Below are 55387 nucleotides of genomic sequence, written 5' to 3'. Positions count from 1 at the left end.
CGGCGGCCGGGGCGTAGACGAGTGCCGCCAGGGTCAGGCAGACCGCGGTGAGCTGGAGGGACGGGACCTGCCTCAGATGGCGGGCGGCGATCAGCGGGGCGATGGCGTAGCCCAGTACCGTCACCAGCACCTCGGCGAGCGAACGGGCGTCGCCGCCGGTCAGGTGCGGGACGGTGAGGACGCCGACGCCCACCAGACCGAGCCCCAGGCCGGTGAGGCGGCGTCCGCCCAGGCGCTCCGTGTCGCCGAAGAACCTGGCGAGCGCCACACCCACGATGGGGACGCCCGCGATCAGCAGGCCGGCGGTGGAGCTGGAGAGGTGGCGTTCCGCGGAGGTCAGGGTGTACCAGGGGCCGATGATCTCGATGACCGCGAAGGCCAGCAGGGGGCGCCAGTGGGCGCGGACGGTCCCGGTGAGGCCTCCCTGCCGCAGGGCGAAGGGCAGCAGGAGCAGGGCGCCGAGGGCGCAGCGGGTGAAGACGACCCCGGACGGGGACACCTCCTCCACCGCCACCTTGATCATCAGGTAGGGGATGCCCCAGACCACTCCCATCAGGGAGAACAGGAACCAGCCGCGTGCAGTCATGCGGCGAGTCTCGGCCGGGTCAGCGCCCCGGGTCTTGAACGCTGTTGCGGTACGCCGCCGGGGTCACCCCGAGGACGCGGCGGAACCACCGGGTCAGGTGTGCCTGGTCCGCGAAGCCCACGAGTCCGGCCACTTCGGCGGGGCGCAGCCCGGCCTCCAGCAGGCCGCGGGCCCTGGTGACCCGGTACTGGGCGAGCCAGGCGTAGGGCGGTATCCCCACCGTCGTACGGAAGGCGCGCAGCAGTTGGTACCGGGACAGGCCGAGGTCGGTGGCGAGGGCCGCGAGGGAGGGCGGGGCGAGCAGTTCGTCGGCGAGACGGTCGCGGACGGCCAGGGCGATGCGCCCGGCACCGGGAAGCGTTCCGGTGTCCGCGCGGGCGGTGGAGTGGCGGTGCGCGAGGGCGGTGAGCAGCCAGGGCAGCCTCGACTCCGCCTCCAGGGGGTCGGGGCAGGCGCTGACCTCGGTGTGCGCGCGGCGCAGGGCGGAGGCCAGTTCGGGGTCGTGGAGGACCGGCTCGCGGAAGTGCGGGAGGCCGGTGCCGTGGGTTCCGTCGGTGAGCAGGGCGGGCACGGCGTACAGGGCGCGGTAGGCGTAGCCCTCGGGGGCGGCGGGGCCGCCGGTGTGCATCTCGCCGGGTTCGAGGACGACGATGGATCCGGGTCCGGAGACGATGCGCCCGCCGCGGTACGCGATGGCCTCCAGGCCGCCGGTGGTCACGCCGACCGTGAACTCGTCGTGGGCGTGCGGGGCGTACTCGTGCCGGTCGAAGCGGGCGGTGAGCAGGTCGACGGAGGGCCCGCAGCTCCCGAGCCGCGCCCTGGTCCAGCGGGCCTGTTCCCGTACGTTCGCCACCCCGCACCTCCGACCACAGGGGATCAGAGGAAGTCGGCCGTGTCCAGGTCGAAGGCGAAGGGGTCGGGGAGGGGCAGTGGCTTGCCCAGGGGGCGGGTGGACTGCTTGCGGTAGGTGCCTCCTTCCGGGGTGCTGAACAGGGTGATCGCGGTGGCCTCGCGGTCGACGAGGAGGTAGAGGGGGATGCCGCCTCGGGCGTAGCAGCGTGGTTTCGTCTCGCGGTCGATCTCGGGTTTGGTCCAGGTCACTTCCACCACCAGGGCGACGCCTTCGCAGGGCATCCACGGGTCGGCTCCCCGGTAGAGGCGCCGTTCCGTGGGAGCGAGGGTGCCGTCGGGGATCACGTGGTCCTGCGGGCAGGCGGCGGCGCCCTTCAGCTTCAGTCCCTTGTTCCCGGAGAAGTCCATGGCGGTCCGGGAGCGGGTGTACATCTGGCTTGCGATCAGGCTGAGGCAGTGCGCGTGGGATCCGTCGGGCAGTGGGGTGAGGACGAGTTCGCCCTCGATGAGTTCCGCCCGGAATCCCTCCGGGGGGTCGAGAACGACGAACCAGTCCAGCAGGAGCTGCTCCGAGATCGGGTCGTAGGTCATCACGGTGCTGTGCCTCTCTTTCGGTCGCTTGCCAGGCTGGGTCCCGCAGTCGTCCCTCGTCGCGCCCACCAGGTCCCGTTCACCTGACCGTGTGCGCTTGACCCTGTCGCGACGTCAACGTTTCTACTGGGGGCATGCGGATCGGAGAACTCGCCACGGCTGTCGGTGTCACCACGCGGACCGTGCGGCACTACCACCATCTGGGGCTGCTCCCGGAGCCGGAGCGGCGGGCCAACGGGTACCGGGACTACACGCTGCGGCACGCCGTCGTGCTGGCGCGGATCAGGCGGCTGACCGAGCTGGGGCTCGGGCTGGCCGAGGTGCGGGACGTGCTCGCGGACGACGCCGGGAAGGACCTCGTCGAGGTGCTGACCGAGCTGGACGAGGACCTGGCCCGGCAGGAGGCGGCGGTCCGGGACCGCCGGGCTCGGCTGCGGGCCCTGCTGGAGACGGAGGGCGGGCTGACCGCCGAGGGGCCGGTCTCCCCGGAACTGGCCACGCTCTTCCGGGAGATGCCGGACGTGTCCGGCTCCCCCATGGCCGCCAAGGACCGGGAGGTGCTCGCGCTGATCGAGACGACGGCGGACCCGGAGGAACGGGCGCGGTTCATGGAACTGTTCAGCGGTGTGACGGGGGCTCCGGGCGGGATGGAGAGGGCACTCGACGCGTACGCGCTGCTCGACGCGCTCGTCGACGCCGCGCCGGACGATCCCCGGGTGGACGAGGCCGCCCACGCCCTCGCCGCGTGCCTGCCGGCCGGACTGCTGCCGGACGACGTCGCCGTCGACCAGGACGACAGCTTCCTGCGTGCCTTCTACGCCGACTTCGCCCCCGCACAGGCGGAGGCGATCCGCCGGATGATGCGGATCGTCGTGGAGGGCGGGCGGTCGTGAGGGCCGTCAGGGTCGGCCGGGTTCTCGTCCGGCACGAGTTGCGGCTGATGGTGAGCCTGGGGCTGTGGCTGGCGCGGCGGACGCACGGCGTCGGGGGCGGGACGGCCTTCGGGTACGCGCGGGGGCACGGCGCGGTGATGTTCGGGTTCGCGTTCGTGTGCGTGGTCGAGACGGTGGTGATGTCCGTGCTGCTGCTCGACTGGCCGACGGTCCACGCGGTGGTGCTGTTCTTGGATGTGTACACGGTCGTCATCGTCGTGGCGCTGCATGCCGCCAACGTCGTACGCCCTCATGTGCTGGACCCGGACTCCGGCACGCTGCGGATTCGCCGCGCCGTCCACGTCGACCTGCGGATACCGCTGGAGCGGATCGCCTCCGTCCGGCGTGAGCTGCGGATGAGCCACGAGCGGGCCGACGGTGAGCTGGACGTCGAGGTCGGCTCGCAGACCACGGTCACGCTGGAACTCACGGAGCCGGTCACCCACGTCACGTTCTTCGGACGGTCCCGGGAGGTGCGCGTCGTACGGTTCCACGCCGACGAGCCCGACGCCCTGGTCCGGGCGCTGGCGACGGGGCGATGGGCCGCTCAGGCGTAGAACCCGGCACCGTACGCTGTCGGCTGGGTTCTACCGTGAGGAGCAACGCGTGCTTGTCCTGCTGCCGCCGTCCGAAGGCAAGGCCGCTTCCGGCCGCGGCGCCCCGCTGAAGCCGGAGTCCCTGTCGCTGCCGGGGCTGGCCGAGGCCCGGGAGGCCGTCCTCACCGAGCTGGTGGAGCTGTGCGCCGGTGACGAGGACAAGGCGCGCGAGGTGCTGGGGCTGAGCGAGGGGCTGCGGGGCGAGGTCGCGAAGAACGTGGAGCTGCGCACCGCCGGCGCCCGGCCCGCCGGGGAGATCTACACCGGGGTGCTCTACGACGCCCTGGACCTGGCCTCGCTCGACCCGGCCGCCAAGCGCAGGGCCGCCCGTTCGCTGTTGGTGTTCTCGGGGCTGTGGGGCGCGGTCCGGGTCACCGACCGGATCCCCTCCTACCGCTGCTCGATGGGCGTACGGCTGCCGGGGCTCGGGGCGCTGGGCGCGTACTGGCGTACGCCGATGGCCTCGGTGCTGCCGGAGGCGGCCGGCGGCGGTCTGGTGCTGGACCTGCGGTCGGCCGCGTACGCGGCGGCGTGGAAGCCGAAGGGCGAGGTGGCCGCGCGTACGGCGACGGTACGGGTGCTGCACGCGCCGACCCGGAAGGTGGTCAGCCACTTCAACAAGGCGACCAAGGGACGGATCGTCCGCAGCCTGCTGACGGCCGGGACCGCGCCGGAGGACCCCGCCTCCCTGGTGGAGGCGTTGCGGGATCTCGGGTACGTGGTGGAGGCGCAGGCGCCGGGGCGGGCGGGGACGCCCTGGGCGCTGGATGTACTGGTGGAGGAGATCCACTGACGACACTGATCCCCATTGCACCCTGCGCAACACCCTTTGCGCAGGGTGCTTCGGTGAAGGCAGGATGGCGCCCATGAGTTCATCCCTGCCCTCGTCGGCCCCCTCCGCCTCCGTGCTGGATCTCGCGCCCGTCGTGCCCGTCGTCGTGGTGGAGGACGCCGCCGACGCCGTGCCGCTGGCGCGGGCGCTGGTCGCCGGTGGGCTGCCCGCGATCGAGGTGACCCTGCGGACGCCCGCCGCCCTGGACGCCGTCCGCGCGATCGCCGCCGAGGTGCCGGACGCGGTGGTCGGGGCCGGCACGGTGATCACGCCGGGGCAGGTGGGCGAGGTCGTCGCGGCCGGGGCGCGGTTCCTGGTCAGTCCGGGCTGGACGGACGCACTGCTGGAGTCGATGCTGGCGTCCGGGGTGCCGTTCCTGCCGGGGGTGTCGACGGTCTCGGAGGTCGTGGCGCTGCTGGAGCGCGGGGTGCGGGAGATGAAGTTCTTCCCGGCGCAGGCCGCGGGCGGCACGGCGTATCTGAAGGCGATCGCCGGGCCGCTCCCCCAGGCCCGCTTCTGCCCGACCGGCGGGATCGGCCCGGACTCCGCGCCGGACTATCTCGCGCTGCCCAACATCGCCTGCGTGGGCGGCAGTTGGATGATCCCGGCGGATGCGGTGGCGGCTCGCGACTGGGCCCGGATCGAACGGCTGGCCCGCTCGGCGGCGGACCTCAGCGCAGGTGGGACGTCTCGTTGAACAGCCGGACGCTGGCGTTGCCGTCGGCGTAGTACGCCACCGCCGACAGCGAGGCCGCCGACAGTTCCATCCGGAACAGGGCCTCGGGCGGGGCGCCCAGGGCGAGGCGTACGAAGGTCTTGATCGGGGTCACATGGGTGACGAGCAGGACCGTGCGGCCCGCGTGCGCGGCGGTCAGCCGGTCCCGGGCGGCCGCGACCCGGTTCGCGGTGGCCGCGAAGCTCTCCCCGCCGCCGGTGGGTTCGGCGTCCGGGGAGGACAGCCAGGCGTTCAGGTCGTCGGGGTGGCGCTCGCGCACCTCGGCGAAGGTGAGGCCCTCCCACGCGCCGAAGTCGGTCTCGCGCAGCCCGTCGTCGACGGTGACGTCGAGGCCCAGGCGGGCGGCGATGACGCCGGCGGTCTCGCGGGTGCGGGCCAGGGGCGAGGCGACGATCGCCTGGACGGTGCCGCGCCGGGCGAGGTGGGCGGCGGTCTTCTCGGCCTGCTCCCTGCCGATGTCGGAGAGGGAGGGGTCGCTGCCGCCGCTGCCGGAGAACCGTTTCTGGGGGGTCAGCGGGGTCTCGCCGTGCCGGAGGAGCACGAAGGTGGCCGGCGGTCCCATGTCGGCGGGCGCCCAGCCCGACGAGGGAGTGGCGGCCGGTGCCGGTCCTCGGGCGGCGGCCGTCTCGGTGCCGGGGGCGGCCACGGCCTGCGCGGCCCGGACGTCGGCTGCCGCCTTTCCGGCAGGGGCGTTTCCGACAGAGGCGTTACCCGCATCGGCACCCGCGCCCCCGGCATCGGCGACCCCGGCGGCGGCCTCAGCCGCTCGCGCCCGTGCCGCACCGGCGGCCGCGTCCGCGGGCGGGCCGGACCGCTCGGACGGCCCCGACGGCTCCAGCAGCTCCGGCGTCACGGGCCGTGTGCCCGGTGTGTCCAGTGCGGCGCGCGAGTCCGAGGCATCCCACGCCTCGCCCCGCGCCCCCGCGTCCATCGCCTCGTTGGCCAGGCGGTCCGCGTGCTTGTTCTGCTCGCGCGGGATCCACTCGTAGGTGACCCGGCCGGGCGGGAAGACCCGCACCGCTTCGGCCGCCAGCGGCTTGATGCCGGGGTGCTTGATCTTCCAGCGACCCGACATCTGCTCGACGACGAGCTTGGAGTCCATCCGGACGTGGACCGTGGCCTCCGGGTCCAGCTCACGGGCGGCCCGCAGACCGGCCAGCAGGCCCGAGTACTCGGCGACGTTGTTCGTGACGACGCCGAGGTACTCGGCCGCCTCCCGCAGCGTCTCCCCCGTCGCCGCGTCGCTCACCACGGCCCCGTAGCCCGCGGGTCCGGGATTGCCCCGCGACCCGCCGTCGGCCTCGACGATGAACTCCCGCACCGGAGGCAACCCCTACAGCCCCGAATCGGCGGTGCGGACCAGGATGCGGCGGCAGTTCTCGCAGCGCACCACGGTGTCGGGCGCGGCCTGGCGGATCTCGTTCAGCTCGGTGATGGCGAGCTCCTGGCGGCAGCCCTGGCAGCTGCGCGCGTACAGCTTCGCCGCGCCGATGCCGCCGTGCTGCTCGCGCAGCTTCTCGTACAGCTTGAGCAGGTCCGCGGGAACGGCTCCGGCGACGACCGAGCGCTCCTTGGTGACCGTGGCGGCCTCGCCGTCGATCTCCGCGCAGGCCGCGTCCCGGCGGCCGGTCACGTCGTCGATCCGCGACTGGACGGAGGTGACCCGCTCGGCCAGCTCGGCGACCCGCTCCTGCGCGGACTCGCGGCGCTCCATGACCTCCAGGACGACGTCCTCGAGGTCGCCCTGGCGCTTGGCGAGGGAGGCGATCTCGTGCTGGAGGTTCTCCAGGTCCCTGGGCGAGGAGACGGCACCGGAGTCGAGGCGCTGCTGGTTGCGGGCGGCGCGCTGGCGCACCTGGTCCACGTCCTGCTCGGCCTTGGTCTGCTCGCGGGCGCAGTCGCTCTCCTCGGTCTGCGCGGCCACGTGCAGGTCGCGCAGCTGGGCGAGGTCCCGGGACAGCGACTCGATCTCGGCGTGCTCGGGGAGCGACTTCCGCTTGTGCGCGAGTTGCTGGAGGCGGACGTCGAGGCCCTGGACGTCGAGGAGTCGGATCTGGTCGGCGGACGCGGCGTTCAGTTGGGGGCTCCAGATGTATCGGAGTGGGAAGGGGCGCGCGAGGCGCTCCCCGGAGGGGTGGTGGTGGGTGACGGGTGGACGAAGGACGCCGCGTGGGCGGTCCAGGGGTCGGTGACCGTGTCGGAGACATGGACCCGAAGGCCCCATCCGTGACGGTCGGAGATCTCGTCGAGCTGGGCTGCGGCCAGCTCGCACCAGGGCCACTCGGTGGCCCAGTGCGCCGCGTCGAGCAGCGCGAGGGGACGGTGGGCGGCGTGGTCCGCCGCGAACTCCGACGCCGGGTGGTGGCGCAGGTCCGCGGTGAGGTATGCGTCCACGTCGGCCGCCCGGACGTAGGCGAAGAGGCTGTCGCCGGAGCCGCCGCTGACGGCGACCCTGCGGACGAGCGCCTCGGGGTCGCCGGCGACGCGGATGCCCTGCGCGGTGGCGGGAAGGCGTTCGGCGGCGCGGGCGGCGAATTCGCGGACGGTCAGCGGGTGGTCCAGTTCGCAGACCCGGCCGAGCCCGCGGCGGCCCTCGGGGTCGGAGGTGTCCGGTACGAGCGGCCGTACGACGCGCAGGTCGAGCGCGCCTGCCAGGGCGTCGCTCACCCCGGGGTCGGCCGTGTCGGCGTTGGTGTGGGCGACGTGCAGCGCGATGTCGCTCTTGATGAGCCTGTGCACCACGCGGCCCTTGGCGGTGGAGGCCGCGACGGTGGTCGTCCCGCGCAGATAGAGCGGATGGTGGGTGATCAGCAGGTCGGCGTTCAGCTTCACCGCCTCGTCGACGATCTCCAGGACGGGGTCGACCGCGAACAGGACCCGGGTGACCTCCTGGTCGGGGTCGCCCGTGACGGTGCCGACCGCGTCCCAGGACTCGGCCCGCTCGGCGGGCCACAGGGTCTCCAGCGCGGTGATGACTTCAGACAGACGGGGCACAAGCGCAAGGCTACCTGCCCCTTTGGCGCTGCAGTACCGGTACGGGCCCCTGGAACGGACCCGGTACCGGCGAGCACATAAGCCCTCGTTTCCTCAGGTGAATCGTTCCTGGAACACCCTTATGTGTGAAGCGGGGGTCGCCGGGTCCTCCGCCCGCGCGTACGAAAACTACGTTCGTCGCCGGAGGTGACCGAACGATGACGATGTGTGCGATCGAGCCTTCGACGGGCCACTCGGACACCGGGCACCCGGACACGGAGCACGGGTCCCGTACGGAGAACCCAGGGAACACGGAGAACACGGACCGTACGGAGGACGAGGGCGGTACGGAACGCGGGGACGGGAGACCCGCGCCGGGCTGCGTCCTCACCGCCGACGGTTCCTACGCCGCGCGCCTCGTCCCCGTCGACGGCTCCCTGGTCCCGGAGCGCTGGACCCTGGACGGCCCCGAGCCCTACGCGGTACCGCTGCCCGGCGGCCGGCCCGAGGAGCCCGGGACCGAGGTGCAGCCCCTGGGCGACGGGCGGGTCCTCGTCCACCGGCCGGCGGACGGGCCGCACGGCGGGAGTCGCCACGGGAGGCACACCTTCTCCCTCCTGTACCCGACCGGTCCCGGGACCGGCGAGCTGCCGCTCGGCGCGATCGCGTGCCCGGACGGGGGGACCCGGCTGCGGCTGCTGCCGCCCGCCCCGTGCGGGCGGCGGGCGTACGCCGTGGCCGTGGGCCCGCGGTCGACGACCCTGTGGCTGGTGGCGGGCGGCACCCTCGGGCCCGAGCGCCTCGCCGAGATCCCGGGCCGCTGCTCGGGCGGGGTGTGGCTGGACCGCACCGGCCGGATGCTGGCCCTGGACCGGGAGACCGGCGGGCGCACCAAGTCGGTCGTGGTGGACCTGGGCCGCGGGGGCGAGGTGTCGCCCCTGTTGCAGCTCGCCCCGGAGAGCGACGACCGGGTCCTGCTCGCCGACCCTGACAGTGGGCTGCTGCTGATCCGCTCGGACGCGCCCTCACCGGGCCGGGCCCGCTTGGGCTGGGGGGTGCTGGGCAGCACGCTGCCGGTGCGCTTCCCGGAGTGCCTGCGTCTTCCGGACTGCACGGTCACGCCGTTCGCGATCCAGCCCGGCCAGGTGCTGACGCCGGAGAGCTGCTCGGTGGCGCTGCGCGTCAACAGCACGGACGGTGCAGACGGTGCGGACGGCGCGCTCGGCAGCTGGGTCGGGGTGTGGCGGCCGGGGTTGCGGCAGATGCGCCATCTCCCGGCGCCCGAGGGGTGGTTGGCCGGAACCGGGCTGTGGACGGCGGACGGGGTGCTGCGGCTGCCGTGCGCCACACCGGCGGTGCCGTGCGCGGTGGCCCTGCTGTACCCGCCGGCGCCGGAGCGGCAGCGTGGAAAGAACGGCCCGCATGCCCCGGCGCCCGCGCCCGCGGTCGGCCCCGCGACGCGGACGACCGTCCCCGCGCCCCGCCCCGTTCCCCTGCAACAGGCGCCTCTGGGGCCGCTGGTAACGAAGTAGTGGCAGTCGGCGTGGTCGCCTGGATGCGCACCGTGAACCGTTGGTTAAACTCACCCGGTTGCAGGAAAGATCAGTTTTACGGGGTGAGTTCCTTCGAATGAACGATGCCAGCACGAACCAGCCGCAGACCGCCGACGGCGGGCAGATCGCTGCCGGGCAGGGCAGGCACCGCGGACCGGTTTCCCACCAGGACTCCACGGTGGCCCCTCGGGGCCGTCACCGCAGGCCCGCTGAGGAGAACGAGCAGTCGGAACAGGCTGCCTGACGTCACGTCAGGTGTCAGTCGGATATTCGGACATCAGGTGGATCGGTAAACGGCCCCGCCCGTCGCACGACGGGCGGGGCCGTCCCTGGTCCGTCACGTCCTCTCGGCCGCGGGCCGGTTCAGGAGTGCTCGACGACGGTTTCGGCGAGCACGGGCGCATCCTCCCGGTCCAGGGTGCTCACGGCCACCCGCACCTCGCCGGGCCCGCGCCACATGCGGATCCGCAGCGTCTCGCCCGGGTACACGACCCCGGCGAACCGGGTGTCGTAGCGACGGACGCGGGTGACGTCCCCGCCGAGCAGTGTGTCGACGACCGCCTTGAGCGTCATGCCGTAGGTGCACAGCCCGTGCAGGATCGGCCGCTCGAACCCGCCGAGTTTCGCGAACCCCGGGTCGGCGTGCAGCGGGTTCCAGTCGCCGGAGAGGCGGTAGAGCAGCGCCTGGTCCTCCCGGGTCGTCCGCTCCACGGTCAGGTCGGGCGGCCCGGCGGGGGGCTCGCGCCGCGTGGACGGGCCCTGGTCGCCGCCCCAGCCGCCCGCGCCGCGTACGTGGATCCGCGCCTCGTCGGTCCACAGCGGGCCGTCGGCGTCGGCGACGTCGGTGCGCATCACCAGGACGGCCGCCCCGCCCTTGTCGTACACCGCCGCGATACGGCTGGTCGCGGTGGCGGCGCCCGCGACGGGCACGGGGCGGTGCAGGGTCAGCGACTGGCCGGCGTGCAGGACGCGGGCGAGGTCGACGTCGACGCCGGGCATCGACAGCCCGGCGATCACCCCGGGGGCCCCGGCGCCCGCGACGGTGGCGAAGCTCGGCAGGACGTGCAGCCGGGACTCCAGGGTGTAGCGCAGTTCGCCGGGGTCGGTGGCGGGGACGCCCGCGCCGATGCCGAGGTGGTAGAGCTGGACGTCCTTGTGCCCCCAGGTGATCTCGTCGGTCCGGGGTTCGGCGGCGAGCGCCTCGGCTGCGTCGATGGGCATGTGGTCTCCCGGTTCTGGAACGCGTTCGGGTCAAGGCGCGGGACGTGAAGCGGCACGTTCCGCCCGTTCGTCCTACGCTTCGTCCGTGAACGAGATGCCCCGGGACCCCCGGCCCGCCACCTCCGTCCGGGTCCTGCTCGCGGAGGACCCCGTCACGCGGCACGGGGCGCTCGCCTTACTGCTCCGGATGGAGCCGGGCATCGAGGTCGTGGCCCAGGTCGCGGCGGGGCAATCGGTCGTGGAGACGGCGCTCACCCACCGCCCCGACGTCGCCCTCCTCGACCTCGGGCCGGCCGGTCCGAGCGGCCCGGGCGGTCTGGACACCGCCGCCGCACTGCGCGACCTGGTGCCCGACTGCCGGGTGCTGATCCTCACCACGGCAGGCGGGCCCGACCGGCTGCGGCGGGCCATGGCGGCGGGGGCCGCCGGTTTCCTCGTCAAGGACGGGTCGGTGCGGGAGCTGGCCTCCGCGATCCGCCGGGTGCTGGCCGGGGAGACGGTGATCGACCCCGCGCTCGCCGCCGCGGCGGCGGCCGACACCGCCGCCGCCACCGACACCGACACCACCGTCCCGCCGCCACCGCTCACGGCCCACGGTTCCGCCCCGCGCCTGCCGTCATGCGTCCCGCTGGAACAGTGCCGCCCAGAGGAAGTCCTCCCCGAAGAGCGGTGAGTCCTCCGGTTCCTTCCGCATGCGGCGCAGTTCGATCCCGGTCAGGTCCGAGAAGATCCGGCGCAGCGACTCGTCCGTGTAGGCGAGCCCGCCCCGGAGGCCGCCCTGCCCCCGGTAGAACTCCGCGTCGGACAGCTCCGAGCCCATCGCACCCGCCGCGAAGCAGGTGAGCCCGAACCGGCCGCCCGGGGCGAGCACCCGGTCGAGCAGCGCGAGGTGACTGATCCGGCGGTGCGGGGGCAGGTGGTGGAAGCAGCCGGAGTCGTACACCAGGTCGTACGGTCCGGCGAGTTCCCCGCCGTCACGGGTGAGGGCGAAGGCGTCGCCGCAGTGGAACCGGACGCCGCGCGCGCCCGTCTCGCGGGCCCGCTCCCGTGCCCAGCCGACGGCGGCCGGGGAGAGGTCGACCGCGTCGACCTCGAAGCCGTGCGCGGCCAGGTACAGCGCGTTGCGGCCGGGGCCGCAGCCCACGTCGAGCGCCCGGCCCCCGGTGAGCAGGCCCCGCTCGACGTACGACACCAGGTTCTCGTCCGGCTTCGCCACGAAGAACGGCACCGGCCGGGAGCGGTCGGTGTAGAAGCCGTCCCACCAGTCGGCGCCCTGCCGCGTCCACCGGTCGGCCTCCGGTGCGAACAGGCCGTCCAGCAGGTCGAGTACGTCGTCCACGGTGCGTGTGCTCCGGTCCATCCGGGCCCCCTTCCGTATGCGGCGACCGTACCCGCAGGGGGCGTGAAGTCCCAGGCCGGCGGGGCTTGTTGGGACTGCCGTGGAGGCTTCGGCGCCCCCTGGGAGGGGCCGGTGCGACCGGCGCCGAGGGACCCGTTCGGGGCGGGGAGGAACACCCGTGCCGGCCCCCGCCGCGGGCCGTCACGGCACCTTTCCGACCGGCCCGACGCCCGCTTTCTCCGCCTGGCTTTCCCCACTGTCCCCCCCAGGGCGCCCTCAGTGCGCCGCCGTGGTTCTCCGGGGCAGCCAGACCCACATCAGCACCATCCCGGCGGCCAGCACCACCGTCCCCGTGCGGAACGCCAGCGCGTATCCCTCGGTCAGGGCCTCCGGCGTCCCGCTGCCCGCCGTACGGGCCGCCGCGATCGTCGACAGGACCGCCAGGCCCAGCGAACCGCCCATCGTGCGCGAGGTGTTGACCAGCCCGGAGACCAGGCCGGCCTCCTCGGGGGCCGCGCCGGAGGTCGCGAGCGCGGCGAGCGGGGTCGCGGCGAGGCCCGCGCCCAGCATCATCAGGACGCCGGGGAACATGATCGACGTCAGGTACGTCCCGTCGGCCGTCATGGTCGACTGCCAGGCGAAGCCGGTCATCGCGACGAAGGTGCCGAGCACGGCCACGGCGCGCGCCCCGGCCACCCGCATCAGCCGGGGCGCGGCCTTGGAGCCGACGACCACGGCGAGCGAACTCGGCACCAGGGCGAACCCGGCCTCCAGCGGGGTGTAGCCGAGGACGTTCTGCGCGTAGAGGGTCATGAAGAACCACATGGAGAACATCGCGGCGCCGCTCAGGAACATCGCCACGTTCGCCGACGACACCGACCGCATCCGGAACAGCCCCAGCGGCATCAGCGGGGCCTTGGCCCGCGCCTCGACGAGGAGGAACAGCGCGATGAGGGCGAGCCCGGCGAGCAGCGGCACCAGGGTGGGCGTCGCCGTCCAGCCCTCGGCCTCGGTCTGGGAGATGCCGTAGGCGAGGGTGGCGAGGCCGGCCGTCACGAGCAGCGCGCCGGGCAGGTCGAGCCGCCGTCCGTCCCCGGCCCGGCCCTCCGCCAGCCACCAGGCGGCCCCGGCCAGCACCACCACCCCGATCGGCACGTTGATCAGCAGGACCCACCGCCACGACAGCGCGTCCGTGAGCACCCCGCCGACGAAGCCGCCGGCCGCGCCACCGCCCGCCCCGACGGCGGTCCAGGTCGCGATGGCGCGGGCGCGGGCGGCGCCCTCGGGGACCGCCGAGGTGACGATGGTCAGGGTGGAGGGCGCCAGGACGGCCGCCCCGAGCCCCTGCACCGCCCGCGCCAGCAGCAGCTGCCAGTCGTCCTGGGCCAGTCCGCCGGCCAGCGAGGCCAGCGTGAACAGGCCGAGGCCGACGAGGAACATCCGCTTGCGTCCGTAGAGGTCACCGGCGCGTCCGCCGAGCAGCATGAAACCGGCGAAGGCGATGGCGTACGCGTTCACCACCCACTGCAGGCCCTGCCCGCTGAGCCCGAGGCCGGTGCGCATCGACGGCAGCGCGACGTTGACCACGGAGACGTCGAGCACGACGAGGAACTGCCCGACACACGCGAGCGCCACCGCCAGCCACGGAGGAGGCGCGCTGCGAGGGGGTGTGCGGGTGACGGTGGTGTCCGGGACTTCGAGCATGGACGTCATGATCTCAACCGGTGAGCACCCCTTGCATCGGGAATTCGCCGGGACGGGCCCTGGTCCTTCCGACCCAGGACGACCCGGAGCCGCCCACAGCGGCGCTACGAGCCCCCGTCCGCCGCTTCCCGACGGGGTACGGCACCATGGGCACCCCGAGACGCGTACGACCGGACGCGTACGACCGAGAGGACGCCGGAACCGATGCCGACGCCGAACCCCCCGGCACCCGAGCCCGAGATCCTGGCCGCGTTCGAGGCGGCGAAGGGCTTCATGCCCGCGGACGAGGGCCTGGCCCTGTACGCGGCGGCGGCCGGGGCGGGACGGCTGGGCCTGCCCCTGCTGGAGGTCGGCACCTACTGCGGCCGGTCGACGGTCCTGCTGGCCGACGCGGCCCGCGCGGCCGGTGTCACCGCGCTCACCGTGGACCACCACCGGGGCAGTGAGGAGCAGCAGCCGGGCTGGGACTACCACGACCCGGAGACGGTAGACCCCGAGCTGGGGGTGATGGACACCCTCCCCACCTTCCGCCGCACGCTCCACCGGGCGGGCCTGGAGGACCACGTGGTCGCCCTGGTCGGCCGCTCCCCGGTGATCGCGGCCCTGTGGAACTCCCCCCTCGCCCTGGTCTTCGTCGACGGCGGCCACACCGACGAACACGCCACGGCCGACTACGAGGGCTGGGCCCCGCACGTCGCCGAGGGCGGGCTGCTCGTCATCCACGACGTCTTCCCCGATCCGGCCGACGAGTTCACCGGCCAGGCCCCCTACCGCGTCCACCTCCGCGCACTGGCATCCGGCGCCTTCACGGAGGTCTCGGCCACGGGCTCGCTGCGCGTCCTGCGCCGCACCGGGCACGGGATCTGAGGCTCGGCGACCACCCCAGGAGGGCGATGGCGGTGCGCGGCGGCCGCTAGGGTGGCCGGGTGTCGTACACCGGACCCGGCTTCGAACCGCCCCCCTCCCGCCGCTCCCGGAGCAGGCTCCTGACCGTGGCACTGGCCGCGCTCGTCCCGGGGGCGCTGCTCGGGTGGGCCGTCTACGCGACCGTGGGCGGGTCGGGGGACGACGAGGGCGCTGCCGCGGGGTCCGCGGGGTCCTCGGGGGCTGCTTCGTCGCGTGCGCCGTCCTCCGCCGGTGCCCCGGCGTCGGACGAGTCCGGCGACCCGGACGGCGGGAAGCCGGGCGGCTCCGCCACTTCCGGCTCTCCCTCCGCTTCCGCCTCCTCGTCCGCGCCCGCCGGGTCCGGGCCGCTCAAGGGGAGGGTCGTCGTCATCGACCCCGGGCACAATCCGGGCAACTTCCGGCACACCGCCGAGATCAACCGCCAGGTGGACATCGGGACGAACTCCAAGGAGTGCGACACCACCGGCACGTCCACCGACGACGGTTACATCGAGGCGAAGTTCACCCTGGACGTCGCCCACCGGATGCGTGAGCTCCTCGAGGAGCAGGGCGCCACGGTGAAGCTGACCCAGGACGCCGACCGGCCGTTCGGGCCGTGCATCGACGAGCGGGCCGAGATCGGCAACAAGGCGAAGGCGGATGCCGTCGTGTCGATCCACGCGGACGGTTCGGGCGCCGGGAACCGCGGCTTCCATGTGATCCTCCCCGGCTCCGTGCGCTCCGGCGCGGCGGACACCCGGGCGATCGTCGGCCCCTCCCGCGAACTCGGTGAGCGCATCGCGGGCAACTTCGTCCGCGTCACCGGCGACGCGCCCTCCAATTACGTGGGCGACGGCACCGGTCTCGTCACGCGTAAGGACTTGGGCGGTCTCAATCTGTCAACGGTTCCCAAGGTGTTCGTCGAGTGCGGCAACATGCGCGATAGCAAGGACGCGGCACTTCTGACCAGCGGTGCCTGGCGGCAGAAAGCGGCGCAAGGGATCTCCGAGGGAATCGTGAGTTTCCTGCGCGGGTAGGGATCAGCGCGCTGATCCAGGCGGACAGCCCGATCGTGCGGACGATAGTGTCGTTCCCACGACGAGGGGTCACCCCCGCGCTTCACACCGGGCCCCGAGGGCGAGGTGGTGACAGCGACGCCTCTACCGACGACGAGACGACCCAGAAGGACCTGAAGTGAATATCCGCTCCCTCACTCGAGGCGACGGCGTGGTGATCGGAGCAGCGGTATTGCTGTTCATCGCGTCGTTCCTCGACACGTTCGGCGGCGACGAAGACGACATCCCCAACGCCTGGGACAACCTGGGCCTGGTGATGAGCATGTACATCGCCGGCATCGCCGGTGCGGCTCTCATCGTCATGGCCCGCGCGCTGCCCCAGCCGCCCAAGGTTGCCGGTCTTGACCTGGGTCAGTTCGGCGTGGCTCTGACGATCTTCGCCGCGTGGACATCCTTCTGGACGATCATCGACCCGTTGGGGGCGTTCGACGATCTCCTCTCCGGTTTCGGCGGCAGGGAGCCCGAGACCGGCCCAGGCCTGATCCTCGGCCTGATCGCCGCCCTGCTCCTGGCCGCCGCCGCCGTGGCCACCCCTCTGGTTCCGGCTCTCAAGGGCGCCCTCATGCCGGCGGCCCGTCCCGCCGCCCCGCAGCCCTACGGCGCCCAGCCGCCCGCCGGTTACGGCTACCCGGGTGCGCAGCAGGCCGGTTTCGGCGGTCAGCCGCAGCCGGGCCAGCCCGGTCAGTCGTTCCCCGGTCAGCCGTCCGCGCCGCCCGCCGCCGACTTCTCGCCGTTCTGGTTCGCCGTCCCGGTGCCCCGGCCCCTGTTCCCGGAGGACGGTTCACAGACGCCGATCGCCGAACTGGCCCCCGGTACCTGGTACCTGGCCGTCGAGCAGCGTGGCCCGGCCCTCGTCGCCCAGACGCAGGACGGCCGCCGCGGTGTGCTCCAGGACACCTCGGGCATCCAGCGCGGCTGACCCCGCCCCGTACCGTACGGCCCCTCGCCCTGCCGGGCGGGGGGCCGTTGTCGTGCAGCTGAATTCCCGCGGAATTCCCGGTGTTGACACCGTCCGGGTTTGCATCGGGATTCCGGGGCCAGACGGACATCATGTCCCCTCGAAATCGCACGGGTTCCACTTCCGCGGGGACGGTCGTCGCGGTGATCGCGGACGTCATGGCCGTCATTCTCGGACTGTGGATTCTGATGTACCTGTTGGACGCCAACCGGGCCAATGACCTGGTCCGGTTCGTCCATGACGCGGCCTCCTGGCTGGCCGGCTGGTCGCGTGATCTGTTCACGTTCGACGCGGAGTGGGCGCGGGTGGTCGCCGGGTACGGACTGGCCGCGGTCGTCTACCTGTTCGTCGGCCACGCCATCGCCAACCGCCTCCACCGGCGCTGAAGGCCCCCTTCCCCGTCTCCTGAGCCGGTCAGGTCAGTCCAGGGCGCAGCAGTCCGGGTCGAGTCCTCGGGGCAGGCGTTCGCCGCCGAACACCGCGCAGGTGGCCTCGTGGCCGCCGAGCGCGGCGACGGCCAGCAGCAGCGAGCCGGCCGTCCAGGTGGTCAACTCGACCGGCCAGATCGCCTCGTCGTCGAAGACGTACCCCGTCCAGTACAGGCCGCTCTCCGGATCGCGCAGGTGCTGGATGGACTGGAGGATCTCCAACGCCCAGTCGGACTCGCCCATCGCCCACAGGGCCAGGGCGAGTTCGGCCGACTCCCCGCCGGTCACCCACGGGTTGGGGATCACACAGCGCACACCCAGCCCGGGGACGACGAAACGGTCCCAGCCCTCCGCGATCCGGGCCTTGGCCTCCGTGTCGGTGAGGGCGCCGCCCAGTACGGGGTAGTACCAGTCCATCGAGTAGCGGTCCTTGGCGAGGAACCGCTCCGGGTGGTGCCGGATCGCGTGCCGCAGCGCGCCCGCCGCCAACTCCCAGTCCGGCTGCGGCTCTTCCCGCTGCTCGGCGATGGCCAGCGCGCAGCGCAGCGCGTGGTGGACGGAGGAGCAGCCGGTGAGCAGCGCGTCGGTGGCGGCCGTGCCGTCGTCGTCGCGTCGCCAGCCGATCTGCCCGCCGGGCTGCTGCAGTTTCAGTACGTACTCCACCGCCGCGTACACGGTGGGCCACAGGCGGTCCAGGAAGGTGTCGTCGCCGGTGGAGAGGTAGTGGTGCCAGACGCCGACGGCGACGTAGGCGACGAAGTTGGTCTCCCGGCCCCGGTCGGTGACGTCGTGCGGGTCGCCGTCGGCGTACGCCGCGTACCAGGAGCCGTCCGCCAGCTGGTGCCTGGCCAGCCACAGGTAGGCCCGCTCGGCGGCCTCGTGGGAGCCCGCGGCGTCCAGCGCCATCGCGGCCTCGACGTGGTCCCACGGGTCGAGGTGGTGTCCGCGGAACCAGGGGATCGCCCCGTCCTCACGCTGCACGGCGAGGATGCCCGCGACGGTCGCGGCGGCCTGCCCGGCGGTGAGGACCCCGGGCAGGACCAGGTGTTCTGTCCGGGGGGTGGTCACTTGGCCGCCACCCCGGCCTCGGTACCCGCCCCGGCGTCGGCATCGGCGCCCGCCCCGGCGTCGGTGCGCGGCAGATGCGGTTTGGTCGCGTACGCCACGAAGCTCTTGCCCATCACCGGGTTCAGGGTCCGCTCCGCGATGCGGGTCGCCAGCGGCTTCTTCATGATGTCCCAGACCAGCAGCTTGTGGTACGCCCGCACCGGCAGCGCCTTGTCGTTGTCCACGCCGAAGGCGCACTTCAGCCACCAGTACGGCGAGTGCAGTGCGTGCGCGTGGTGGGTGCCGTAGGGGCGCAGACCGGCCTCGCGCATCCTGGCCAGCAGTTCGTCGGCCTTGTAGATGCGGATGTGGCCGCCCTCGACCTCGTGGTAGGCGTCGGACAGGGTCCAGCACACCTTCTCGGGCCCGTAGCGCGGGACGGTGACCGCGATGCGGCCGCCGGGCTTGAGCACGCGGACCATCTCGGCGAGGACGCCCTTGTCGTCGGGGATGTGCTCCATCACCTCGGAGACGATCACGACGTCGAAGGACTCGTCGGGGAAGGGCAGGGCGAGGGCGTCGCCCTCCATCGCCGTGGCGGTGGCCCCGGCGGGCGCCTCCCCGGCCTCCTTCATCGCCGCGAACCACTTGGCGACCTCGCGGATCTCCTCGCCGTTCTGGTCCAGTGCCACGACCCGCGCCCCGCGCCGGTAGCACTCGAACGCGTGCCGGCCTGCTCCGCAACCGAGGTCCAGGACACGGTCGCCCGGGGCGAGCGGGAACCGGGAGAAGTCGACGGTCAGCACGTGGCCCTGCTTTCGCGGTGGGAGGTGACGGGTTCTTCTGCGACGAGTGGCCGGTCCGCCGCGGGAGCGGCGACGACGGGGGCGGCGCCCACGGCCTCCGCAGCCCCTGCGCGGGCCATCGCCTCGCGGTAGCGGGCCACCGTGCCCTCGGCCGCGCGGGCCCAGGTGAAGTGCCGCAGCACCCGCTCCCGGCCGGCCGCGCCGAGCCGCGCGCGCAGTTCGGGGTCGCCGAGCAGTCGGTTCAGTCCGGCGGCCAGCGCGCCCGCGTCGCCGGGCGGGACGGCCAGGCAGGTCTCGCCGTCGCGGCCGGCCACCTCCGGGATCGCGCCGCCGGTCGTGGCGAGCAGCGGCGTGCCCGTGGCCATGGCCTCGGCGGCCGGGAGCGAGAAGCCCTCGTACAGCGACGGCACGCAGGCGACCTGGGCGGAGCGCACGAGGTCGACCAGTTCCGCGTCCGAGATGCCCTTGACGAACTCGACGGCGCCCTCGAGCCCGTAGTGCTCCATGGCCTGCGCGACGGGCCCCTTGGTGGGGCGCTTGCCGACCACGACGAGGTGGGCCTCGGGCTGCTCGACGCGGACCTTCGCCAGCGCCTCGACGAGGAAGACCAGACCCTTGAGCGGCACGTCCGCACTGGACGTGGTCACGATCCGGCCCGGCACGACGGGCACCGACGCGTCCGGCGAGAACAGGTCGGTGTCGGCGCCGATGTGGACGACGTGGATCCGGTCCTGCCGTACGCCCAGGTGGTCGACGATCTCCTCGCGGGAGGTGCCGGAGACGGTGAGCACGGACGGCAGCCTGCGGGCCACCCGCTTCTGCATCCTGGTGAAGGCGTACCAGCGGCGCACCGAGGCGCGTCGCCGCCTGCTCCCGGCGGCGTCCAGCTCCAACTGCCGGTCGACGGTGATGGGGTGGTGGATCGTGGTCACCAAGGGGGCGCCGAGGTCGCCGAGCAGGCCGTAGCCGAGCGTCTGGTTGTCGTGCACGACGTCGAAGTCACCTCGTCGGGCCCGCAGATGGCGCCGGGCCCGCAGGGAGAAGGTCAGCGGTTCGGGGAAGCCGCCGGTCCACATCGTGCCGACCTCGAGTGCGTCGATCCAGTCGCGGTACTCGTCGCGGCCCGGGGTGCGGAAGGGGTCGGGCTGGCGGTAGAGGTCGAGGCTGGGCAGCTCGGTGAGGCTCAGCCCGTCGTGGCCCTCGTCGAGGACGGGGTAGGGCTGGGCGCCGATGACCTCGACCTGGTGTCCGAGGCGGGCGAGTTCGCGGGAGAGGTGGCGTACGTAGACGCCCTGTCCGCCGCAGAACGGGTTTCCCTTGTAGGTGAGGAGTGCGATGCGGAGCGGTCGCAAGCCGTCGGCGGCGGAGGGACCCCGCGAGGGCCCGGCCTGACTGGCCTCAGCGGTCACCCTGGGCCCCCTTCTCCCTGCACGGTTCCGCGACTCTACGTCGGGACGTCAACCTGGAACAAGTTTCAGAGTTGATCGTTCCGAGGCTCCGAATCTACCGGCAGGTAGGGAGTACGGGAGCAGTGGATCAGGTGATTCACGCCACGGCGGTACGCGTGCCATGCTGTCCGATCACCACCCCTCACCGACGGTCACGGAACGGGACCCATGCCCGCGGAAGCCCACACGAAGAAGGCGGCCAAGGCGGCGACGCCACCCAAGCCGAACAAGGCCGAAAAGATCCATAACACCGACAACACCGGCAACACCGGTAACGCCGACAAGGCCCGCGAGACGGACAAGGCCGCGCTCATGGAGGCCGGCGCCACCGGAGCCTCTCCCGCCTCACCCCTGACCGCGCGTCAGGAGGCGCGCAGGCGCCGCATCCTGGACGCGAGCGCCCGGCTGGCCGGCCGGGGCGGCTTCGACGCGGTGCAGATGCGGGAGGTCGCGGAGTCCTCGCAGGTGGCGCTGGGCACGCTGTACCGCTACTTCCCGTCCAAGATCCACCTGCTGGTGGCCACCATGCAGGACCAGTTGGAGCGCATGCACCGCACCTTGCGGAAGAAGCCCCCGGCGGGCGACACGGCCGCGGAACGGGTCACCGGGACCCTGATGCTGGCCTTCCGCGCGCTCCAGCGCGAGCCGCAGCTGGCCGACGCGATGGTGCGCGCACTGACCTTCGCGGACCGCAGCGTGAGTCCGGAGGTGGACCAGGTCTCCCGCCGGACGACGAGGATCATCCTGGACGCCATGGACCTCGGGGACCCCACCCCGGACCAGCTCTCGGCGGTCCGCGTCATCGAGCACACCTGGCACTCGGCCCTGATCACCTGGCTGTCGGGACGCGCCTCGATCGCCCAGGTCGAGATCGACATCGAGACGGCCTGCCGACTGATCGACTGGGCGGATCCGGCGGAACCGCCCGCTCCTGACCATTTCCTTACGTGCGGGTAGAGTGACGGCGTCGTCATCACCCGTACGGGGGGAAGCCGGTGCAATTCCGGCGCTGACCCGCAACCGTGAGCCGTCCACCGGGACGGCGAGCCGGAATGCCCCGAACGGTTCGTGACCGGCTCACGCGCCCGGCGGTCCGCCGGGGCGCGGCACCGTCGAGGGATACGGAGCCGAGCCGCCGGGATGTCCCGTGCTGCCTGGCTCCCCACAGGGAGAGAGGCATCCGCCGATCATGAACATACGTAGCAGCGCAGCGGCTCTGGCCGCCGTCGCCGTGATCGGTGCCGCCGCACCGGCCGCCGCCGACTCGTCCCCGTCCCCCTCGCCGTCCCAGCAGGCCCTGCCCACCGCCCTGTACGGCGAGGGCGATCCGCAGTACGACGGTGTGTGGCGGCAGTCGCTCGCCCTGCTCGCCCAGCACACGGTGGGTGTCGAGCCGCCGAAGTCGTCCGTCGACTGGCTGGCGGGGCAGCAGTGCGCCGACGGCTCGTTCGCCCCGTACCGTGCGGACACCGGCACGGCGTGCGACGCCAAGACCATGGTCGACACCAACCAGACCGCCGCCGCCGTCCAGGCCCTCGCCGCCCTCGGCGGGCACGACGCCGTCACCGGCAAGGCCCTCGACTGGCTGAAGTCCGTGCAGAACAAGGACGGCGGCTGGGGCTACATGGCGGGCGGGGACAGCGACGCCAACTCCACCTCCGTCGTCATCGGCGCGCTCGCCGCGACGGGCGAGAAGCCGGCCGAGGTGGTCAAGGACGGCAAGTCCCCCTACGACGCCCTGCTGAAGCTGGCGCTGCCGTGCGACGGCAAGAGCGGCAAGAGCGGGGAGGACGGCGCGGGCGCGTTCGCCTTCCAGCCGGGCAAGAAGGGCGAACTGGTCGCCAACGCCGACGCCACGGCGGCGGGCGTGCTCGGCTCCCTCGGCGCGGGCCTGGTGGTCGAACCCGGCAAGGGCGGGTCGAAGGACTCCGGTTGCAAGAAGGCGGACACGCCCGAGCAGGCCGCCGCCAACGGCGCCGCCCACCTCATCGGCGTGCTCGCCGAGGACGGCCACCTCGTCTCCGCCCTCCCCGGCTCCGAGGACCAGCCCGACTACGGCAACACCGCCGACGCCGTGGTCGCGCTCGCCGCGCAGGGCGCCACCGAACCGGCCGCGAAGTCCGTGGCCTGGCTGGAGGAGAACGCCGCCGACTGGGCCGCCCAGAGCGGCCCCGCCGCCTACGCCCAGCTGATCTTCGCCGCCCACGCGACCGGCGCCGACCCGCGCGCCTTCGGCGGCACCGACCTGGTGAAGCAGCTCTCGGCGGCCGGCCCGGCCACCGAGAAGTCCTCGCGGACGGCGGACGACGGCAAGGCCGGGCAGGACGAGGAGGACGGTACGAAGGCCGAGTCGGGCTCCGGGTCCGGCCTCTGGTGGACCGCCTCGATCGTCGGGGTCTGCCTCGTCGCCGCTGTCGGCGTCGTCTTCCTGCTGCGCGGCCGGAGCAGGAAGCAGCAGTCGTGACACGCCGGGCCACCGTGCTGCTCCTGGCCGCGCTCCTGCCGCTGCTGGCGGGCGCGGGCCAGGCGCAGGCCGCCGGCTACCGGTACTGGTCGTTCTGGGACCTGGACGGCGACGCGTGGACGTACGCCACCCAGGGCCCCTCCACGGCCCGTCCCGCCGACGGCGACGTCCAGGGCTTCCGGTTCGCCGTCAGCGAGGACTCCGCCGACGCGACGCGGCCCCGGGGCGCCGCCGACTTCTCCGCGATCTGCGCGAAGACCCCGGCGAAGGACGGCGAGAAGCGGGTGGCCCTGGTCATCGACTTCGGTACGGCCGCCGACGCCCCGTCCGGCGAGACCCCGCCGGACGGCCGCACCGCCTGCGCCCGGGTCCCCGCGGACGCCACGACGGCCGAGGCCCTGGCCTCCGTCGCCGAGCCCCTGCGCTACAACAGCAACGCCCTGCTGTGCGCGATCGCGGGCTACCCGGAGAAGGGCTGCGGGGAGCAGGTGTCGGGCGGCGGCGCACCGGCGCCCGAGAAGGAGGACGGCGCGAAGTCCTCGGCGCCGTCGGCGTCTTCGGACGACGGCGGCGGCCCCTCGCTCGGTCTGGTCGCCGGGATCGCCGTGGTGGCGTTGCTGGGTGCGGCGACGGTCCGGCAGGTACGCCGTCGTGCCTAGGACGGCAGGACCTGGCGACGCCCGGCCGCGGGGGCGCACCGGCACCGGCACCGGACGTCCGGTGCCGTCGGGCGCCCCCGCCTCGCGCCGCCGGCAGGAAACTCCCCTGCACCCCGGCGCCTGGTGGCTGTGGGCCCTGGCCCTCGGTGTCGCCGCCACCCGTACCACCAACCCGCTGCTGCACGCCCTCCTCGTCACCGTCTCCGCGTACGTCGTGGCCACTCGCCGCCCGAACGCGCCCTGGGCCCGCTCCTACGGCGCGTTCGTCAAGCTGGCGCTCGTCGTGCTCGTCATCCGCCTGCTCTTCGCGGTCGTCCTCGGCTCCCCCGTACCCGGCACGCATGTGCTCGTCGCTCTGCCCGAAGTCCCGCTCCCCGACTGGGCGCAGGGCATCCGTCTGGGCGGCGAGGTCACGGCCGAGGCCCTCACGTTCGCCCTGTACGACGGCCTGAAGCTGGCCACGCTGCTCATCTGCGTCGGTGCCGCGAACGCCCTCGCCAACCCCTCCCGCCTGCTGAAGTCCCTGCCCGGCGCCCTGTACGAGATGGGGGTGGCCGTCGTCGTGGCGCTGACGTTCGCGCCGAACCTGATCGCGGACGTCCAGCGGCTGCGCGCCGCCCGTCGGCTGCGGGGCCGTCCCGACCGGGGTGTCCGGGGGCTGCTGCAGGTCGGACTGCCGGTCCTGGAGGGCGCGTTGGAGCGTTCGGTCGCGCTCGCCGCCGCGATGGACGCCCGCGGTTACGGCCGTACCGCGCAGGTCCCGGCCGGGATCCGCCGCACCACCGCCGCCCTCACCCTCGGCGGGCTGCTCGGCGTCTGCGCCGGAACGTACGGACTACTCACCGCCGAGGGCGCCGTCCACGGTCTGCCCGTGCTCCTGGCCGGTCTCGCCGCCGCGCTCGCGGGCCTGTGGCTGGGCGGCCGGCGTTCCCTGCGCACCCGTTACCGCCCGGACCGCTGGGACGCCCGCGCCTGGCTGGTCGCCGGCTCCGGCGCGGCGGTCGCGGCGCTGCTGGCGCTCGCCGCCGCGCGCGATCCGGCGGCCCTGCACCCCGGTGTGGTGCCGCTGGTCGCGCCCACGCTCCCCCTGTGGCCGGCGGCGGCCGTGCTGATCGGCCTGCTCCCCGCCTTCGTCACCCCCGCCCCCGAGGACACCGGCAAGGAGCCGTCGTGATCCGCTTCGAGAACGTCTCCGTGACGTACGACGGCATGCCCGAACCCTCCGTACGGGGCGTCGACTTCGAGGTGCCGGAGGGCGAACTCGTCCTGCTCGCCGGCCCGTCGGGGGTCGGCAAGTCCACCGTGCTGGGCGCGGTCAGCGGTCTCGTCCCGCACTTCACCGGCGGCACTCTGCACGGCAGGGTCACGGTGGCCGGCCGCGACACCCGCACCCACAAGCCGCGCGAACTCGCCGACGTCGTGGGCACGGTGGGCCAGGACCCGCTGTCCCATTTCGTGACGGACGTCGTCGAGGACGAACTCGCCTACGGCATGGAGTCGTTGGGTCTGCCTCCGGAGGTGATGCGGCGCCGTGTCGAGGAGACCCTGGACCTGCTGGGCCTGGCCGGCCTGCGCGACCGTCCCATCTCGACGCTCTCCGGCGGCCAGCAGCAGCGGGTCGCCATCGGCTCGGTGCTCACCCCGCACCCGCGGGTGCTGGTCCTGGACGAACCGACGTCCGCGCTGGACCCCGCGGCGGCCGAGGAGGTCCTCGCGGTCCTCCAGCGCCTGGTCCACGACCTCGGCACCACCGTCCTCATGGCCGAGCACCGGCTGGAACGCGTCATCCAGTACGCCGACCAGGTGGCGCTGCTTCCGGGGCCGGGAGAGCCCCCGCTGCTCGGCACGCCGGCGGAGGTGATGGCTGTCTCCCCGGTGTTCCCGCCGGTGGTGGCGCTGGGCCGGCTCGCGGAGTGGTCCCCGCTGCCGCTGACCGTGCGGGACGCGCGCCGTCGGGCGGCCGGGCTGCGGGAGCGACTGGCCGACGCGGCGACGGCGCGGGAGCCCGCTCGGGAGCCCGCCGAGGACGCGGCGCCCGCGCCCTCCGGTCGGCGCCTGTTCAAGCGCACCAGGGCCGATGTCTCGACTCCCGCCCCGGTGGCGGAAGTCCGCTCCCTCGCCGTCCGCCGTGACCGCGTCCAGGCCCTGCGCCACATCGACCTGACGGTCGCCCCCGGCGAGACGGTCGCCCTGATGGGCCGCAACGGCGCCGGGAAGTCGACGCTGCTCGGCGCCCTGGTCGGTCTGGTCGAACCGTCCGCCGGTTCGGTCCGCACCGGTGACGCCGTGCCCCACCGCACCCGTCCCCGCGACCTGGTCCGCCGGGTGGGGCTCGTCCCGCAGGAGCCGCGCGACCTGCTGTACGCGGACACGGTCGGCGCGGAGTGCGCCGCCGCGGACCGGGACGCGGAGGCGGAACCGGGTACCTGCCGCGCCCTGCTGTCGGAGCTGCTCCCCGGGATCACGGACGACACGCACCCCCGTGACCTGTCCGAGGGCCAGCGCCTGACCCTCGCCCTGGCCGTCGTCCTCACCGCCCGCCCGCCCCTGCTCCTCCTCGACGAGCCGACCCGCGGCCTGGACTACGCGGCGAAGGCCCGCCTGGTCGCCGTGCTGCGGGGGCTGGCCGCCGAGGGCCACGCCATCGTCCTGGCCACGCACGACGTGGAACTGGCGGCGGAACTCGCCCACCGGGTGGTCCTGCTCGCCGAGGGCGAGGTCATCGCCGACGGGCCGGCGGCCGAGGTGGTCGTCGCGTCACCGTCCTTCGCCCCCCAGGTGGCGAAGGTCCTGGCCCCGCAGCAGTGGCTCACGGTCTCCCAGGTGCGGGCGGCCCTGTCATGACCCCCGCACGCACCCCGACCACCGTCACCGGCGCGCAGCGCCAGGCGCGGGCAGTCCGCCTGGGACCGCGTTCGCTCCTGGCGCTGGCCCTGGTGAGCGCGGTGGGCGTGGCCGCCTTCGGCTGGCCCTTCCTGGCCCCGCCCGCCTCCACCCTCAACGCCCACGCGCAGGACGCGCCGTGGCTCTTCGCGGGACTGCTGGTGCTGCTGGTCGCGGTGGTGGCGGCGACCATCTCGGAGTCGGGCCTCGGCCCGAAGGCGGTCGCGATGCTGGGCGTCCTGGCGGCGACGGGCGCGGCTCTGCGCCCCATCGGCGCGGGGACGGCCGGCCTGGAACCCATGTTCTTCCTGATGGTGCTGAGCGGCCGGGTCCTCGGTCCCGGCTTCGGCTTCGTGCTCGGCTCGGTGACGATGTTCGCGTCCGCGCTGCTCACGGGCGGGGTCGGCCCGTGGCTCCCGTTCCAGATGCTGTCGATGGGCTGGTTCACGATGGGCGCGGGCCTGCTCCCGGGCCCGGACCGTCTCCGGGGTCGCGCCGAGCTGTGGATGATCGCCGCCTACGGCTTTCTGGCGGCCTTCGCCTACGGCACGGTGATGAACATGGCGGGCTGGCCCTTCATGGCCGCCCTCGCCTCGAACATCTCCTTCGACCCGGACGCGTCGGTCCCCGCCAACCTGGCCCGTTTCGTGGCGTACTGCCTGGCCACGTCCCTCGGCTGGGACCTGGGCCGGGCCCTGCTCACCGTCGTCCTGGCCCTGGCCCTGGGCGCCCCGGTCCTCCGCGCCCTGCGCCGCGCCACCCGCCGAGCGGCTTTCGAGACGTCGGTCACCTTCACGGGGCACCCCTGAGTAATCGCCCCGCACGCCCACGGTGACGACGACGGCCGACCACGGTGAACCACCCCACATGACCTCGATCACATACGAAGCGGCGTCGTAGCCCTCAGCACGCCCCCACCCCCGGCCTCCGCCCGCCCCGACCTGCGCACATGCCCGCCCACTGCGTCCCGGCAATGCACACGAAATGCGACCACGGCTAGTAAATACGGTCATTGCGGGACGAACCCCTGGGCTGTTTCTGTGGAGTGGTCGCCAGGCGCCGACGTGCCCCCCACGGGCCGCGGCGCCGACGTATGCCCCGCTCCGCACCACATGTGGTCCGGCACCGGGCCTACGGCGACCGCCCCGTACCCGAAGAAAGGCCCCACGTGTCCGCCGCTTCCATCCTCCGCACCGTCGCCACCCCGAAGAAGGCCCTCGCCGGTGCCGCCCTCGCCGCCGCGGCCTGCGGCACGCTGATCGCCGCCGGCCCCGCGCAGGCGGCCCCCACGGCCACGGCCTCGGCCCAGGCGACCGCGCAGCAGATGATCGGTGACTCGGCGCAGTACCAGTGCTTCTCCAACATCGTCCAGCGTGAGAGCGGCTGGAACCCGACCGCCACCAACGCCTCCAGTGGCGCCTACGGCCTGGTCCAGGCCCTGCCCGCCACCAAGATGGCCTCGGCCGGTTCCGACTGGAAGACCAACCCCGCCACCCAGATCGAGTGGGGCCTCGGCTACATGAACGAGCGCTACGGCAGCCCCTGCGCCGCCTGGGACTTCTGGCAGTCCAACAACTGGTACTGACCCACCCGGCACCAGCCCCCCTGTACCACCCGCATCACCCCCCCATACCGAAGGCGGCGGCCCCCGATCCCCGGGGCCGCCGCCTTCGCCGTTCACACCGGTCCCCGACAGCGCCAGGAGGGTCGGCGTGCCGAGGGCGAGACGGTGGAGGGCGCCCGGCCGTCGGGCCGGTCAGGCGCGCTCCCTCTCCGGCCGCTCCGGTCTCTCCGACTGTTCCGGGCTCACCGCCTGCTGCGGTACCGCCGGGGCGTCCTCGGCCTCGGGTGCCGGGGTCACGGTCGTGCGGGCGCGGGGGCCCTGGAAGAGGTACGTCAGGCCGAAGCCGGCGGCGACGACGAGCGCGCCGCCGACCGCGTCCAGGATCCAGTGGTTGCCGGTGGCGACGATCGCGGCGGCCGTGAACAGGGGGTGCAGCAGGCCGAGTGCCCTCATCCACGGCTTCGGGGCGATGATCGCGATGACCACACCGCACCACAGGGACCAGCCGAAGTGCAGGGACGGCATCGCCGCGTACTGGTTGGTGAGGGCGGTGAGGGTGCCGTAGTCCGGCTTGGAGAAGTCCTGGACGCCGTGCACGGTGTCGATGATCCCGAGGTTCGGCATCAGGCGCGGCGGGGCCAGCGGGTAGAGCCAGAAACCGAGCAGGGCGAGCAGGGTGGCGAAACCGAGGCTCGCGCGGGCCCAGCGGTAGTCGACCGGGCGGCGCCAGTACAGCAGCCCGAGGACCGTGAGCGGGACGAGGAAGTGGAACGACGTGTAGTAGAAGTCGAAGAAGTGCCGCAGCCAGTCGATCTTCACGACGGCGTGGTTGACCGCGTGCTCGATGTCCAGGCGGAGCACGTGCTCGAGGTCGAGGATCTGCCGGGCGTGCTCCTCCGCGCGCTCCCTGCCGCCGGTCGCCGCGAGCCGCACCTTGGAGTAGGCGGCGTAGGTGACCCGGATCAGCAGCAGTTCCAGCAGCAGGTTGGGGCGGCTCAGGACCCGGCGCAGGAACGGCAGCAGCGGGACGTACCGGAAGCGGGTCGGCACGGGCGGTGCGTACCGGGTCGGGACGGGTGACTCGAAGCACAGCGAGGTGCGCGACAGGAACGGGATCGCCGTGGCGGCGGCGAGCGCGGCGAGCAGCACCACGTTGTCGCGGACGGGGTGGAGGACCGCCAGGTTCGGCAGGATCATCTGGGCGGGCAGCGTCATCACCAGGACGACGGCCACCGGCCACAGCAGCCGGTCACCGGCGCGTCTGCCGACGGTGCCGACGAGGGCGAGCAGCACCCACAGCAGCTGGTGCTGCCACGCGGTCGGGGAGACGGCGATGGCGGCGCAGCCGGTGATCGCGACCGCGAGCAGCAGCTGGCCGTCGTGGGCGTAGCGGACGGCGCGGCGCAGGCCGAGCGTCGCGACGGCCGCGCCGAGCAGCAGGAAGAGCCCGATCTCGAGGGGGCCTTCGAGTCCGAGGCGGAGCAGGGCGCCGTGCAGGGACTGGTTGGCGAGGTCGTCGGCCCGGCCGCCGAGGCCCACGCCCGCCATGTGGTGCACCCAGTAGGTGTACGAGTCCTGCGGCATCGCGGCCCAGGCGAGCGCGGTGCTCGCGGCGAAGGTGACGCCGGTGGCCGCGGCGGCCCGGCGGCGGCCGGTGAACCACAGCAGCGGGGCGAAGAGCAGCAGGGTGGGCTGGAGGGCGGCGGCGACACCGATCAGCGCCCCGCCGGTCCGCTGCCCGCGGGCGACGAAGCAGCCGAGCAGGACGAGCAGGACGGGGATGACGCTGGTCTGGCCGAGCCACAGCGTGTTGCGCACGGGCAGCGACAGCATGAGCAGGCTGATCGCGACCGGCGCGGCCAGCAGGGCCGTGCGCCGGCCGACCGGCTGGGGCAGGGCGCGGACGGCGACCAGACCGAGGGCGACGACCAGCAGCAGCGTGCCGAAGGTCCAGCCCCAGCCCAGGGCCTGTTCGGCGGATCTGCTGAGCGGTTTGAGGACGAGCCCGCTGAAGGGGGTGCCGGTGAAGCGGGTCGACTCGTAGAGCGAGCCGCTGACCTGCGGCACCCCGTCGTGCCCGAACCAGGTCTCGAGGTCCGTGAGCCGCTCCCCGCGCGGGGTGGTCAGGACGGTGGCGACCTGCCGTACGGCCAGGACGGCGGCGAGCAGCCACAGTCCGAGGCGCACCGTGTGCAGACGTGTCCGGGTACCGTCGACGGTCGTGGCTCCGAACGCCTTCGCCGGTCGCCCCCTGTGTTCCGCGTTCGCCACGCCTCGTCGGCCTCCCGCCCCATTGGTCCCACACGTCCCGCGCGTGGGGGTACCTCCGCAAACCTTATGAGGCTCGCGCCGCCCCCGGAAGAGACGCAGGCAACCCCCGCTTCACCTGACGTCCGTCCTGCTTCGGTCCTGCCGTCGGTCCTGCCGTCGGCCCGGCTTCGGTCCTGCCGTCGGCCCGGAAGACGACAGACGGCCGGGGGGTCGGGTTGCCCGCGGGGACGCGGGGCGGATCAGATGGGAGGGTCGGCGGCGTCGGTCTCATCGGCCGCGCGAGTCGGCTGAACCGGCCACTGGACCGACCGAAGACCGACCGGCCACCGACCGGACGAAGAAAGACGAGAGGGGTAAGGGCATGAGCGGATCGCAGCTCTGGCACGCGGTGGACGACTACTTCGCCGCCCGTCTGGCACCCGACGACGAGGTTCTGACGGCCGCCCTGCGGGACAGCGAGGCCGCCGGGCTCCCGCCCATCGCCGTGGCCCCCAACCAGGGCAAGCTGCTCCAGCTCCTCGCCCTGACGCAGGGCGCCCGGTACATCCTGGAGATCGGTACCCTCGGCGGCTACAGCACCATCTGGCTGGCCCGCGCCCTCCCGGCCGACGGGCGGCTGATCACGCTGGAGTACGAGCCACGGCACGCCGAGGTGGCCACCCGCAACATCGGCCGCGCGGGCCTGGACCGGCTCGTCGAGGTGCGGGTGGGCCCGGCGCTGGAGTCGCTGCCCCGGCTGGCCGACGAGAACCCTCCCCCGTTCGACCTGGTCTTCATCGACGCCGACAAGGTCAACAACCCGCACTACCTGGAGTGGGCCCTGAGGCTCACCCGCGCGGGCAGCCTGATCGTCCTCGACAACGTCGTCCGGGGCGGCCGGGTGATCGACGCGGACAGCACCGCCCCGGACGTGCTGGGCACCCGTGCCGCCCTCGACCTGATCGGCAGCCACCCGAGGCTGACCGGTACGGCGATCCAGACGGTCGGCGGCAAGGGGCACGACGGCTTCGCGCTGGCGCGGGTGCTGGAGTGAGCCGGTGGGCCCTCGCGGCGCCTGCCGGCCTCACAGCTCGTGGTAGAAGCCCACGTTGACGCTGCGCGGGGCGGCGCGGTCCAGGATGACGACCTCGCCGTTGCCGCCCCGGGGCAGCGCGACGCTGCCGCCGTAGGCGACCGGGTGGACCTGCTCACCGACGGTCAGCCGGACCTCGGAGGACGGCTCGGGCAGCGAACCGCGCAGCCAGCTCAGATACCAGGTGCCGTCCTGGGCGCACTGGAACTCCAGATGGACCCTGGACACGAACAGCCAGTCGTCCGGCGTGGAGAGCCGGCACACCGACCTGTCCCGCCCCACCCGCAGCACGGCGCCCGGCTCGCTCGGCGCTTCGGCCATGAGCATGCCGGCCGTGGCCCCCGATTCCTCTGCGGACACGGCGGCCATGGTGAGTTCGAGCACGTGCGCTCCTCCTGAGACGTCCTGGCGGGCCGGGGGCCGCCCCTGCGGTGGCCACAACGGCCGGGCGCGGCGACCGGTACGGCTCGCTCGCTGCCGCCGAATGATAAAACGCCCGGTTCCACCGCGTCTGCCCGGCGGGCACAATGGTCATATGACCGAGCGAAAGCCGCCGGGCGTCGACTTCGAGTCCTGGGTGGACAAGCAGATCCGTGACGCCGAGGCGCGCGGCGAGTTCGAACGGCTGCCGGGGGCGGGCAAGCCGCTGCCCGCCGACATGGAGTCCCCGTACGACGAGTTGTGGTGGGTCAGGCGGAAGCTGGCCCGCGAGGGCCACTCCGTGCTGCCGCCGACGCTGGCCCTGCGCAAGGAGGCCGAGGACGCCCTGGCGGCGGCCTACGCGGCCCCTTCCGAACGGATCGTCCGGAAGATCATCACGGACGTCAACGCCAAGATCCGCGACATGATGTTCAAGCCCCCGCCCGGCCCCCCGCTGGGCAAGAAGCCGTACGACGTCGAGGACGTCGTACGGCGGTGGCGGGAGCGCCGGGCGGGGGCAGGGGACGGGCCACCGGGCCCGCCCGTCTGACAGCCCACCGGTTGTTCGGAACCGGCCCGGGTCAGACGCGCAGCAGCCGTTCCGCCAGCCCGCGGTAGTCCCGCAGGGCCAGGCGCAGCTGCTCGGTGTCGGTCCCGGTGCCGGTCACGGCGGTGTCCGGGCCCTCGCCCCCGTCCGCGGTCCGCCAGGACCGGCGCAGGGTGCGGCGCCGTTCGGTCACCGCGTCGGTGAGGCGGGCGGCGAGTTCCTCCAGCACGTGATCGGCCTGCTCCACGGAGTCCCTCGGGGCGTCCACGAACCCGGCCACGGCGTGCTGCAACTGCTCGGAGAGCGTGTGCCAGTGGTCGTCCGGGAGCAGACGGGTGCCGTCCGGACGGGTGCCGTCCGCCCCTTCGGGGCCGCGGTCACCGTGCACGTCCTCGGGGAGACCGCCGTGGGTCCCCGGAGCGGTCGTTCGGCTGGTCGGGCGGATGGTCGTGGTGAAGGGCGCCTCGCCCGTCGGTGCGTCGCCGGGGCGCCGGGTCGTGTCGGTCATCTCGCTCAGCTCTCCTTCGCCTGTCGCCGATGGAGCAACGACGGCATGTGGGGGGAGCGGCCGTGTGCGGCCGTCTTCCCGCGGGTGCCGTGCGGGCCGGTGCGATGGTCTCCGCCGTCGTGACGGGACGGCCGCACCAGGTCGTCGAAGAGGGCGCGCGCCTCGACCATCGCCTCGCGCATCTCCTCGGTGCCCGCGCCGCCTTCGTGCGTGCCGTGGGTGCCGTTCGGCCTGTGCGTGCCGTCGGCGCGGGCCTGCGCCACCCGGTGCACCCGCCGGTAGCCGTCGACGTGCCGGGCGTGGTGCACGGACAGCGCGGCGAGCTGCTCCTCGTACCGTCCGTCGCCGGGGAAGCCCCGGGCGGCGGCGAGGTCGGCGAGCAGCCGGTCCGCCTCGGCGACCGCGTCCCCCGGCGAGTCGACGAACCGCTCCTGCGCGGCCGTCCAGCCCGCCTCGTACCTCTCCCGTTCGGCGGGCTCCAGCGGTCGTGTCCGCAGGTCGCCGTGGAGCTTTACGCGCTGGGCCAGTTCACGTTCGGCGGCCTCGGCGTCCCCGTCGTGCCGGGCGACGGCCCGGTCGTACTCGGGTCCGAAGCGCCGCTTCAGGTGCGCGCCGCGGTACGGACCGCGGGCGCGCAGGGTCAGTACGGCCGCCGCGACGACAACGACCGCCACGATCACGATCAAAGCGATGATCAGGCCAGTGGACATGGATGCCTTCCGGTGTGTCGGCCAACCGGCGCTCCTCACGCGCCGGTTCGTCGTACGGGTAGCCGAAAGGCCCGAACGCAAACAGAGTTGCGCGTCCGTCTGCGGAGGAACGCAGAATACGGTCATGACGTGGACCGTCCGCCCCGAACGCCCCGACTCCCCCGCCGCCGCCGCGCTCTGGCGGGCGTACTACACCGAGGTCAGCGACCGCTGGTATCTGCTGCACGAAGGGCGCCGGACCGATCCGGCGGAGCTGGAGCGCGAGGTCGCCGCCCAGTCGGGCGCCGACCTCGTGCCGCCGCGGGGGCACCTGCTGGTCGCGCGGTACGCGGGTGAGCCGGCGGGCAGCGCGGGGGTCCGGCTGCTGGACGCCGCGACCGCCGAACTCACCCGGGTCTTCGTCCACGAGGCGATGCGCGGCAGGGGCGGTGCGGCGCTCCTGGTGGGCGCCGCCGAGGAAGCGGCCCGCGCGTCGGGGGCCACCCGGCTGATCCTCGACACGCGCTCGGACCTCGTGGAGGCCCGTGCCCTGTACGCCCGGCTCGGTTTCACCGAGACCGAGCCGCACAACGCGGTGCGGTACGCCGAGCACTGGTTCGCCAAGCACCTCGCTTGAACCACCCGCCTGACGCCCCGTCCGGACCACCCGTCCGCCCCCGTCCTGACCACCCGGCTCAACCGACGGGCGCCTCCGGCCGCTCGCCGTGCGGGCCTTCCGGGCTGTCGTCGTGCGGGCCTCCGGTTCGCGATCCGCCCAGTTCCTCCGTCAGCTCGTGCGCCAGCCGCACCAGATCGGTCGGCCGGTCCGGCCCCCACCGGTCGCCGAGCAGCTCGGCCAGGAACTCCTCCTGCGCCCGCGTCAGCCGCTCCACGACCGCGTACCCGTCGTCGGTCAGTACGAGGCCGGGGCCCTCGTGTGCGACGAGGTGCCGCGCCTCGGCCTGGTCGGCGGCCTCCAGGACGACGGCGGGCGGGAGGGAGCCCCGCTCGGCGAGCAGGGCCGGTTCCACCGAACCGTACTTCCTGATCCTCAGCAGCAGCCAGCTCGTCGCGGGCAGCAGGTCGCAGCCCGCGCGGACGGTGGTCGTCCGGTAGATCTCGCGCCGTCCCTCGTGGGTGCCGAGCAGCGACAGCGCGCGGTCCACCTCGTCGGGGGACGACCGCTCCGCCGGCCGGCCGGCCGGCGCCCCGGTGACGTCGGGCGCGGGGACCGAGGCACGCAGTTTGTCCTCCTTGAGCAGCCAGGCCAGTACGAAGCCGAGGAGGGCGAGGGGAACCGCGTACAGGAAGACGTCCGTGATGGCGGCGGCGTACGCGTGGACGGCTTCGGGGCGCAGGGCGGACGGCAGGTCCGCCATGCCGCGCGGGTCGGCCTGCAGCGCGTCGACGGAGACGCCGGGCGGGAGCCGGTCACCGCGGAAGGCGTCGGTGAGCCGGTCCTCGAGGCCGCTCGCGAAGATCGTGCCGTAGACGGCGACGCCGAAGGAGGCGCCGATGGAGCGGAAGAAGGTCGAGCCGGAGGTGGCGACGCCCAGGTTCTGGTAGGAGACGGCGTTCTGCACGATCAGCACCAGGACCTGCATGACCAGCCCGAGCCCGAGACCGAAGACGAGGAAGAAGGCGCTCATCACGGCGGTGGAGCTGTGCTCGTCGAGCTGGTGGAGCAGCAGCAGGCCGACGGTGGTGACGGCGGTGCCCGCGATGGGGAACACCTTCCAGCGGCCGGTGCGGCTGACGATCTGTCCGGAGGCGGTCGAGGCCGACAGCGTGCCGACCACCATCGGCAGCATGTGCACGCCGGACATGGTCGGGCTCACCCCGTGGACCATCTGGAGGAACGCCGGCAGATAGGTCAGCGCGCCGAACATGGCGAAGCCGATGATGAAGCTGATCACGACGGAGAGCGTGAAGGTGCGGATCCGGAACAGTTCCAGCGGCAGCACGGGTTCGGCCGCCCGCCGTTCCACCGCGACGAAGACGGCGGCGAGGACGACACCCAGCACCGCGAGGACGACGATCTGCGGCGAGCCCCAGCCCCAGGTGGTGCCGCCGAGGGAGGCGACCAGGACGAGGCAGGTCGCCACGGAGGCGATGAGGAAGGTGCCGAGGTAGTCGATGACGTGCCGGGTGGATCTGCGGGGGATGTGCAGCACCGTCGCGATCACGGCGAGCGCGACGACTCCGAGGGGCAGGTTGACGTAGAACACCCAGCGCCAGCTCAGATGTTCGGTGAACAGTCCGCCGAGGAGCGGCCCGAGGACACTCGTCGTGCCGAAGACCGCGCCGAACATGCCCTGGTACTTGCCGCGTTCACGGGGCGGGACGAGGTCGCCGACGATCGCCATGGACAGCACGACCAGTCCTCCGCCGCCCAGCCCCTGGAGTGCGCGGAAGGCGATCAGCTGGGACATGTCCTGTGCCGCGCCGCACAGCGCGGAGCCCAGCAGGAAGATGAGGATGGCGAGCTGGAACAGCCGCTTGCGGCCGTACTGGTCGCCGAGCTTGCCCCACAGCGGGGTGGCCGCGGTCGAGGCCAGCAGATAGGCGGTGACCACCCAGGACAGGTGCTCCAGACCGCCCAGTTCGCTGACGATGGTGGGCAGCGCGGTGGCCACGATGGTCTGGTCGAGGGCGGCGAGGAGCAGACCGAGGAGCAGCGCGCCGATCGAGACGACGAGGTTCTTGGCCGCCTGCTCCGGGGGGCCTGCGGCGGAGGACGGCGGCCCGGCGGCGGAGGACGGCGGCCCGGAGCCGGCACCGGGTGAGGGCCGCGCGCTGCCCGCCCGCTCCGTCCTACCGTGCGCGTCCCCGGCCATGGCGACCTCCACAGGTTCTGGTTTCCCGGGTCCATCGTGATCGGTATGACCGTTTTTCTCCTGTCGAACAGCCCGTCGGGCCGCCTGTCGAGGCCTCCGGAAGACCGCATTCCGGGGGCTTGTGCATCGGGGTGTGGAGAAGATCTGCATAATCTCTGGAGATCGCGAGGGGAGGGACAACGCGTGGATCATCCGACGGGAACCCCGTGTCCGGAGTGCGGTGCACCCAGGAACAGGGACAACACGCCGTCCTGCGCCTGCGGTCCGCGTGCGTCCGACGCCCTCCGCGACGCCCGTACGGCTCAGGCGGCAGCGGTGGAGGACTTCCATCCGCTGCGCATACGCCCATACGTGGAGTTCGACGACGGAACGCCGGCGACTGCGCCGAATGCCGCACCGGGGCACGACGCCGCGCCCGAGCACGCCCCCGAGCCGGAAGCCGGACAAGGGGCCGCGCCCCCCACCCCGGCCGAGGACCGACCGGACGCGCCGCCGGCCGCCGACGCGACCATGCAACTGCGCGCCGTCCCGCCGGACGCGACATCCGTGCCCCCCTCCGCCACACCCGGGCCCGCAACCGGTCCCACCCCCGCGCCCACACCGCTCGCCGCGCCGCTCGCGCCGCCCACGACCGAGCCGAGCACCACCGACCTCCACCTGTTCGAGGCCACCCGCCCGACCCGGACGGTGCCCGCCGCGGCGGGGCCGGCCACGGGCCCGGGCCCGGACGACGGGGGACCACCCCCCGGGGGCCGCCGCCGTCGCCGTGCCGCGCTGCTCGCGGCCGCCGGGGCCGTCGTGGCGGTGGCCGGGGCCGCCGGGTGGGCGAGCGGGCTGTTCGCGTACGAGGCACCGTCCCGGGACGGTGCGCTGCCGGACGACGTGCGGGTGAGCGTGCCGGACGTCCCGTCGGCCTCGCCCTCGGCCTCGGCCTCGCCGTCCGAGGGCACGGACCCGGCGGCATCACCGTCACTCCTGGTCTCGGCCTCGGCCTCGCCGTCCGAGAACGCGAGCCCGTCGGCGTCGGAGTCGGTCTCGGTGTCGGAGTCCAGCGCTTCGGCGACCCCGTCGGACACGGCGGAGCCGTCGTCGGCCGCGCCGACCACCGCCCCGGCCGAAGCCCTCGAGGAGGGGACGGACGAGGAGGAGCGCGAAGTCACCGGTGCCGTGCTGCGCCGCGGCGACCACGGGCCGGAGGTCGTCGAACTCCAGCAGCGCCTGCGCCAGTTGCACCTGTACAACAGCGAGATCCACGGCCGGTTCAACCGCCGGGTGGAGGACGCCCTGCGCACCTACCAGTGGTCCCGGGGCATCAGGGGCGACGAACTGGGCGTGTACGGACCGGAGACCCGGAGCCGGCTGGAGTCGGAGACCCGGGAGCCGTAGACCGGCGGGCCGGGCGCGAGCGTCACGCGCCCGCGCCTCCGGCTCCGGTGACGTGCAGCAGCAGCGTGCCGTCCGCCTCGCGCTCGACCCGCACCTGGGTCAGGTCCCGTACGGCCACGTCCGGGGCGTGGAATCCGGCGCGGGGGCCGACCCCGACGACCCGCATCCCGGCCGCGCGCCCCGCGGCGATGCCCGCCCCGGAGTCCTCGAAGACCACGCAGTCGGCAGGGTCGACGCCCAGCTCCGCCGCGCCCTTGAGGAAGCCCTCGGGGTCGGGCTTGCTCGCGCCGACGGACTCGGCGGTCACCCGCACCTCGGGCAGTGCCAGCCCGGCGGCGGCCATCCGGGCCGTGGAGAGGGCGACGTCGGCCGAGGTCACCAGCGCGTGCGGCAGACCGTCGAGCGAGGCGAGGAAGTCACGGGCGCCCGGAATCTCGACGACGCCCTCGGTGTCCGAGGTCTCCTCGGCGAGCATGCGCGCGTTGTCGGCGTGGTTCTGCGCCATCGGCCTGTTCGGCAGCAGCAGCGCCATCGAGGCGTAGCCCTGCCGCCCGTGCACGACCTTCATGACCTCGTCCCCGTCGAGCCCGTGCCGCTCGGCCCAGCGCCGCCAGACGCGCTCGACCGAGGCGTCCGAGTTGACGAGGGTGCCGTCCATGTCCAGCAGGAGGGCGCGGGCGGTGAGTACGGCGGTGGCCGTCATCGGCAACTCCAAAGCGCGGGGGTGGGGCCGGGCCCGGGTGCGGGCCGGGAGTGGGGCCCGGAGGAGACAAGGCGGCCCCGCCCGCCGGTCAGGGAGAACGGGCGGGAGCCACTTTGTTCATCCACGGTACAAAACATGCCCGGCATCCCGCCAGCCCCTCCGCCAACCGTTCACCATTCGTTGGCCCCGCCGCTCCCGCACCCCTTCCCGGGAACCGCGTGCCGGGCACCCGATCCCCGGGCGACCCCCGGGCCGATCAGCCGGTGACCGCCTCCCACAGGCTCCACACCCCGAGCCCCAGCATCAGCAGCGCCGCGATCCGCGTGATCAGCTTCAGCGGCACCCGCTTCATCAGGGCCTTCCCGCCGACGATGCCCAGCCCGGCCACCGCCCACAGCGCGAGCACCGCACCCAGGCCGACGGAGAGCGGGTCGTCGTAACGGGCGGCGAGGTTGGCCGTCATGATCTGGGTGAGATCGCCGAACTCGGCGACCAGGATGAGCATGAAGCCCGCCCCGGACACCTTCCAGAAGGACTGGTTCTCCGGCTTGCGGATCTCCTCCTCTTCCTCGTCCTTCCTGAACAGCAGCACCGCCGCACCGCCGAGGAAGAGCACACCCGTGATCGCGCTCACGAGCTGCTGCGGCAGCAGGGTGAGCACGCTTCCCGCCGCCACCGCGAGCGCGACGTGCACCGCGAAGGCGGCGGCGACACCGGCGAAGACGTAGGAGGCCCGGTAACGGGTGCCGAGGACGAGGCCGGCGAGCGCGGTCTTGTCCGGCAGCTCGGCCAGGAAGACGACGCCGAACACGACGGCCGTCACGGTCAGGTTGATCAACGGTTCCTCGATCGGTCGGGGCTGCCCCACCGAGAGTGCTGTGCGTTCGCGGACACCTCGGCACGGCAGCACACATGGCACCCGCGCCGAGAGGCACGGGTGGTGCACTGCTTGCCGAAGGTCTCGCCGGCCGACCCCTGCGGGACCTGCCTCCGGGCGCCGGCTCAGACGGGGCTGAGCAGTATGTCGACGGTCCGGCGAAGGGCTACTCCCCCTCTGCGCCGTCCATGGTACGCGAGGCGCCGCGGGCCGTCTGTGCCCGCGGACACATCACACCCGCACCACATCCGCACCGCCCCGACCCTAGACATGTCATGGGCGCGTCATTAACTTCTCACCCGACCCACCCCTCCCCGTAACACCACGAGCCGAGCATTCCCCTGCCCGCACTTCAACGGACCCGCCCCACAAGGGAGTTCGCACATGCCGAAGTTCTACGCGCGTCGACGACTGAGCATGGTCGCGGCGCTCACCGGACTCATCGCCTCCGCCGGAATGCTCAACGGCCCGAGCGCCTCCGCCGCCCTCCCCACCCCGGTCAGCGCCTCCACCGCCCGTACCTACCTCGCCTCGCTGCCCGTCTCCACCGAGGTCCGCACCGGCTACAACCGCGACCTCTTCCCCCACTGGATCACCGTCAGCGGCACCTGCAACACCCGCGAGACGATCCTCAAGCGCGACGGCACGAACGTCGTCACCGACTCCTCCTGCGCGGCCACCAGCGGCAGTTGGTACTCCCCGTACGACGGCGCCACCTGGACCGCCGCCTCCGACGTCGACATCGACCACGTCGTCCCGCTCGCCGAGGCCTGGGACTCCGGCGCCCGGAACTGGAGCACCTCCCAGCGCCAGGCCTTCGCCAACGACCTGACCCGTCCGCAGCTGCTCGCGGTCACGGACAACGTCAACCAGGCCAAGGGCGACAAGGACCCCGCGGAGTGGATGCCGTCCCGCACCGCCTACCGCTGCACCTATGTGCGCGCCTGGGTGCAGGTGAAGTACTACTACAACCTGTCGGTCGACTCGACCGAGAAGTCCGCCCTCCAGGGGTACCTCGCGAGCTGCTGAGCGCCGGGTTCTCCCCGCCGGCCTCCGTCGCTGCGTACCGTACGGGGCGACGGAGGAAGGGGGCACCATGGCCGCACTGCGCCTCGGGCCACTGCTGAGGTACGTCGACGGTTCGTCCGCGACCGTCTGGGTCGAGACGAGCCGGCCGGGCACCGCCGAGGTGCGCTGCGCGGACGGGTCCGGCGGGACGGCCCGCACCTTCCAGGTCGCGGGCCACCACTACGCGCTGGTCGAGGTGACCGGCCTGACCCCGGGCACGGCGACGCCGTACGAGGTGTTCCTGGACGACAGACGGGTGTGGCCGCTGCCCGGGGAGGAACCCTTCCGGTCCCTCCCGCCCTCCGTCATCGCCACCCCCGCTCCCGCCACCGGCCCCGGCCTGCGCGTCGCCTTCGGCTCCTGCCACTGGGCGGCCCCGCCGACCGGCGAGCACGACCCGGTCGGCCCCGACGCGCTGCACGCCCTGGCCACCCGCATCGCGGCCGACCCGGACGGGGAGCGGCCCGACGTGCTGCTCCTCCTGGGCGACCAGGTGTACGCCGACGAGACCTCCGACGCGACCCGCGCCTACCTCGCCGCCCGCCGCGACCTCGAGGACCCCCCGGGCGGCGAGGTGGCGGACTACGAGGAGTACACCCACCTCTACGACGAGTCCTGGCTCGACCCCCCGGTGCGCTGGCTGCTGTCCACCGTCCCCACGTTCATGATCTTCGACGACCACGACGTCGTCGACGACTGGAACACCTCCGCCTCCTGGGTCGCCGACATGCGCGCCACCTCCTGGTGGGGGGAGCGGGTGCACAGCGGCCTGATGTCGTACTGGGTGTACCAGCACCTGGGCAACCTCTCCCCGCGTGAGCTGGCGGCGGACCCCTTGTACGCGTCCGTCCGGGAGAGCCCCGACGGTACGGAGGCGCTGCGTGCCTTCGCCGCCGGGGCCGAGGCGGACTCGGCCTCCACCCGCTGGAGCTACCGGCGCGACTTCGGCCGGGTGCGGCTGCTGATGGTGGACAGCAGGGCGGCCCGCGTCCTGACGGAGGGCGAGCGTTCGATGCTCGACCCGGGCGAGGCGGCGTGGCTGCGCGACCAGGTACGGGACGGGCGCGGTTCGTACGACCACCTCCTCATCGGTACGTCCCTGCCCTGGCTGCTGCCGCACCTGGTGCACGACGTCGAGGCGTGGAGTTCCGTGCTGTGCCGGGGCGACAAGGGCCCCCGGTGGGCGCGGTTCGGGGAGCGGCTCCGGCGCGCGGCGGACCTGGAGCACTGGGCGGCGTTCCCGGAGTCCTTCGGAGAGCTGGCGGAGCTGATCGCCGAGGCCGGTACGGGGCCGGACGCCCCGGCGACGGTGTCCGTGCTCTCCGGTGACGTGCACCACGCGTACACGGCCGAGCCGAGCTGGCCGGGGCGGGAGCCGGACGCCCGGGTGACGCAACTGACCTGCTCCCCCGTGCACAACTCCGTTCCCCTGTCGATCCGGCTGGGTTTCCGCTTCGGCTGGAGCGTCGCCGCCCGCGCCCTGGGCCGCGCCTTCGCCCGGCACGGGGGGTCCGGGAAGCCGCCGGTCACGTGGCGCAGGACGGGCGGGCCCTGGTTCGGCAACCAGCTCATGACGCTGACGCTGCGGGGGCGTTCGGCGGTGCTGCGGCTGGACCACGCACGCGCGGAAAAGCCGAGGGAGACGAGGCCGGAAACCGGAAGCGGACGGCGGACGGGGGCGCGGCTGAGGACGGTGACGGAGGTCCGGCTGAGTGATCAGCGGGGGAGTGCGGCCGGATGATGCGACGTCAGAATCCGTAAGCGGCACGCGGGTCGACTGCGAGTCGACCGTGACACGGGGCGTGGGTTCGGTCACACCGTTGAACGCGCGGGTGGGGGCGGAGCCGTATTCACGTGCGGCGGCGGACGGCCGGCCTTTCCAGGAAGGCGGTTCCCCGTGGCCGCATGGTGAACTCGCGAGAAGGAGACCTCCCCCCATGTCCGGACGCCTCGACAGCGCCCAGCCGTACGCCCTCGGCCTGTTCCGGATCGTCGTCGGGCTGCTGTTCGCCTGCCACGGCGCCGTCGCACTGCTCGGTGTGCTCGGCGGCGCGGACGGAAAGGGCGGCACCGTCGCGCTCGGCGCCTGGCCCAACTGGTACGCGGCCGTGATCGAACTCGTCGGCGGCAGCCTGGTCCTGCTCGGACTCGGCACCCGGGCCGCCGCGTTCATCTCGTCCGGTGCCATGGCCTACGCCTACTTCAGCGTGCACCAGCCCAAAGCCCTGTGGCCCGTCCAGAACGACGGCGAGGGCGCGGCCATGTACTGCTGGGCCATGTTCCTGCTGGTGTTCACCGGCTCCGGCGCCTTCGGCCTGGACCGGCTGTTCACCCGGCGCACCCGTGCCCGCGCCGCGCAGCCGGAGCCGACGGAGCAGGCCCCGGTCGCCGCCTGACGGCCCGGCGGTCCGGGACACGAACTCCGGGCACCGGGCACACGAACCTCCCGTGACCTTTCCGTCACATCCCCGGCGTAGGCTGGTCGGTTGTCAAGGCCACCCCTGCCGCTCCCCCCGCGCCGACGCGGCACGGTCTGGCCCACGGGGGAGCCTGGGGAGTTCGGGTGGAGAGTTTCGGGTCGCTGGTCGGCAGTCCATGGGTCTATGCGGTGGTGGCCCTCTCGGTCCTGCTCGACGTGTTCCTGCCGGTGCTGCCGAGCGGGGTCCTGGTGATCACGGCGGCCACGGCCGCCGCCGCGGGCACCACGACCGACGTGCCCGACATCCTGGCGCTGATCCTCTGCGCCGCCACCGCCTCCGTCCTGGGCGACCTGGTCGCCTGGCGCATCGCCTGGCGCGGCGGCGTCCGTCTGGACCGGGCGATCGCCCGGTCCCGCCGGCTGACCGGCGCGCAGGAACGTCTCGGCTCGGCGCTGGCCCGAGGCGGTGGCGGCCTGGTCGTCCTCGCCCGTTTCGCCCCGGCGGGCCGCTCGCTGGTCTCGCTCGGCGCGGGCGCCGCCCGCCGCCGGGCCCGCGAGTTCCTGCCCTGGTCGGCGCTGGCGGGCCTGTCCTGGGCCGCCTACAGCGTGGCCATCGGCTACTTCGGCGCCCACTGGCTGGGCGCGTCCTGGCTCGCCACCGCGGTGTCGGTCGGCGCGCTGTTCGCGGCGGGCGCGGGAGCGACCTACCTGGTGCGCCGGCACCCGGTACCGGCGGAGGCCTCGTAGGGACGGGCTCGGCCTGGGCGTCGCGGGGGGCCGGGGCCGCCCGCTCACCCCGCCCCGCTCACCCCGCCTCCCGCGCCGCGCTCGCGCCCGTGCCGCGCACCTCCAGGCCGTCCAGCAGTTCGGCCGTGGCCTCGGCGATCGCGTCCACGGCCCGGTCGAAGACCTCGCGGTTGTGGGCGGCCGGAGCCCGGAAGCCGGACACCTTCCGCACGTACTGCAGGGCGGCGGCCCGGATCTCGTCCTCGGTGGCCTCCTCGGGCAGGGCGGGCGGACGCAGGGTCTTGATACTCCGGCACATGCCCTGAGTCTCGCCCCTCCGGGCCCCTGCGGGCCACCAGGGTGAACCACCGGTGAGCCCCTCGAGCAACTCGCCACCCAAAATCGAACAGGCGTATCATCGGGGTGTGGCTGCGACCTATGACTTTCCGAGTGATCTCCTCGCCGGTCAGGAGGAGTTGCGTCAGGTCCAGGCCGAGCTGTCGGCCCTGTTGAAGCGGCTTCCCTGGTCGGTCGAGCCCCTCGACGGATTCAGCGACGACACCGGTTGGCGCCCGGTCGAGCGCTCCGCCTCCCCCGGCTGGACCGACGACGAACAGGCCGAGGTGGAGAAGCTGCGGCGCCGGGAGCACGAGCTGGTGGTGTTCGTCAGCACCCATCGCTACTGGGCCGAACTCACCGGCGCCGACCGGGTCCGCGCCCGCTCCCGGCTGAAGCACACCCATGAGAACCCGCCGGACGACACGGAGCAGTCCCCGTGAGGACGCCGCCGCCCACAGCGAGAAGGGCCTCCGGAACGCCTCCGGAGGCCCTTGATCGTCACGCGGTGGGCGCGGACGGTTTCGAACCGCCGACATCCTGCTTGTAAGGCAGGCGCTCTACCCCTGAGCTACGCACCCGGGACCCGGACGCACCGCCCGAGCCGAATCGACAGCCTACATGGCCCGGGGCGCGGTCCGGCAAACGCCCGTCCCGACGGCGGCCCGGCACCCTGCCACCGGGGTTCCTCCGGGGCGCCCCGTGACGACACCGGTTCCCCTGTGCCGAACCTCCACACCGGCGACGGAAGTCTCACGGTCCGTACGGCGAACCGACCGACCCGTGTGTTCGATCTCCACCGGTGGGACAATGGCACCGGCAGGGCGAACGACAGTACGGGAGAGGGATGTGACGGCGACACCAGAGCAGCCGTACTCGCCGTCGAGACCACGCGTGCAGCGCACGCGTGGTGTTCTGTCTCCTCCCTCGTGGCCACGCCTTCGCACGGTGCGCCTTCACCCGGTGCGCCTTCGCCGGGCGGCCGGTCCGCTCCGGGACACGCTCGCCCTGATGACCCTGCCGCTGGTGGCGGCGCCGGCGCTGGCCGCCGCGTTCGCCGGTGGCGGTACCCGGCGCTGGTTCGGCGGGCGGGCCGAGAACCAGCGGGCCGAGGCTCAGGCCGCCAAGGACGCGGCGGCGGCCGCGTTCTACGAGCTCGACACCGCCCAGCGGGACCTGCGGATCTCCATCGAGACGATCATCGCCGTCGACAGCTCCCCCGCCGCCCGCCGGGCCGTCGCCGACTTCGAGGCGCTCGGCCGCCGTATCGACGAGGCCAGCCACCAGTACATCGAGGCCGTCGACGCCCATGATCTGGACCGCGACGACCTGGAGACCTCGGTCGCCTCCCGGGCCCGCACCGAGCTGACCGCCGCCAAGGGCGAGCTCGACCGGGTCAAGCGGGAACTGGACCGCTTCACCGACGGACTGGGCCCCCTCCTCGGCAAGGCCGAGACCCAGCTGGCCCGGCTCGCGCCCGCCGTGGAGCGTGCCCGGCAGGCCCTGCTCGCCGCGTCGAACGCGCTGGACACCGCCCGCGGGTCGGGGCTGCGGGCCGACGACCTCGCCGCCCGGCTCGCCGCGCTCTCCCCGGAGCTGACCAAGCTGAACCAGGGTGCCGGGCAGCACGGTGTGCCGCAGACCCTGGAGCGGGCCGAGCAGGTCACGCGCCAGGCCGAGGCCGTCCGCGCGGAGGCCGACCGGCTGCCGGAGCGGGCCGCCGAGACCGACCGCCGGCTGGTCTCCCTGCGGACCCGCGCCCAGGCCCTCACCACCCGGTCCGCACAGGTGGAACCGGTCCTCAGCGAGTTGCGCCGCCGCTTCACCGCCGCCTGCTGGCAGGACCTGCAGCGCGTCCCCGAGGTGGCCGCGGAGAACGTGCGCCAGGCCGAGGGCAGGCTCGCCGAGGCGAGAACCGCGCGCGAGGAACAGCGCTGGGCGGACGCGACCGCCCTGCTGTCGACCGTACGGGCGCTGTTGAACACGACCGACGAGGCCGTGTCCGCCGCCGGTGACCGGCTGCACCGGCTGAACGCCGTGCAGAAGGACCCCGAGCAGGAGATCGAACGCACCCGCTTCGCCATCCGGGACGCCCAGCGCCTGGCCATGGCCGGCCGCCACACCCCGGACCCGCGCCACGCCCAGCCGCTGGACGCCGCCGTGGCCCGCCTGGACCGGGCCGTCGACGCCCTGGAGGGCCGTCACCCCGACTACTGGCACTTCCTGACGGAGACGGAGGCGGTCCGCGAGTCGGTGGCGCAGGTGGTGGCCCTGATCCGCGAGGACCGCGGCGGCTCCGCGGGCTAGGACCTGACCGGCACGTCGCTCCCGCGCCCCGCTCCCCCACCACGAACGCCCCGCTCCCCCGCCACGGACAGGGGGCGGCCGGTTAGCCTGTGCGCATGCCTCGTTATGAGTACCGCTGCCGGACCTGCGGCGACACCTTCGAACTGAGCCGTCCCATGGCGGAGTCCGCCGCCCCGGCCGACTGTCCGTCGGGACACGACGACACGGTGAAGCTCCTGTCCACGGTCGCCGTGGGCGGTGCCGCCTCCGCCCCGGCCGCCGCACCCCGCGCGGGCGGGGGCGGTGGCTGCTGCGGCGGAGGCTGCTGCGGCTGACGGCCCCTGACCCGGTGGACCGCACCGCACCGCGGTCCACCTCGGGAAACCTTCAGGTCCGGTTCTCCACGTCGTATCGGATCCGTTCGCCTCGTCGGCGCGGCTCTCGACCGCAACGTGGGTCCGTACGACGTCGGCCGGTGGGGACGAGGTGTGCCCCTCGATCACGTCGGTCTCCTCGGAGTTCGGTGATCGCGTGGTGGGGGCCTGGTCGCCGGTCCGCTCAGGTCGGTTCGGCGACCTTGAGGACGACCTTGCCGGTGGTGCGGCCCTGGGCTATCAGATGGTGTGCCTGCGCGGCCTGGGGCAGGGGGAATTCCTTGTCGATGTGCACCGTGAGCCGTCCCTTTCGGACGAGGTCGGTGAGCGCCTCGAGGCCTGCGGCATCGGGGTCGACGAGGTATCCGCGGGCGCGTACCGAGAGTTCGGCGGCGCGCTCGTGCAGTCCGGGAGTCCAGGCGGCCTGCCCGCTGACGAGGATTCCGCCCGGCCGCAGGCATTCGAGCGCCTTGAGCCCGGACTCGCCTCCGAACATCTGGATGACGACGTCCACGTCACGCACTGCGGCAGAGGCGTCGGTGGTGGTGTGGTCGACCGTCTCGTCGGCTCCCAGGCCGGCCAGGAACGCGTGCTTGGCCGCGCGGGCGGTGCCGATGACATGGGCGCCGCGGGCCTTGGCGATCTGGACGGCCAGATGGCCCACGCCGCCCGCCGCACCCGCGATGAGGACCCGCTGCCCCGGTTCGACACGGGCGACCTCGGTGAGCATCTGCCACGCCGTCAGCCCGGCCAGGGGCAGGGCGGCGGCCTGGGCGAAGCTCAGCTCGTCCGGCATGCGGGCGAAATGGCGGGCCGGCGCGGTGGTGTACTCGGCGTAGGCGCCGGCCGCCCGTGGGAACCACGGCATGCCCAGCACGCGGTCGCCCACCTGGAAACGGGTGGTCCCGTAGCCGACTTGCTCCACCACTCCGGCGACATCCCACCCGTTGACGAACGGCAGGTCCAGTACGCGGTTGTAGGCGACGCCCTGGCGCGTATAGACGTCCACCGGGTTGACCCCGGCCGCGACCACCTTGACCAGTACCTCGCCGAACACCGGCTCGGGCGCTTCCGTCTCGACCAGCGCCATGGTCTCGGTACCGCCCCATTCCGCCTGCTGTATCGCACGCATGCTCGACCTCTTCACCCTTCCGCCCGGCACTCCCTGACACCCACGAAAATACATACCGACAGCGTGTATGTAAATGGGAAACGTCGAAGCAGGAGTGGCGAAGGCCGGGTAAGGAGCGGAGCTGCTAATCCTTGTGCGCGCAGCCCGAAGTCGTGCGGCCGGCCGCTCCGGCGAGCAGCAGGTCCAGCTGCGTCAGCGTGTCCCGCAGCGCGGCGCGCTGGTCCTCCGCGCGAGCGATGTCCAGAGCGCTCTCGCAGATCGCGCCGTACAGCAGCGAGGTGAGCGGGGCCAGCGGGCGGGCGGGGATACAGCCCGCCTCGACGGCGACGGCCAGCCCGCTGTGCATCTGCTCCTTGCAGCCGGCCTGGATGTCCCGCAGGGCGACCCAGTCGAGCGCACCCGGCGCTTCGACCAGCGTGATCCGGCGTACGGTCGGCTCGAGGGACGCCTCGAGGAGGGCCTCGCACCCCGCGAACATCCCGTCCCACGGGTCCCGCTCCGCCTGGAACGCCCGCCGGACGACTGCCGCCAGCCCCTTCTGCTCCGCCGTGTACACCTCGCGGAAGATCTGCTCCTTGTTGCTGAAGTGGTGATAGAAGGCGCCGCGCGTCACGCCGGCCCGCTCACAGATCGCCCCCAGTGAGGTGGCCGCGAACCCCTGCTCGGCGAAGAGCTCGCGAGCGGTCGAGAGCAGGGCGTCCGTGGTCGCCTTCGTGCGTTCCTGCTGACTCCGGCGTGACGTCGTGTGCGCGGCCACTGTTCCATCCCCTCTCGGTCTGCCCCCACAGAAACATATAGAGGGCACGTATGAGGGCCTCGCCGAGGTCTCCGGTGTCAGCGGGCGGAGCGGGCCGTGTGCAGGAACTCCCGCAGGATGCGCTCGCCGGCCAGCACCCCGCGCTCGGGCAGTGCCGTGGTCCCGGGGGCCGTCCAGCCGGCGTCGGCCAGTTCGCCGTGGCCGGGACGCCAGCCCCGGTCGGCGGCGAGCAGCAGGTCGGCGTCGAGGAGGGAGTCGCCGGCCGCGAGGGTGAGGTCGGCGCCGGTGCGGCGGGCGACCTCACGCATGGCCGCGCTCTTGGTGAGCGGCTTCGGCACGGCGTAGATCTTGCGGCCCTGCAGGGAGACCGTCCAGCCCCGGTTCTCCGCCCACACGGCGAGTTCCTTCACCCACTCCTCGTCCAGCAGCCGGCGCTCGACGACGAGGTAGGCGAAGAGGTCTTCGGCGACCCGGTGCTTGAGGGTCCAGGCCGGTTCGGCGGTCCGCAGCAGATGGTCCTGCACCTCGGAGAGCGGGGCACACTCGGCGGCGAGGTGTGCTGTCACCCGGGCGTGCCAGTCGGGGTCGGACACGCCGTCGACCAGGAGGTGGCCGCCGTTGGCGCAGATGGCGTAGGCCGGCGGGGGGCCGGGGAGGCTGATGCGCCCGTACTGCTCGCGGGTGCGGGTGGTCGTCGGTACGAACACCGCGCTGTCACCGAGTTCGGCGAGCAGTCCGGCCGCCGTCTCCGTCATGAAGGACAGCGGGCGGCTCTCGTAGACCTCCACGCACAGCAGGCGGGGTGCCTCGGCGTCGGGCCCGGCCAGGGCGAGGGCGCCGGTGGAGTAGATGAGCGTGCGGTCGAGGTCGCTGGCGACGAGGACGGACATCAGCGGGTCACCGCCCTGCCGTCGGCGCCGGTCGCGCCGCGCGTGTACCGGGGGTGGATCAACCCGACGCAGGTGTACGGGAGTCCGTCGGCCTCCTCGACGGGGACGCCCCGCTGTTCGGCCAGCAGCCGGACGTGGTCGAGGTCGCTGCCCGCCCCGGCCCGCGCCAGTATCTTCCAGGGCACCCGGCGCAGCAGCACCCGGGTGGTCTCGCCGACGCCGGGCTTGACGAGGTTCACGTCGTGGATGCCGTACTCCTCGCTGATGCGTTCGACGGCGGCCCAGCCCTCCCAGGTGGGGGTGCGGTCGGTGGCGAGCAGTTCCTTGGCCTGGGCGCAGGCGGCGTCCGTGACCTCGGGGAAGCGGGCGGAGACGGCGTCCAGGAAGGCCACCGAGGCGTCCGCGTCGGCGAGTTCGCGGTAGAACTTGGCGCCGTGGAAGTCGTCCGGGCCGACCAGGTCGGCCCGTAGCACGGTGCGTGAGACGAGGCCGGAGACGGTCGAGTTGAGGCAGGCGGAGGGGATCAGGTAGTCCTCGCGGGTGCCGTAGGTCCGTACGCAGGAGCCGGGGTCGGCCAGCACCGCGATCTCCGGGTCGAAGCCGGTGACGCCGTGGGTCTTCTCGAACTCCTGGACGGCCTGGGCGAGTTCACGGGTGATGGCGCCCTTGCCGGTCCAGCCGTCGACGAAGACGACGTCCCGGGGGTCGTGGTGCTCGGCCAGCCAGCGCAGTGCGTTGGCGTCGATGCCGCGGCCGCGGACGATGGAGACGGCGTAGTGCGGGAGGTCGAGCCGGTGCCGGTGCTGGGCCCAGCGGCGCATCAGGATGCCGACGGGGGTGCCGGCGCGGGCCAGGGAGACCAGGACCGGACGGGGTGACCTCTCGGCGAGGACGGTCTCGGTGACCACGCCGACCGCGTGGGCGAGGCGGGCCGCCGAGGTCTTGAGGGCCGCGTGGAACAGCTGCTGGTACTGCTCGCTCGGCTGGTACTCGACGGGCAGCGACTCGGCGTAGTGCGCGCCGCCGCTCTGGATGGCCTCCTCGCGCTCCTCGGTCGGCGCCTCCAGGGTGACGTCCGAGAGGTCCTGGAGCAGCCAGCCGACCTCCTCGGGCGCGTACGAGGAGAAGGCAGGGCCGCGGAGGGGCTCGGGCAGCATGGAGGCGGGCCTTTCGAGGGCGTCGGGTCCGGCGGGCGCGTCGAGTACGTCGGATCCGTCAGGGGGCGCGGGGACGTACGACGGTATGACCGCGAGGAGGACCTGCGGGGTGTGCGCGGCGAGCTCGGCCAGCAGACCGCCGGGCGCGTGCAGCGCGGGGGTGTCGGCGGCCGAGTCGACGACCGCGACGACGGCGTCGAAGCCGGCGCCCGCGACGTTGTAGGCGTAGCGCTCGCCGGGGCCGTCGGCGGGGTCGTCGTGGGCGGGGAAGACCAGCCGGGTGCGTATCGCGTAGCCGGGGTCGTCGACGGCGAGGACGGGTGAGCGGGTGGTGGTCGAGAAGCGCACCTCGGGGCCGGTCGCCCCGGCCGGCGCCCGCTCCGGCCGCTGCCCCGGTTCCTGTTCCAGCTTCTGTTCCAGCGCGTGGGCGAGGCGGAGCGGGGCGTACATCAGCTCCTCGAAGCCGAGGACGAGAATGCGGCCGCGGCGGGCGCCGTCGGGGAGTGCCTCCGCGAGGCGGGCCGCCATGTCGGGGAGTGCGTTCTCCAGGCGGGCGCGGTGCGCGGGGGTGAAGCCGTGCCGCCCGCCGTCGGGAAGGCCGGAAGGCCAGCACAGATCCACGCGCGTGAGCTTGCCGTCCGGGTGCGGGCCGTCCTGGGCCGACGGCACCGCGGTCGACCGACCGCTCCCCGTGGCGCTCTCGTACCGCGCCACCAGTTCCTGTCCCTTCTCCAGGACGCCCTCCGGCAACCGCACCGTGCCCGAGACGGTCGTCACCAGGTCGATCCGCGCCCCGATCGCGCGGGCGAACCCGTCCAGCCGCCCGGCGTCGGCGGGCGAGCGCATGTCGACCAGGGCGACCACCACGTACCGCTGCCGGGGATGGCGTGCGTGCAGGTCGCGGATGGTGTTCAGGACCGTGTTGCCGGTGGAGAACTCGTCGTCGACCAGGACCAGCGGCCCGTCCCCGGCCAGCAGCCCGGGGTCCTCGGGGAGCAGCAGGTGCGAGGTCGCGTGGGAGTGGGACTCCTCGAAACCGCCCGCCGTGGCCACCCCGGGGACCGGGCGGCGGGTGGAGTACAGACAGGGGGCCGCGCCCAGGCCGTCGGCGACCGAGTGGCCGAGGCCGGTCGCGGTCTCCGCGTACCCGAGGACCACGGCCCGGTGGGCCTGTTCGCCCAGCAGTTCGCGGACCCGGCGGCCGAGGGCCACACCGTGGCCGTACACGACGGACGGCGGGCTGGGGACGTGCTTGCCGAGGACGTTGGACACCAGCAGGTGGGCCCGCTTGGGGTTGCGGCGCAGGGCCAGGCCCAGCAACCCGGTCAGCCGGTCGTCGCCGGCCAGTTCGACGCCGAGCCGCTCCGCGACCCAGCTCCCGGACCAGACACTCCCGCCGGTCGTTCCCTCACCGGTCGGCGACCCGTCGCGCGCCTCACGGCGCACTGCCTCGTTCACTGCCTTCTCACTGCCCTCTCCTGAGCCTCTCGCCGTCGCTCCGGTACGTCACTCCGCCAGGCCTGCCGCGAGCAGTTCCACGAACCCGATGTCCTCGTTGGCGACGCCGAAGACCTCGGCGCGCAGCAGGGTCCGCTCGGCCCAGGCGCGGTGCGGCTTCACCTCGTTCATCTTGTTCGTGTACGCCGACCTCAGGACGCCCCCGCCGTCGCGTTCCGGCCGGAGGATGTCCTGCGCGTCGCTGTACTCCTCGTGGCTGACGACGGACAGCGCGTGCACGGGCAGCACGTGCGAGGGGTGGATGCAGGTCTTGCCCTGCAGTCCGTTGGCCCGGTCGAGGGAGATCTCCCGCAACAGGCCGTCCATGGCGTGCTCGATCAGTGTCGCGCGCAGTTCCACGGCCTGTACCTCCAGGAAGGGGCTCTGCCGCAGTTGTGGCTTGAACATGCGTTCCTGGACCCGGAAGTACTCCCAGACCGGTCCCGTCACGGTGAATCCGGTGCCGTCGGCGCGGGCCAGCATGTTCACCACGTCGGCGATCACGGAGGCGACGATCTGGATGTCGTAGGCGGTCATGTCGGGGCCGCGGCGCAGCCCGTACGGGGAGCAGAAGTCGGTCACGCCGAGGCGCAGGGCGAGGACCCGGTCGCGGTACTTGTCGACCGCGCGGAGGATGCCTTCGAGGGTCTCCACGCGCGTCTCGCGGTAGAGCAGCTCCGGTGACTCCAGTACCGGCATGGCGAAGAGGCGGTGTCCGCTCTCGGCCTCGGTGAGGGCGAGGGCCTCCAGGAAGGGCACGCCGCGTTCCTCGGTGAACTTCGGCAGGACGAATCCGGACAGCAGCGGGAGGGCGGGACCGAGACGCCGGACGAGGTCCGGTATCTGGTCGGGGGTCCGGACCCGGATGAACAGCAGCGGCAGATCGGCCGCCGGCCGGGCGGTCAGGTCGGCGAACTGGCGGACGAGGTTCGCCTCGCCGACGAGCACGTCCTCGTCGCCGATGGAGTCCTCGAGGCACAGCACCATCGAGACCACTCCGCGCCCGGCCTGCTTGACGATGTCGTCGGCGAGCCGGGGGCGGGTCGCGGGGCTGTACAGCGTGGCACCGAGGGCCGTGGAGAGCAGCTGGGCCGGTGACTCCTGCGTGAACACGCCCGGATCCCGGTGGAAGAGACGTTTCCGCACCGCCGGGGCGATCTGTCCGAAGTGACGCATTGAACTCCCCCGTGGCCGTTGGGCATGCTGTGGAATGTCGGAAGGTGGCCGGTAATAGTACGTACGGAACGATGTCGGCGGTTCCCGCCCGGTGTGAACTCCGGGTGTCCCGACCGTGTCGTTCCCATACCGTCTCGCTACCCCCGCATTGTCGTGACCAGGACGGAGAGGGCAGGATGACCGCATGACGCACGCCATGCTGAAGGGGTCGAACGTCCCGCTCCAAGCCACCACGGTACGCGCCGTCCTGCGCTGGTCCCCGGGGCAGGGTGTGCCGGACGTGGACGCGTCCGCGCTGCTCCTGGGGCTCGACGACCGAGTGCGCTCGGACGAGGACTTCGTCTTCTACAACCAGCCCCGGCACCCGTCCGGCACGGTGTGGCGGCTCGGCAAGAAGCGGGTCGCCGAGGGGCTGACCGACACGATCCAGACGGACCTCGACGGGGTCGAGGACGGCGTGGGGCGGATCCTGCTGGTGGCGTCGGCGGACGGCGTCACCTTCGACCAGGTGCACACGCTGCGCATCCTGCTGTTCGACGCGCAGACGCCCGACGCGGAGCCGCTGGCGTACTTCGACGTCAAGCCGGAGACGGGCCAGGAGACGGCGCTGATCTGCGGTGAGCTGTACCGGCGCGGGGAGGGCTGGAAGTTCCGGGCGCTCGGCGAGGGCTACTCGAACGGGCTGAAGGGCCTGGCGACGGACTTCGGCATCTCGGTGGACGAGTCGGAGGCGGCGCAGGACCCCTCGGCCGCCGACCCGGGTCGGCCGGACACGTCCGCCGCGACCGGGGCCCCGGTCCGTCCCGACGCACTGACCCAACTGCAGGCGCCGGCCGCGGCGGACCTGTCCGGGCCGCTGCCGCCCGAGCAGCCGGCGGGGGTGCCGGTCCAGCCCGCGTACGGGTATCCGCCGCAGCAGCCCCCGGCCGCGCAGCCGGCGTACGGCTACCCGCAGCCGACCGGGCGGCCCGCCTACGGCTACCCGCAGACGTCACCCGCGGCGGCCGCGACGGGAGCGCCGTCCGGCTACGGCTACCCGCCCCCCGCGCCCGGCGCCCCCGATCCCGACTTCCGCCTGCCCCCGCAGGGGCCGCAGTTCATCGGACGGTAGGCCCCGGCACGGGTGGGGCCCCAGCGCGGATGGACCCCTAACGGTCCACCTTCGACTTGAAGCCGCGGCCCCACTGCAGGCCCCACCCGTACAGCCGGTCGAGCTCCGCCTGGAAGCCGTAGACGAACTTCACCTCGCGGTGGACCACGATCTCGCCCTTGACGTTCTCGATCATCACCACCGCGCAGGAGCGGGCCTGTGGATGGCGTTCGTCCAGGCCGATCTCGATCCGCGGGCCGTTGCTCGGGAACAGCGTGACGACGGCGTGCGTACGGTCGAACGCGGGCGTCTGGTCGTAGATGTACGCGAAGACCAGCAGGCGTTTGATGTGCTCGCGCTGGTCCAGGTTGACGTAGATCGTCTCCCCGGACGCCGAGCCGAACCGGTCGTCACCGCTGAGCTTGACGTACGGCGCCGCGTTGACGTCGCCGAGGAAGCCGCCGAGCGGCTGGACCACGCCCTTGGTGCCGTCCTGGAGCTCGTACAGGCAGCCCAGGTCCAGGTCGACGTTGACCATGCTCTGGCTGTGGGCGACGACCTCCGGGGGCTTGAGCGCCTTGAGCGGGTGCCGCAGCAGGCTCTCCCGCTGGGCGCCGCCCAGGTCGGAGGTCCGCATCCGCCAGCTCAGGTTGATCCGCAGATGGCCGTTGGCCGCGCCCTGTTTGGTCAGGGACACCTGCGTGTGCCGTTTGGTCAGCTCGATGGCGTTGGTGGCCGCGTTGCCCGAGTCGAAGGCTGCCTCTTTCCCGCGCCACAGTCCGTCCAGAAAGCCCATTCCCGCCCCAAGTCCGCTCGTGGAACCCCGCCGGCCCCGCTGCCGTGCCGTCCCGCTGCTGTGCCGTCCCGCTGTTCGGCCGTCCCCGCAACGGCCGACGGGGCGGCCCCGAGGAGTGGTTCCTCGACGGCCGCCCCGAACAGAGCGTTCCTCACGCGGAGGGCTGTCACACCCCGGACGAGACCTCGGTCTTCTCCGGGGTCCCCCCGGCCGCCGCGATCGCCTTGTTGCGGCGCACGG

The 55387-nt window shown here is 73.3% G+C and carries 55 protein-coding genes, 1 tRNA gene, 2 pseudogenes and 1 riboswitch (1 of these 59 cut by a window edge); of the genes and pseudogenes, 31 read left to right on the top strand and 27 right to left on the bottom strand.

Features of this window, described 5'->3' with window-relative positions; genetic code table 11:
* The 3 genes and pseudogenes from JL475_RS41715 to JL475_RS20450 form a co-directional block, all read right to left on the bottom strand.
* A pseudogene (locus tag JL475_RS41715) lies at positions 1-523 on the bottom strand (DMT family transporter); its annotated part reaches 194 nt to the left of the window's first position; the annotation flags it as partial.
* A gap of 82 nt (positions 524-605) precedes the next feature.
* Positions 606-1439 (bottom strand): AraC family transcriptional regulator, encoded by an 834-nt coding sequence (locus JL475_RS20455; protein ID WP_202279242.1) that lies wholly within the window; start codon positions 1437-1439, stop codon positions 606-608.
* Positions 1440-1462: 23 nt separating this feature from the next.
* The gene (locus JL475_RS20450; RefSeq protein ID WP_202279241.1) at positions 1463-2029 is read right to left on the bottom strand and encodes a Uma2 family endonuclease; all 567 of its coding nucleotides are present in this window, start codon (positions 2027-2029) and stop codon (positions 1463-1465) included.
* Positions 2030-2163: 134 nt separating this feature from the next.
* Between JL475_RS20450 and JL475_RS20445 the strand changes: the two genes are divergently transcribed.
* The 4 genes from JL475_RS20445 to eda all read left to right on the top strand — a co-directional run bounded on the left by JL475_RS20445 (position 2164) and on the right by eda (position 5086).
* Positions 2164-2922 (top strand): MerR family transcriptional regulator, encoded by a 759-nt coding sequence (locus JL475_RS20445; protein ID WP_202279240.1) that lies wholly within the window; start codon positions 2164-2166, stop codon positions 2920-2922.
* 47 nt (positions 2923-2969) lie between these two features.
* A complete protein-coding gene (locus tag JL475_RS20440; protein WP_202279283.1) occupies positions 2970-3518 on the top strand; it encodes a hypothetical protein in 549 nt (182 codons plus the stop codon).
* 49 nt (positions 3519-3567) lie between these two features.
* A complete protein-coding gene (gene yaaA / locus JL475_RS20435) occupies positions 3568-4350 on the top strand; it encodes a peroxide stress protein YaaA (RefSeq protein ID WP_202279239.1) in 783 nt (260 codons plus the stop codon).
* 73 nt (positions 4351-4423) lie between these two features.
* Positions 4424-5086, top strand: a complete 663-nt coding sequence (gene eda / locus JL475_RS20430) for a bifunctional 4-hydroxy-2-oxoglutarate aldolase/2-dehydro-3-deoxy-phosphogluconate aldolase (protein WP_202279238.1) — start codon at positions 4424-4426, stop codon at positions 5084-5086.
* On the opposite strand, the gene JL475_RS20425 is transcribed toward eda, so the two are convergent.
* The 3 genes from JL475_RS20425 to JL475_RS20415 are packed head-to-tail and all read right to left on the bottom strand — an operon-like array spanning position 5061 to position 8119.
* Entirely contained in the window at positions 5061-6446 is a 1386-nt protein-coding gene (locus JL475_RS20425) for a bifunctional RNase H/acid phosphatase (protein WP_202279237.1), read from the bottom strand. The two genes, eda and JL475_RS20425, sit on opposite strands and share 26 nt — an antisense overlap.
* A gap of 12 nt (positions 6447-6458) precedes the next feature.
* Positions 6459-7202, bottom strand: a complete 744-nt coding sequence (locus JL475_RS20420) for a zinc ribbon domain-containing protein (protein WP_202279282.1) — start codon at positions 7200-7202, stop codon at positions 6459-6461.
* Entirely contained in the window at positions 7199-8119 is a 921-nt protein-coding gene (locus tag JL475_RS20415; protein WP_202279236.1) for a Nif3-like dinuclear metal center hexameric protein, read from the bottom strand. Before JL475_RS20415 ends, JL475_RS20420 begins: the two co-directional genes overlap by 4 nt.
* A gap of 197 nt (positions 8120-8316) precedes the next feature.
* Between JL475_RS20415 and JL475_RS20410 the strand changes: the two genes are divergently transcribed.
* A complete protein-coding gene (locus tag JL475_RS20410) occupies positions 8317-9630 on the top strand; it encodes a hypothetical protein (protein ID WP_202279235.1) in 1314 nt (437 codons plus the stop codon).
* 97 nt (positions 9631-9727) lie between these two features.
* Positions 9728-9895, top strand: a complete 168-nt coding sequence (locus JL475_RS20405) for a hypothetical protein (RefSeq protein WP_202279234.1) — start codon at positions 9728-9730, stop codon at positions 9893-9895.
* A gap of 119 nt (positions 9896-10014) precedes the next feature.
* Here the strand turns inward: JL475_RS20405 and JL475_RS20400 are convergent, their stop codons facing one another.
* Entirely contained in the window at positions 10015-10872 is an 858-nt protein-coding gene (locus JL475_RS20400; protein ID WP_202279233.1) for a MaoC/PaaZ C-terminal domain-containing protein, read from the bottom strand.
* Between the two features lie 94 nt (positions 10873-10966).
* Here JL475_RS20400 and JL475_RS20395 point away from each other — a divergent pair.
* Positions 10967-11407: pseudogene (locus JL475_RS20395) on the top strand (response regulator); the annotation flags it as partial.
* A gap of 81 nt (positions 11408-11488) precedes the next feature.
* Here the strand turns inward: JL475_RS20395 and JL475_RS20390 are convergent.
* On the bottom strand, positions 11489-12232 hold the full coding sequence (locus JL475_RS20390) for a class I SAM-dependent methyltransferase (protein WP_202279232.1): 744 nt from the start codon (positions 12230-12232) through the stop codon (positions 11489-11491).
* Between the two features lie 255 nt (positions 12233-12487).
* Positions 12488-13924, bottom strand: a complete 1437-nt coding sequence (locus JL475_RS20385) for an MFS transporter (protein ID WP_202279231.1) — start codon at positions 13922-13924, stop codon at positions 12488-12490.
* Between the two features lie 195 nt (positions 13925-14119).
* Between JL475_RS20385 and JL475_RS20380 the strand changes: the two genes are divergently transcribed.
* The 4 genes from JL475_RS20380 to JL475_RS20365 all read left to right on the top strand — a co-directional run bounded on the left by JL475_RS20380 (position 14120) and on the right by JL475_RS20365 (position 17220).
* A complete protein-coding gene (locus JL475_RS20380) occupies positions 14120-14782 on the top strand; it encodes a class I SAM-dependent methyltransferase (protein WP_202279230.1) in 663 nt (220 codons plus the stop codon).
* 59 nt (positions 14783-14841) lie between these two features.
* Positions 14842-15837 (top strand): N-acetylmuramoyl-L-alanine amidase, encoded by a 996-nt coding sequence (locus JL475_RS20375; RefSeq protein ID WP_202279229.1) that lies wholly within the window; start codon positions 14842-14844, stop codon positions 15835-15837.
* A gap of 157 nt (positions 15838-15994) precedes the next feature.
* Positions 15995-16795, top strand: a complete 801-nt coding sequence (locus JL475_RS20370; RefSeq protein WP_202279228.1) for a DUF5336 domain-containing protein — start codon at positions 15995-15997, stop codon at positions 16793-16795.
* Between the two features lie 131 nt (positions 16796-16926).
* Positions 16927-17220 carry a hypothetical protein gene (locus JL475_RS20365; protein WP_202279227.1) on the top strand — a complete coding sequence of 98 codons (294 nt, stop codon included), beginning with the start codon at positions 16927-16929 and terminating at the stop codon, positions 17218-17220.
* A 33-nt stretch (positions 17221-17253) separates the two neighbouring features.
* On the opposite strand, the gene JL475_RS20360 is transcribed toward JL475_RS20365, so the two are convergent.
* From JL475_RS20360 to JL475_RS20350, 3 genes are read right to left on the bottom strand one after another with little or no spacing between them, the layout of a single operon-like run.
* The gene (locus JL475_RS20360) at positions 17254-18330 is read right to left on the bottom strand and encodes a prenyltransferase (protein WP_202279226.1); all 1077 of its coding nucleotides are present in this window, start codon (positions 18328-18330) and stop codon (positions 17254-17256) included.
* A complete protein-coding gene (locus tag JL475_RS20355; RefSeq protein WP_202279225.1) occupies positions 18327-19115 on the bottom strand; it encodes a class I SAM-dependent methyltransferase in 789 nt (262 codons plus the stop codon). The genes JL475_RS20360 and JL475_RS20355 overlap by 4 nt, the downstream gene beginning before the upstream one ends.
* Entirely contained in the window at positions 19109-20524 is a 1416-nt protein-coding gene (locus JL475_RS20350) for a glycosyltransferase family 4 protein (protein ID WP_202279224.1), read from the bottom strand. Before JL475_RS20350 ends, JL475_RS20355 begins: the two co-directional genes overlap by 7 nt.
* A 351-nt stretch (positions 20525-20875) precedes the next feature.
* Here JL475_RS20350 and JL475_RS20345 point away from each other — a divergent pair, with 351 nt between their 5' ends.
* From JL475_RS20345 to JL475_RS20315, 7 genes are all read left to right on the top strand, one after another.
* The gene (locus tag JL475_RS20345) at positions 20876-21520 is read left to right on the top strand and encodes a TetR family transcriptional regulator (protein ID WP_237407736.1); all 645 of its coding nucleotides are present in this window, start codon (positions 20876-20878) and stop codon (positions 21518-21520) included.
* A gap of 28 nt (positions 21521-21548) precedes the next feature.
* A riboswitch (cobalamin riboswitch) is annotated at positions 21549-21621 on the top strand.
* A gap of 131 nt (positions 21622-21752) precedes the next feature.
* A complete protein-coding gene (locus JL475_RS20340; protein ID WP_202279222.1) occupies positions 21753-23027 on the top strand; it encodes a prenyltransferase/squalene oxidase repeat-containing protein in 1275 nt (424 codons plus the stop codon).
* Positions 23024-23686 carry an SCO2322 family protein gene (locus tag JL475_RS20335; RefSeq protein WP_202279221.1) on the top strand — a complete coding sequence of 221 codons (663 nt, stop codon included), beginning with the start codon at positions 23024-23026 and terminating at the stop codon, positions 23684-23686. The genes JL475_RS20340 and JL475_RS20335 overlap by 4 nt, the downstream gene beginning before the upstream one ends.
* Positions 23687-23747: 61 nt before the next feature.
* Positions 23748-24860, top strand: coding sequence for an energy-coupling factor transporter transmembrane component T (locus tag JL475_RS20330; RefSeq protein ID WP_202279280.1), 1113 nt, complete (start codon positions 23748-23750; stop codon positions 24858-24860).
* Positions 24857-26530 (top strand): ABC transporter ATP-binding protein, encoded by a 1674-nt coding sequence (locus JL475_RS20325; protein WP_202279220.1) that lies wholly within the window; start codon positions 24857-24859, stop codon positions 26528-26530. The genes JL475_RS20330 and JL475_RS20325 overlap by 4 nt, the downstream gene beginning before the upstream one ends.
* Entirely contained in the window at positions 26527-27378 is an 852-nt protein-coding gene (locus JL475_RS20320; protein WP_202279219.1) for an ECF transporter S component, read from the top strand. Before JL475_RS20325 ends, JL475_RS20320 begins: the two co-directional genes overlap by 4 nt.
* Before the next feature lie 359 nt (positions 27379-27737).
* On the top strand, positions 27738-28154 hold the full coding sequence (locus JL475_RS20315; protein ID WP_202279218.1) for a transglycosylase SLT domain-containing protein: 417 nt from the start codon (positions 27738-27740) through the stop codon (positions 28152-28154).
* Positions 28155-28325: 171 nt separating this feature from the next.
* On the opposite strand, the gene JL475_RS20310 is transcribed toward JL475_RS20315, so the two are convergent.
* The gene (locus tag JL475_RS20310) at positions 28326-30404 is read right to left on the bottom strand and encodes a phosphatase PAP2 family protein (RefSeq protein WP_202279217.1); all 2079 of its coding nucleotides are present in this window, start codon (positions 30402-30404) and stop codon (positions 28326-28328) included.
* Between the two features lie 361 nt (positions 30405-30765).
* On the opposite strand from JL475_RS20310, the gene JL475_RS20305 reads away from it, so the two are divergent.
* Positions 30766-31437, top strand: coding sequence for an O-methyltransferase (locus JL475_RS20305; RefSeq protein WP_202279216.1), 672 nt, complete (start codon positions 30766-30768; stop codon positions 31435-31437).
* Positions 31438-31467: 30 nt separating this feature from the next.
* Here JL475_RS20305 and JL475_RS20300 read toward each other — a convergent pair whose 3' ends face one another.
* Positions 31468-31860 carry an FHA domain-containing protein gene (locus tag JL475_RS20300; RefSeq protein ID WP_202279215.1) on the bottom strand — a complete coding sequence of 131 codons (393 nt, stop codon included), beginning with the start codon at positions 31858-31860 and terminating at the stop codon, positions 31468-31470.
* A 151-nt stretch (positions 31861-32011) separates the two neighbouring features.
* Between JL475_RS20300 and JL475_RS20295 the strand changes: the two genes are divergently transcribed.
* Entirely contained in the window at positions 32012-32446 is a 435-nt protein-coding gene (locus JL475_RS20295) for a DUF1992 domain-containing protein (protein WP_202279214.1), read from the top strand.
* Between the two features lie 31 nt (positions 32447-32477).
* Here JL475_RS20295 and JL475_RS20290 read toward each other — a convergent pair whose 3' ends face one another.
* Together JL475_RS20290 and JL475_RS20285 are read right to left on the bottom strand one after the other, a co-directional pair.
* Complete coding sequence (locus JL475_RS20290; RefSeq protein ID WP_202279213.1) at positions 32478-32951, bottom strand: hypothetical protein; 474 nt, start codon at positions 32949-32951, stop codon at positions 32478-32480.
* 5 nt (positions 32952-32956) lie between these two features.
* Positions 32957-33661, bottom strand: a complete 705-nt coding sequence (locus JL475_RS20285) for a hypothetical protein (protein WP_202279212.1) — start codon at positions 33659-33661, stop codon at positions 32957-32959.
* A 124-nt stretch (positions 33662-33785) separates the two neighbouring features.
* On the opposite strand from JL475_RS20285, the gene JL475_RS20280 reads away from it, so the two are divergent.
* Entirely contained in the window at positions 33786-34277 is a 492-nt protein-coding gene (locus tag JL475_RS20280; protein WP_202279211.1) for a GNAT family N-acetyltransferase, read from the top strand.
* A 58-nt stretch (positions 34278-34335) separates the two neighbouring features.
* Here JL475_RS20280 and JL475_RS20275 read toward each other — a convergent pair whose 3' ends face one another.
* The gene (locus tag JL475_RS20275) at positions 34336-36477 is read right to left on the bottom strand and encodes an MFS transporter (RefSeq protein WP_202279210.1); all 2142 of its coding nucleotides are present in this window, start codon (positions 36475-36477) and stop codon (positions 34336-34338) included.
* Between the two features lie 315 nt (positions 36478-36792).
* Between JL475_RS20275 and JL475_RS20270 the strand changes: the two genes are divergently transcribed.
* On the top strand, positions 36793-37863 hold the full coding sequence (locus tag JL475_RS20270; RefSeq protein WP_307825110.1) for a peptidoglycan-binding protein: 1071 nt from the start codon (positions 36793-36795) through the stop codon (positions 37861-37863).
* Between the two features lie 22 nt (positions 37864-37885).
* Here the strand turns inward: JL475_RS20270 and JL475_RS20265 are convergent, their stop codons facing one another.
* Together JL475_RS20265 and JL475_RS20260 are read right to left on the bottom strand one after the other, a co-directional pair.
* Positions 37886-38566, bottom strand: coding sequence for an HAD-IA family hydrolase (locus tag JL475_RS20265; protein ID WP_202279208.1), 681 nt, complete (start codon positions 38564-38566; stop codon positions 37886-37888).
* Between the two features lie 256 nt (positions 38567-38822).
* Positions 38823-39404, bottom strand: a complete 582-nt coding sequence (locus JL475_RS20260; protein ID WP_202279279.1) for a TMEM165/GDT1 family protein — start codon at positions 39402-39404, stop codon at positions 38823-38825.
* A gap of 423 nt (positions 39405-39827) precedes the next feature.
* On the opposite strand from JL475_RS20260, the gene JL475_RS20255 reads away from it, so the two are divergent.
* The 4 genes from JL475_RS20255 (at position 39828) to JL475_RS20240 (ending at position 43677) form a co-directional block, all read left to right on the top strand.
* Positions 39828-40472 (top strand): HNH endonuclease family protein, encoded by a 645-nt coding sequence (locus tag JL475_RS20255; protein ID WP_202279207.1) that lies wholly within the window; start codon positions 39828-39830, stop codon positions 40470-40472.
* 67 nt (positions 40473-40539) lie between these two features.
* Positions 40540-42252, top strand: coding sequence for an alkaline phosphatase D family protein (locus tag JL475_RS20250; RefSeq protein ID WP_202279206.1), 1713 nt, complete (start codon positions 40540-40542; stop codon positions 42250-42252).
* A gap of 196 nt (positions 42253-42448) precedes the next feature.
* Positions 42449-42907 (top strand): DoxX family protein, encoded by a 459-nt coding sequence (locus JL475_RS20245; RefSeq protein WP_202279205.1) that lies wholly within the window; start codon positions 42449-42451, stop codon positions 42905-42907.
* A gap of 167 nt (positions 42908-43074) precedes the next feature.
* The gene (locus JL475_RS20240) at positions 43075-43677 is read left to right on the top strand and encodes a DedA family protein (RefSeq protein ID WP_202279204.1); all 603 of its coding nucleotides are present in this window, start codon (positions 43075-43077) and stop codon (positions 43675-43677) included.
* Positions 43678-43735: 58 nt separating this feature from the next.
* Here the strand turns inward: JL475_RS20240 and JL475_RS20235 are convergent, their stop codons facing one another.
* On the bottom strand, positions 43736-43975 hold the full coding sequence (locus tag JL475_RS20235; RefSeq protein ID WP_202279203.1) for a DUF2277 domain-containing protein: 240 nt from the start codon (positions 43973-43975) through the stop codon (positions 43736-43738).
* A 106-nt stretch (positions 43976-44081) separates the two neighbouring features.
* Between JL475_RS20235 and JL475_RS20230 the strand changes: the two genes are divergently transcribed.
* Entirely contained in the window at positions 44082-44435 is a 354-nt protein-coding gene (locus JL475_RS20230) for a hypothetical protein (protein ID WP_202279202.1), read from the top strand.
* A gap of 66 nt (positions 44436-44501) precedes the next feature.
* Here JL475_RS20230 and JL475_RS20225 read toward each other — a convergent pair.
* A tRNA-Val gene (locus tag JL475_RS20225) sits at positions 44502-44573 on the bottom strand.
* Between the two features lie 430 nt (positions 44574-45003).
* Between JL475_RS20225 and JL475_RS20220 the strand changes: the two genes are divergently transcribed.
* Both JL475_RS20220 and JL475_RS20215 read left to right on the top strand, forming a co-directional pair.
* Complete coding sequence (locus JL475_RS20220) at positions 45004-46299, top strand: hypothetical protein (protein ID WP_237407705.1); 1296 nt, start codon at positions 45004-45006, stop codon at positions 46297-46299.
* 95 nt (positions 46300-46394) lie between these two features.
* Complete coding sequence (locus JL475_RS20215; protein WP_202279200.1) at positions 46395-46613, top strand: zinc ribbon domain-containing protein; 219 nt, start codon at positions 46395-46397, stop codon at positions 46611-46613.
* Positions 46614-46836: 223 nt separating this feature from the next.
* Here JL475_RS20215 and JL475_RS20210 read toward each other — a convergent pair whose 3' ends face one another.
* The 5 genes from JL475_RS20210 to JL475_RS20190 form a co-directional block, all read right to left on the bottom strand.
* Positions 46837-47784, bottom strand: a complete 948-nt coding sequence (locus JL475_RS20210; RefSeq protein ID WP_202279199.1) for an NADP-dependent oxidoreductase — start codon at positions 47782-47784, stop codon at positions 46837-46839.
* Positions 47785-47908: 124 nt separating this feature from the next.
* Positions 47909-48541: a TetR/AcrR family transcriptional regulator gene (locus tag JL475_RS20205; RefSeq protein ID WP_202279198.1), complete on the bottom strand. Its 633-nt coding sequence runs from the start codon at positions 48539-48541 to the stop codon at positions 47909-47911.
* A gap of 77 nt (positions 48542-48618) precedes the next feature.
* Entirely contained in the window at positions 48619-49431 is an 813-nt protein-coding gene (locus tag JL475_RS20200) for an HAD family hydrolase (protein WP_202279197.1), read from the bottom strand.
* Positions 49431-52034: a phosphoribosyltransferase gene (locus tag JL475_RS20195; RefSeq protein WP_307825114.1), complete on the bottom strand. Its 2604-nt coding sequence runs from the start codon at positions 52032-52034 to the stop codon at positions 49431-49433. Before JL475_RS20195 ends, JL475_RS20200 begins: the two co-directional genes overlap by 1 nt.
* Positions 52035-52094: 60 nt before the next feature.
* Positions 52095-53261, bottom strand: a complete 1167-nt coding sequence (locus JL475_RS20190) for an HpcH/HpaI aldolase/citrate lyase family protein (RefSeq protein WP_202279195.1) — start codon at positions 53259-53261, stop codon at positions 52095-52097.
* A 184-nt stretch (positions 53262-53445) separates the two neighbouring features.
* Here JL475_RS20190 and JL475_RS20185 point away from each other — a divergent pair, with 184 nt between their 5' ends.
* The gene (locus JL475_RS20185; RefSeq protein WP_202279194.1) at positions 53446-54372 is read left to right on the top strand and encodes a TerD family protein; all 927 of its coding nucleotides are present in this window, start codon (positions 53446-53448) and stop codon (positions 54370-54372) included.
* 37 nt (positions 54373-54409) lie between these two features.
* Here JL475_RS20185 and JL475_RS20180 read toward each other — a convergent pair whose 3' ends face one another.
* The gene (locus JL475_RS20180) at positions 54410-55147 is read right to left on the bottom strand and encodes a Tellurium resistance (protein WP_202279193.1); all 738 of its coding nucleotides are present in this window, start codon (positions 55145-55147) and stop codon (positions 54410-54412) included.
* 44 nt (positions 55148-55191) lie between these two features.
* On the opposite strand from JL475_RS20180, the gene JL475_RS40130 reads away from it, so the two are divergent.
* On the top strand, positions 55192-55387 hold a 196-nt coding region (locus tag JL475_RS40130), incomplete at its 3' end, for a hypothetical protein (RefSeq protein WP_237407703.1).

It is taken from the genome of Streptomyces sp. M2CJ-2, from assembly GCF_016757295.1.
Lineage (GTDB): Bacteria > Actinomycetota > Actinomycetes > Streptomycetales > Streptomycetaceae > Streptomyces.
Note: the sequence above shows the minus strand (reverse complement) of the source record. Positions and strands in the feature narration are given on the sequence as shown.

Coding starts and splice junctions, on each gene's coding strand:
- JL475_RS20185 (WP_202279194.1), top strand. CDS start 53,446: ATGACGCACGCCATGCTGAAGGGGTCGAACGTCCCGCTCCAAGCCACC.
- JL475_RS20250 (WP_202279206.1), top strand. CDS start 40,540: ATGGCCGCACTGCGCCTCGGGCCACTGCTGAGGTACGTCGACGGTTCG.
- JL475_RS20445 (WP_202279240.1), top strand. CDS start 2,164: ATGCGGATCGGAGAACTCGCCACGGCTGTCGGTGTCACCACGCGGACC.
- JL475_RS20245 (WP_202279205.1), top strand. CDS start 42,449: ATGTCCGGACGCCTCGACAGCGCCCAGCCGTACGCCCTCGGCCTGTTC.
- JL475_RS20305 (WP_202279216.1), top strand. CDS start 30,766: ATGAGCGGATCGCAGCTCTGGCACGCGGTGGACGACTACTTCGCCGCC.
- JL475_RS20290 (WP_202279213.1), bottom strand. CDS start 32,951: ATGACCGACACGACCCGGCGCCCCGGCGACGCACCGACGGGCGAGGCG.
- JL475_RS20285 (WP_202279212.1), bottom strand. CDS start 33,661: ATGTCCACTGGCCTGATCATCGCTTTGATCGTGATCGTGGCGGTCGTT.
- JL475_RS20380 (WP_202279230.1), top strand. CDS start 14,120: ATGCCGACGCCGAACCCCCCGGCACCCGAGCCCGAGATCCTGGCCGCG.
- JL475_RS20275 (WP_202279210.1), bottom strand. CDS start 36,477: ATGGCCGGGGACGCGCACGGTAGGACGGAGCGGGCGGGCAGCGCGCGG.
- JL475_RS20200 (WP_202279197.1), bottom strand. CDS start 49,431: ATGTCCGTCCTCGTCGCCAGCGACCTCGACCGCACGCTCATCTACTCC.
- JL475_RS20440 (WP_202279283.1), top strand. CDS start 2,970: ATGGTGAGCCTGGGGCTGTGGCTGGCGCGGCGGACGCACGGCGTCGGG.
- JL475_RS20340 (WP_202279222.1), top strand. CDS start 21,753: ATGAACATACGTAGCAGCGCAGCGGCTCTGGCCGCCGTCGCCGTGATC.
- JL475_RS20265 (WP_202279208.1), bottom strand. CDS start 38,566: ATGACGGCCACCGCCGTACTCACCGCCCGCGCCCTCCTGCTGGACATG.
- JL475_RS20405 (WP_202279234.1), top strand. CDS start 9,728: ATGAACGATGCCAGCACGAACCAGCCGCAGACCGCCGACGGCGGGCAG.
- JL475_RS20450 (WP_202279241.1), bottom strand. CDS start 2,029: ATGACCTACGACCCGATCTCGGAGCAGCTCCTGCTGGACTGGTTCGTC.
- JL475_RS20410 (WP_202279235.1), top strand. CDS start 8,317: ATGACGATGTGTGCGATCGAGCCTTCGACGGGCCACTCGGACACCGGG.
- JL475_RS20400 (WP_202279233.1), bottom strand. CDS start 10,872: ATGCCCATCGACGCAGCCGAGGCGCTCGCCGCCGAACCCCGGACCGAC.
- JL475_RS20235 (WP_202279203.1), bottom strand. CDS start 43,975: ATGTGCCGGAGTATCAAGACCCTGCGTCCGCCCGCCCTGCCCGAGGAG.
- JL475_RS20295 (WP_202279214.1), top strand. CDS start 32,012: ATGACCGAGCGAAAGCCGCCGGGCGTCGACTTCGAGTCCTGGGTGGAC.
- JL475_RS20220 (WP_237407705.1), top strand. CDS start 45,004: ATGACCCTGCCGCTGGTGGCGGCGCCGGCGCTGGCCGCCGCGTTCGCC.
- eda (WP_202279238.1), top strand. CDS start 4,424: ATGAGTTCATCCCTGCCCTCGTCGGCCCCCTCCGCCTCCGTGCTGGAT.
- JL475_RS20280 (WP_202279211.1), top strand. CDS start 33,786: ATGACGTGGACCGTCCGCCCCGAACGCCCCGACTCCCCCGCCGCCGCC.
- JL475_RS20180 (WP_202279193.1), bottom strand. CDS start 55,147: ATGGGCTTTCTGGACGGACTGTGGCGCGGGAAAGAGGCAGCCTTCGAC.
- JL475_RS20215 (WP_202279200.1), top strand. CDS start 46,395: ATGCCTCGTTATGAGTACCGCTGCCGGACCTGCGGCGACACCTTCGAA.
- JL475_RS20255 (WP_202279207.1), top strand. CDS start 39,828: ATGCCGAAGTTCTACGCGCGTCGACGACTGAGCATGGTCGCGGCGCTC.
- JL475_RS20365 (WP_202279227.1), top strand. CDS start 16,927: ATGTCCCCTCGAAATCGCACGGGTTCCACTTCCGCGGGGACGGTCGTC.
- JL475_RS20320 (WP_202279219.1), top strand. CDS start 26,527: ATGACCCCCGCACGCACCCCGACCACCGTCACCGGCGCGCAGCGCCAG.
- JL475_RS20190 (WP_202279195.1), bottom strand. CDS start 53,261: ATGCGTCACTTCGGACAGATCGCCCCGGCGGTGCGGAAACGTCTCTTC.
- JL475_RS20210 (WP_202279199.1), bottom strand. CDS start 47,784: ATGCGTGCGATACAGCAGGCGGAATGGGGCGGTACCGAGACCATGGCG.
- JL475_RS20390 (WP_202279232.1), bottom strand. CDS start 12,232: ATGGACCGGAGCACACGCACCGTGGACGACGTACTCGACCTGCTGGAC.
- JL475_RS20345 (WP_237407736.1), top strand. CDS start 20,876: ATGGAGGCCGGCGCCACCGGAGCCTCTCCCGCCTCACCCCTGACCGCG.
- JL475_RS20385 (WP_202279231.1), bottom strand. CDS start 13,924: ATGACGTCCATGCTCGAAGTCCCGGACACCACCGTCACCCGCACACCC.